Origin of the sequence: Floccifex porci, assembly GCF_009696175.1 — a bacterium.
GTDB classification, from domain to species: Bacteria; Bacillota_I; Bacilli_A; order Erysipelotrichales; family Erysipelotrichaceae; genus Floccifex; species Floccifex porci.
Window position 1 is genome coordinate 57,672 of record NZ_VUMM01000003.1, and the last position, 57,671, is coordinate 115,342.

The 57,671-nt window shown below is 37.9% G+C and carries 54 protein-coding genes and 2 pseudogenes (2 of these 56 cut by a window edge); 34 read left to right on the forward strand and 22 right to left on the reverse strand.

Annotated elements, in window-relative coordinates; translation table 11 throughout:
* The 3 genes in view from FYJ50_RS02690 to FYJ50_RS02700 are tightly spaced (at most 21 nt apart) and all read right to left on the reverse strand, a layout consistent with a single transcriptional unit that may run on beyond the window.
* Window positions 1-258: the 5' portion of a hypothetical protein gene (locus FYJ50_RS02690; protein ID WP_154459506.1), read on the reverse strand. 165 nt of this gene lie to the left of the window's left edge; 258 of the gene's 423 nt are visible here — the first part of the coding sequence; the start codon lies at window positions 256-258; the stop codon falls past the left edge of the window.
* A gap of 7 nt (window positions 259-265) precedes the next feature.
* Window positions 266-910: a 2-C-methyl-D-erythritol 4-phosphate cytidylyltransferase gene (ispD, locus tag FYJ50_RS02695; protein ID WP_154459507.1), complete on the reverse strand. Its 645-nt coding sequence runs from the start codon at window positions 908-910 to the stop codon at window positions 266-268.
* 21 nt (window positions 911-931) lie between these two features.
* Window positions 932-1,201, reverse strand: coding sequence for a hypothetical protein (locus FYJ50_RS02700; protein ID WP_154459508.1), 270 nt, complete (start codon window positions 1,199-1,201; stop codon window positions 932-934).
* 75 nt (window positions 1,202-1,276) lie between these two features.
* Here FYJ50_RS02700 and FYJ50_RS02705 point away from each other — a divergent pair, with 75 nt between their 5' ends.
* The 9 genes and pseudogenes from FYJ50_RS02705 (at window position 1,277) to FYJ50_RS02745 (ending at window position 9,864) form a co-directional block, all read left to right on the forward strand.
* Window positions 1,277-1,873 carry a LexA family protein gene (locus FYJ50_RS02705; RefSeq protein ID WP_154459509.1) on the forward strand — a complete coding sequence of 199 codons (597 nt, stop codon included), beginning with the start codon at window positions 1,277-1,279 and terminating at the stop codon, window positions 1,871-1,873.
* 130 nt (window positions 1,874-2,003) lie between these two features.
* The gene (gene nrdD, locus FYJ50_RS02710; RefSeq protein WP_154459510.1) at window positions 2,004-4,178 is read left to right on the forward strand and encodes an anaerobic ribonucleoside-triphosphate reductase; all 2,175 of its coding nucleotides are present in this window, start codon (window positions 2,004-2,006) and stop codon (window positions 4,176-4,178) included.
* Between the two features lie 282 nt (window positions 4,179-4,460).
* Window positions 4,461-4,579: pseudogene (locus FYJ50_RS02715) on the forward strand (TfoX/Sxy family protein); the annotation flags it as partial.
* A 19-nt stretch (window positions 4,580-4,598) separates the two neighbouring features.
* The gene (locus tag FYJ50_RS02720) at window positions 4,599-5,462 is read left to right on the forward strand and encodes a serine hydrolase domain-containing protein (protein WP_154459511.1); all 864 of its coding nucleotides are present in this window, start codon (window positions 4,599-4,601) and stop codon (window positions 5,460-5,462) included.
* A gap of 353 nt (window positions 5,463-5,815) precedes the next feature.
* Window positions 5,816-6,151, forward strand: a complete 336-nt coding sequence (locus FYJ50_RS02725; RefSeq protein WP_154459512.1) for a DUF6442 family protein — start codon at window positions 5,816-5,818, stop codon at window positions 6,149-6,151.
* An 8-nt stretch (window positions 6,152-6,159) separates the two neighbouring features.
* Complete coding sequence (locus FYJ50_RS02730; protein WP_154459513.1) at window positions 6,160-6,369, forward strand: helix-turn-helix transcriptional regulator; 210 nt, start codon at window positions 6,160-6,162, stop codon at window positions 6,367-6,369.
* Window positions 6,370-6,464: 95 nt separating this feature from the next.
* Window positions 6,465-6,842: a ParA family protein gene (locus tag FYJ50_RS02735; RefSeq protein ID WP_205946392.1), complete on the forward strand. Its 378-nt coding sequence runs from the start codon at window positions 6,465-6,467 to the stop codon at window positions 6,840-6,842.
* A 439-nt stretch (window positions 6,843-7,281) separates the two neighbouring features.
* Window positions 7,282-8,229 carry an ATP-binding protein gene (locus FYJ50_RS02740; protein WP_205946393.1) on the forward strand — a complete coding sequence of 316 codons (948 nt, stop codon included), beginning with the start codon at window positions 7,282-7,284 and terminating at the stop codon, window positions 8,227-8,229.
* A gap of 447 nt (window positions 8,230-8,676) precedes the next feature.
* The gene (locus tag FYJ50_RS02745; protein ID WP_338082985.1) at window positions 8,677-9,864 is read left to right on the forward strand and encodes an ATP-binding protein; all 1,188 of its coding nucleotides are present in this window, start codon (window positions 8,677-8,679) and stop codon (window positions 9,862-9,864) included.
* A 463-nt stretch (window positions 9,865-10,327) separates the two neighbouring features.
* On the opposite strand, the gene FYJ50_RS02750 is transcribed toward FYJ50_RS02745, so the two are convergent.
* Window positions 10,328-11,557 (reverse strand): ATP-binding protein, encoded by a 1,230-nt coding sequence (locus tag FYJ50_RS02750; RefSeq protein WP_154459515.1) that lies wholly within the window; start codon window positions 11,555-11,557, stop codon window positions 10,328-10,330.
* A 576-nt stretch (window positions 11,558-12,133) separates the two neighbouring features.
* On the opposite strand from FYJ50_RS02750, the gene FYJ50_RS02755 reads away from it, so the two are divergent.
* From FYJ50_RS02755 to FYJ50_RS10505, 22 genes are all read left to right on the forward strand, one after another.
* On the forward strand, window positions 12,134-13,066 hold the full coding sequence (locus FYJ50_RS02755) for a virulence RhuM family protein/type II toxin-antitoxin system death-on-curing family toxin (RefSeq protein WP_154459516.1): 933 nt from the start codon (window positions 12,134-12,136) through the stop codon (window positions 13,064-13,066).
* Window positions 13,067-13,110: 44 nt separating this feature from the next.
* Window positions 13,111-13,515: an ATP-binding protein gene (locus FYJ50_RS02760; RefSeq protein WP_154459517.1), complete on the forward strand. Its 405-nt coding sequence runs from the start codon at window positions 13,111-13,113 to the stop codon at window positions 13,513-13,515.
* 407 nt (window positions 13,516-13,922) lie between these two features.
* Window positions 13,923-14,948, forward strand: a complete 1,026-nt coding sequence (locus tag FYJ50_RS02765) for a PDDEXK nuclease domain-containing protein (RefSeq protein WP_154459518.1) — start codon at window positions 13,923-13,925, stop codon at window positions 14,946-14,948.
* A 542-nt stretch (window positions 14,949-15,490) separates the two neighbouring features.
* The gene (locus FYJ50_RS02770) at window positions 15,491-16,342 is read left to right on the forward strand and encodes a metallophosphoesterase (RefSeq protein WP_338082986.1); all 852 of its coding nucleotides are present in this window, start codon (window positions 15,491-15,493) and stop codon (window positions 16,340-16,342) included.
* Between the two features lie 163 nt (window positions 16,343-16,505).
* The gene (locus FYJ50_RS02775; protein ID WP_154459519.1) at window positions 16,506-17,324 is read left to right on the forward strand and encodes a ParA family protein; all 819 of its coding nucleotides are present in this window, start codon (window positions 16,506-16,508) and stop codon (window positions 17,322-17,324) included.
* Window positions 17,325-17,338: 14 nt separating this feature from the next.
* Entirely contained in the window at window positions 17,339-17,650 is a 312-nt protein-coding gene (locus FYJ50_RS02780; RefSeq protein ID WP_154459520.1) for a single-stranded DNA-binding protein, read from the forward strand.
* A 217-nt stretch (window positions 17,651-17,867) separates the two neighbouring features.
* Window positions 17,868-18,842 (forward strand): ParB/RepB/Spo0J family partition protein, encoded by a 975-nt coding sequence (locus FYJ50_RS02790; RefSeq protein ID WP_154459521.1) that lies wholly within the window; start codon window positions 17,868-17,870, stop codon window positions 18,840-18,842.
* A gap of 203 nt (window positions 18,843-19,045) precedes the next feature.
* On the forward strand, window positions 19,046-19,726 hold the full coding sequence (locus FYJ50_RS02795) for a hypothetical protein (RefSeq protein ID WP_154459522.1): 681 nt from the start codon (window positions 19,046-19,048) through the stop codon (window positions 19,724-19,726).
* A gap of 92 nt (window positions 19,727-19,818) precedes the next feature.
* Window positions 19,819-22,899, forward strand: a complete 3,081-nt coding sequence (locus FYJ50_RS02800; protein ID WP_154459523.1) for a SpaA isopeptide-forming pilin-related protein — start codon at window positions 19,819-19,821, stop codon at window positions 22,897-22,899.
* Window positions 22,900-22,901: 2 nt separating this feature from the next.
* Window positions 22,902-23,639 (forward strand): class B sortase, encoded by a 738-nt coding sequence (locus FYJ50_RS02805; protein ID WP_154459524.1) that lies wholly within the window; start codon window positions 22,902-22,904, stop codon window positions 23,637-23,639.
* A 63-nt stretch (window positions 23,640-23,702) separates the two neighbouring features.
* A complete protein-coding gene (locus FYJ50_RS02810; RefSeq protein ID WP_205946394.1) occupies window positions 23,703-24,005 on the forward strand; it encodes a type II toxin-antitoxin system RelB/DinJ family antitoxin in 303 nt (100 codons plus the stop codon).
* Window positions 24,002-24,325 (forward strand): type II toxin-antitoxin system RelE/ParE family toxin, encoded by a 324-nt coding sequence (locus FYJ50_RS02815; RefSeq protein WP_154459525.1) that lies wholly within the window; start codon window positions 24,002-24,004, stop codon window positions 24,323-24,325. Before FYJ50_RS02810 ends, FYJ50_RS02815 begins: the two co-directional genes overlap by 4 nt.
* A gap of 55 nt (window positions 24,326-24,380) precedes the next feature.
* Entirely contained in the window at window positions 24,381-24,797 is a 417-nt protein-coding gene (locus FYJ50_RS02820) for a hypothetical protein (RefSeq protein ID WP_154459526.1), read from the forward strand.
* A 17-nt stretch (window positions 24,798-24,814) separates the two neighbouring features.
* Window positions 24,815-26,467: a DUF6908 domain-containing protein gene (locus FYJ50_RS02825; protein WP_154459527.1), complete on the forward strand. Its 1,653-nt coding sequence runs from the start codon at window positions 24,815-24,817 to the stop codon at window positions 26,465-26,467.
* Window positions 26,464-27,408, forward strand: a complete 945-nt coding sequence (locus tag FYJ50_RS02830; protein WP_154459528.1) for a DUF3991 and TOPRIM domain-containing protein — start codon at window positions 26,464-26,466, stop codon at window positions 27,406-27,408. Before FYJ50_RS02825 ends, FYJ50_RS02830 begins: the two co-directional genes overlap by 4 nt.
* The gene (locus FYJ50_RS02835) at window positions 27,409-27,651 is read left to right on the forward strand and encodes a DUF4314 domain-containing protein (RefSeq protein WP_154459529.1); all 243 of its coding nucleotides are present in this window, start codon (window positions 27,409-27,411) and stop codon (window positions 27,649-27,651) included.
* Between the two features lie 3 nt (window positions 27,652-27,654).
* Complete coding sequence (locus FYJ50_RS02840) at window positions 27,655-28,191, forward strand: hypothetical protein (protein WP_154459530.1); 537 nt, start codon at window positions 27,655-27,657, stop codon at window positions 28,189-28,191.
* Between the two features lie 12 nt (window positions 28,192-28,203).
* The gene (locus FYJ50_RS02845) at window positions 28,204-28,521 is read left to right on the forward strand and encodes a hypothetical protein (protein WP_117445859.1); all 318 of its coding nucleotides are present in this window, start codon (window positions 28,204-28,206) and stop codon (window positions 28,519-28,521) included.
* A 319-nt stretch (window positions 28,522-28,840) separates the two neighbouring features.
* Window positions 28,841-29,527, forward strand: coding sequence for a DUF5688 family protein (locus FYJ50_RS02850; RefSeq protein WP_154459531.1), 687 nt, complete (start codon window positions 28,841-28,843; stop codon window positions 29,525-29,527).
* A 352-nt stretch (window positions 29,528-29,879) separates the two neighbouring features.
* Window positions 29,880-30,239, forward strand: coding sequence for a plasmid mobilization protein (locus FYJ50_RS02855; RefSeq protein WP_154459532.1), 360 nt, complete (start codon window positions 29,880-29,882; stop codon window positions 30,237-30,239).
* Entirely contained in the window at window positions 30,212-30,760 is a 549-nt protein-coding gene (locus FYJ50_RS02860; protein ID WP_154459533.1) for a relaxase/mobilization nuclease domain-containing protein, read from the forward strand. The genes FYJ50_RS02855 and FYJ50_RS02860 overlap by 28 nt, the downstream gene beginning before the upstream one ends.
* A gap of 6 nt (window positions 30,761-30,766) precedes the next feature.
* Window positions 30,767-31,558, forward strand: coding sequence for an AzlD domain-containing protein (locus FYJ50_RS10505; protein ID WP_205946396.1), 792 nt, complete (start codon window positions 30,767-30,769; stop codon window positions 31,556-31,558).
* A 22-nt stretch (window positions 31,559-31,580) separates the two neighbouring features.
* Here the strand turns inward: FYJ50_RS10505 and FYJ50_RS02870 are convergent, their stop codons facing one another.
* Entirely contained in the window at window positions 31,581-32,345 is a 765-nt protein-coding gene (locus tag FYJ50_RS02870) for a class I SAM-dependent methyltransferase (RefSeq protein ID WP_154459534.1), read from the reverse strand.
* A gap of 137 nt (window positions 32,346-32,482) precedes the next feature.
* Here FYJ50_RS02870 and FYJ50_RS02875 point away from each other — a divergent pair, with 137 nt between their 5' ends.
* From FYJ50_RS02875 to FYJ50_RS02890, 3 genes and pseudogenes are all read left to right on the forward strand, one after another.
* A complete protein-coding gene (locus FYJ50_RS02875; protein WP_154459535.1) occupies window positions 32,483-33,622 on the forward strand; it encodes a GDSL-type esterase/lipase family protein in 1,140 nt (379 codons plus the stop codon).
* A 216-nt stretch (window positions 33,623-33,838) separates the two neighbouring features.
* Window positions 33,839-34,264, forward strand: a pseudogene (locus FYJ50_RS02885) (site-specific integrase); the annotation flags it as partial.
* On the forward strand, window positions 34,257-34,586 hold the full coding sequence (locus tag FYJ50_RS02890; RefSeq protein WP_154459537.1) for a plasmid mobilization protein: 330 nt from the start codon (window positions 34,257-34,259) through the stop codon (window positions 34,584-34,586). The pseudogene FYJ50_RS02885 and the gene FYJ50_RS02890, both read left to right, overlap by 8 nt.
* A gap of 470 nt (window positions 34,587-35,056) precedes the next feature.
* Here the strand turns inward: FYJ50_RS02890 and FYJ50_RS02895 are convergent, their stop codons facing one another.
* The 17 genes from FYJ50_RS02895 to FYJ50_RS02975 form a co-directional block, all read right to left on the reverse strand.
* A complete protein-coding gene (locus tag FYJ50_RS02895) occupies window positions 35,057-35,335 on the reverse strand; it encodes a helix-turn-helix domain-containing protein (RefSeq protein WP_154459538.1) in 279 nt (92 codons plus the stop codon).
* Between the two features lie 345 nt (window positions 35,336-35,680).
* Window positions 35,681-37,123, reverse strand: a complete 1,443-nt coding sequence (locus tag FYJ50_RS02900) for an ATP-binding protein (protein ID WP_154459539.1) — start codon at window positions 37,121-37,123, stop codon at window positions 35,681-35,683.
* Between the two features lie 146 nt (window positions 37,124-37,269).
* The gene (locus FYJ50_RS02905; protein WP_338082987.1) at window positions 37,270-37,497 is read right to left on the reverse strand and encodes an SDR family oxidoreductase; all 228 of its coding nucleotides are present in this window, start codon (window positions 37,495-37,497) and stop codon (window positions 37,270-37,272) included.
* A gap of 2 nt (window positions 37,498-37,499) precedes the next feature.
* Complete coding sequence (locus FYJ50_RS02910) at window positions 37,500-38,054, reverse strand: YbaK/EbsC family protein (protein ID WP_154459540.1); 555 nt, start codon at window positions 38,052-38,054, stop codon at window positions 37,500-37,502.
* A gap of 16 nt (window positions 38,055-38,070) precedes the next feature.
* A complete protein-coding gene (locus FYJ50_RS02915) occupies window positions 38,071-39,453 on the reverse strand; it encodes an NAD(P)/FAD-dependent oxidoreductase (RefSeq protein ID WP_154459541.1) in 1,383 nt (460 codons plus the stop codon).
* Between the two features lie 140 nt (window positions 39,454-39,593).
* Complete coding sequence (locus FYJ50_RS02920; protein WP_154459542.1) at window positions 39,594-42,089, reverse strand: transglutaminase domain-containing protein; 2,496 nt, start codon at window positions 42,087-42,089, stop codon at window positions 39,594-39,596.
* A 200-nt stretch (window positions 42,090-42,289) separates the two neighbouring features.
* Entirely contained in the window at window positions 42,290-47,764 is a 5,475-nt protein-coding gene (locus tag FYJ50_RS02925) for an Ig-like domain-containing protein (RefSeq protein WP_154459543.1), read from the reverse strand.
* A 240-nt stretch (window positions 47,765-48,004) separates the two neighbouring features.
* Window positions 48,005-48,226 (reverse strand): SGNH/GDSL hydrolase family protein, encoded by a 222-nt coding sequence (locus FYJ50_RS02930; RefSeq protein WP_154459544.1) that lies wholly within the window; start codon window positions 48,224-48,226, stop codon window positions 48,005-48,007.
* A 133-nt stretch (window positions 48,227-48,359) separates the two neighbouring features.
* Window positions 48,360-48,602 carry an acyl carrier protein gene (locus tag FYJ50_RS02935; RefSeq protein ID WP_154459545.1) on the reverse strand — a complete coding sequence of 81 codons (243 nt, stop codon included), beginning with the start codon at window positions 48,600-48,602 and terminating at the stop codon, window positions 48,360-48,362.
* Window positions 48,602-50,113, reverse strand: coding sequence for a class I adenylate-forming enzyme family protein (locus FYJ50_RS02940; RefSeq protein WP_154459546.1), 1,512 nt, complete (start codon window positions 50,111-50,113; stop codon window positions 48,602-48,604). Before FYJ50_RS02940 ends, FYJ50_RS02935 begins: the two co-directional genes overlap by 1 nt.
* Window positions 50,113-51,195 carry an acyltransferase family protein gene (locus FYJ50_RS02945; RefSeq protein ID WP_154459547.1) on the reverse strand — a complete coding sequence of 361 codons (1,083 nt, stop codon included), beginning with the start codon at window positions 51,193-51,195 and terminating at the stop codon, window positions 50,113-50,115. The genes FYJ50_RS02940 and FYJ50_RS02945 overlap by 1 nt, the downstream gene beginning before the upstream one ends.
* Complete coding sequence (locus FYJ50_RS02950) at window positions 51,185-52,651, reverse strand: oligosaccharide flippase family protein (protein ID WP_154459548.1); 1,467 nt, start codon at window positions 52,649-52,651, stop codon at window positions 51,185-51,187. The genes FYJ50_RS02945 and FYJ50_RS02950 overlap by 11 nt, the downstream gene beginning before the upstream one ends.
* Window positions 52,614-53,906: a hypothetical protein gene (locus tag FYJ50_RS02955; protein ID WP_154459549.1), complete on the reverse strand. Its 1,293-nt coding sequence runs from the start codon at window positions 53,904-53,906 to the stop codon at window positions 52,614-52,616. The genes FYJ50_RS02950 and FYJ50_RS02955 overlap by 38 nt, the downstream gene beginning before the upstream one ends.
* Before the next feature lie 26 nt (window positions 53,907-53,932).
* On the reverse strand, window positions 53,933-54,940 hold the full coding sequence (locus FYJ50_RS02960) for a stealth family protein (RefSeq protein WP_154459550.1): 1,008 nt from the start codon (window positions 54,938-54,940) through the stop codon (window positions 53,933-53,935).
* 27 nt (window positions 54,941-54,967) lie between these two features.
* Window positions 54,968-56,155 carry a glycosyltransferase family 4 protein gene (locus FYJ50_RS02965; protein WP_205946398.1) on the reverse strand — a complete coding sequence of 396 codons (1,188 nt, stop codon included), beginning with the start codon at window positions 56,153-56,155 and terminating at the stop codon, window positions 54,968-54,970.
* Between the two features lie 27 nt (window positions 56,156-56,182).
* Complete coding sequence (locus tag FYJ50_RS02970; protein ID WP_235900909.1) at window positions 56,183-57,304, reverse strand: glycosyltransferase family 4 protein; 1,122 nt, start codon at window positions 57,302-57,304, stop codon at window positions 56,183-56,185.
* A gap of 203 nt (window positions 57,305-57,507) precedes the next feature.
* Window positions 57,508-57,671: the 3' portion of an AMP-binding protein gene (locus FYJ50_RS02975; RefSeq protein ID WP_338082991.1), read on the reverse strand. Its footprint extends 1,351 nt past the window's final position; only the last 164 of its 1,515 coding nucleotides appear in the window; its start codon lies beyond the right edge, outside the window — the gene reads right to left on this strand; the stop codon is at window positions 57,508-57,510.

The window sequence follows — 57,671 nt, forward strand, 5'->3', positions numbered from 1 at the left end:
TTTTTTTATTTTCTGTAATAAAGTAACTTCCATTTTTTCCTTTATCACAAGTACATTTTCCTGTGAAACAGCTTTTAATCCCATCAGTAAAGCCACATATAACTTATCAGACATCCGTACAAACATCACCTTTTTTTCAGGCTTTAAATCTTTCATCTCATCTGCATTTAAACATTGTACAATCTGAAGACAATCCTTATCTTCTAAAAACAGATCAATGGACTCATTTTTGCCAAACAATAAAGCTGAATATTCCATAAATTCCTCACAATAAATCTTTAGGATGTGTGATTTTAATATTGGATTCGTCCCCTAAAACCATTTTTACTTTTACATTTGAATACCATTCAATCAGCTGGGCATCATCGGTTCCAATGCGATGATCTTTCAATGCCTTTTTATGGCAGCTTCTTAAAAGATCCGTTTTAAAACATTGTGGCGTCTGTGCATTATAAACCATAGAACGAACCAAAGTTTCTTTTACATATCCATCTACAACGATTTTCGATGTATCCACACTAGGGACCATCAGCAAACAGGCATCCTCTGTCTTTAAGGTTTCCTTTAAAGCCTGAAGATTTTCTTTTTTCAAATAAGGACGAGCTCCATCCTGGATCATAACATATGGACTTGTCACTTTTAAAAGACCATTGTACACACTTTGCTGACGTGTATCTCCTCCTGTAGTCACTTCTATTTTTTCATATTCTTTATAAAGATCTGAAACATATTCTTTTTCATACAAAGCACTGACAATAATTATCTGATGACAATCTTCATCTTCTAAAAATAAAGACAGACATCGATCCAGCACCGTCTGTTCTTCATTCAATTTATAGAAAACTTTATTATAATTTAATTGCGTGCGGCTTCCCATCCCCGCCGCCATAACACATACACTGTATTTCATAGTAAGAGTATTATATCAGATTTAAGAAATTTCGGGACAAAAAACATTTGTTTCTAAAAACCACCGGTCTTTTTCCCAATATAAATTTCGTATCTGTTCTCCAAACAGGCACTGATAACATTTTCCGCACCCTCCTGCCATTGAAAATTTATCACAGACCTGCAATACTTTATCCACTTTATACAGCTTTTCCTTCCATTTCACAAACATTGGAATCAAAGTCCCATCCTGTTCAATCATTGTAACTACATCAATATAATATTTAAACAGCATACTATCACCCGGTTTCATTATAAATTATGTGCAACTTTTACGCAACTTATAAATTGTAATTGCATACATGTCGCAATATGATACAATAAAAATATGAATATACAGCAGATTTTAAATGAATATAAAAGACAAACCAATGTGACAAACGATTATATTGCTCAAAAAATAGGTGTGACCAAATCTACGGTTTCGCGATGGTGTAATGGACAAATCAAAAAAATTTCTCCAGATACCTTACAAAAATTATCTTCTTTAATTGGAATTGATTTTGATCAGATGACAAGAATTACACAATTTTCGTTTGAAAAGCCTATTTTAGGAACTGTAAAAGCCGGATATGGTCTATTTGCCCAGGAAAATATAGAAGGTTATCTGTCTGTAAGTGAAAAAGAATATGAACAGGGAGATTATTTTTTAAGAGTAGAAGGAAATTCTATGATTCAGGCAAAAATTCACGATCAGGATCTTCTATATGTCAAATCAGTAAACGATGTAATAAGTAACACCATTGGCATTGTCTTAATTGAAAACGAAGAAGTAACAGTAAAGCGAATCATTAAAAAAGAAAAGTATTTAATATTAGAGGCCGCCAATCCGGATGTAGAACCAAAAATATTTACATGGGAAGAAGTAAAAACGCTTCCTGTACAGATTATCGGAAAAGTGATTTATGCTCGAAGAGATTTCTAATTTTTTTCTACAGCACAAATTTTAATGATTGTCTATATTGTGTTTCAAATTTTTTTTAGCTATACTATTAATACGTCAATAAATATAGTTGAAATGTCAACTATATTGTCAGAATAAAGAGGTGCAAGACATGAAAGTTATAAAAAGAAGTGGAGAAGAAGTCATTTTCGATGTCAAAAAGATTGAAAATGCCATTCGTAAAGCAAACAGAGCAACAACGCATTCACAAATGAGTGAAGCACAAATCAAAAATATTGCCAGAACTGTATTAATGAAATGTGAAGCTCTGAAAAGAAGTCCAAGCGTAGAAGAAATTCAAGATATGGTTGAAACTGAAATTATGCGCGAAAAATATTTTGCGGTTGCCCATAATTATATTACTTATCGATATGAAAGAGCTTTGGTTCGTAAAGCCAACTCTACAGACAAACAGATTTTAAGCTTGCTGGAAAGAAACAATGAAGAAGTAAAACAGGAAAACTCCAATAAAAACCCTTTGGTCAACAGCGTACAAAGAGATTATATGGCTGGAGAAGTATCTAAAGATATCACTCGTCGTTTTCTTTTGCCACAGGAAATCATTGAAGCTCACGAAAATGGATTGATTCATTTCCATGATTCCGATTATTTTGCACAGCATATGCACAATTGCTGTCTGGTAAATTTAGAAGATATGCTTCAGAATGGAACTGTAATTTCAGAAACGATGATTGAAAAACCTCATAGTTTTTCAACAGCCTGTAACGTAGCTACTCAGATCATTGCACAGGTTGCCAGTTCACAATACGGCGGACAGAGTGTTACTTTATCTCATCTGGCTCCTTTTGTACAGGTCAGTCGTGAAAAGGCAAGACGTGAAGTAAAAGAGGAATTTGAATCTTTGAACATGCCTTATGATGAAGAAAAAATCAATGCGATGGCCGAAATGAGAGTGCACCGTGAAATTGAAAAAGGGGTACAGATGATTCAATATCAGGTCATCACATTAATGACAACTAATGGACAGGCTCCATTTGTGACAGTCTTCATGTACCTGAATGAAGTGGAAGAAGGTCAGACACGAGACGATCTGGCTCTGATCATCGAAGAAATGTTAAAACAAAGAATTCGCGGTGTTAAAAACGAAGCCGGACAGTGGATCACTCCTGCTTTTCCTAAATTAATTTATGTACTGGAAGAAAATAATATCCATAAAGACAGCAAATACTGGTATTTAACAGAATTGGCCGCAAAATGTACTTCTAAACGTATGGTTCCAGATTATATTTCAGAAAAGAAAATGCTGGAATTAAAAGTAGATAAAAATAACGAAGGACATTGTTACCCATGTATGGGATGCCGTTCTTTCTTGACTCCATATGTTGATGAAAATGGTAAACCAAAATATTATGGACGTTTCAATCAGGGAGTTGTCACTATTAATTTAGTAGATGTAGCCTGTTCTTCAAAAGGAGTTATGGAAGATTTCTGGAAGATCATGGATGAACGACTGGAATTGTGTTATCAGGCATTAATGTGCCGTCATAAACGTCTTTTAGGTACACCAAGTGATGTAGCTCCTATTTTATGGCAAAATGGAGCTTTGGCTCGTCTTAAAAAAGGAGAACCAATCGATAAACTGCTGTTCAACGGATATTCTACCATTTCATTAGGATATGCAGGTTTATGTGAATGTGTTCGTTATATGACAGGCGTTCCTCATACAGAACCAGAAGGAACTGAATTTGGGTTGAAAGTTATGCAATATCTTAATGATGCCTGTGCAAAATGGAAAGCACAGGAACACATTGATTTCAGTTTATATGGAACACCAATGGAATCCACTACTTATAAATTTGCGAAATGTTTACAAGATCGTTTTGGTATCATTCCAAATGTTACAGACAAAAATTACATCACAAACAGCTATCATGTACATGTAACTGAAGAAATCAATGCATTTGACAAATTAACATTTGAAGCGCAATTCCAGAAATTATCACCTGGTGGAGCCATCAGTTATGTAGAAGTTCCAAATATGGAAAATAACATCGATGCCGTTCTTGCGATTATCCAACATATCTATGACAATATCATGTATGCAGAATTAAATACAAAGAGTGATTATTGCCAGGTATGTGGATATACAGGTGAAATTCAGATTGTAGAAGACGAAAATCATAAATTGGTATGGGAATGTCCTTGTTGTCATAACCGCGACCAGGAGCGTATGAATGTTGCTCGTCGTACTTGTGGTTATATCGGAACTCAGTTCTGGAACCAGGGACGTACACAAGAAATCAAAGAACGCGTTCTTCATTTATAAAAAAATATAAAACATCAAAACAAATGCTCGAAATAGCCATTCAACCCGAAAAGCTAAATCGAGCATTTTTGTTATTCCCGTCAGTCCCTGAAAACAGAAAGACGGAACAGAATTCTATTGTTTAAAGTCCTAATTTTTAAAAAAGATTGGTATTTATCTACAGGCATATGCATCTACCCTTAAATTATGGCAATTCTCGCTTTGTGTCGTGGTATTTATCATGAAGTTCTGTTATGATTTTCACAAAAGGAGTCTTGTGGAAGGACCAGCAAAAAAACAGATGAATTTCCTTATAAAGGTGCAAAAGAAATACTTCTGGTAAACGAAGTGGATAACAAAGAATTTTTACAGGTTTGTTTAAAGCGATGTATAAAGAATTACCCGCTCTAAAGAAAAAATAGAATTTATGGAGGTGACAAGATGAATTTTGATGCTTTTGTGAATGATATTATCAACAATCAATGGAAAGTACATGGAGTTCAAGTGTATTGTGACAAAGTATTGACACATTCTTACGGAGATACCTTTAAAACCAAATATCCAATTTACTCTGCCACAAAAAGCATTCTGTCTATAGCTGTTGGAATTGCCTGTGATCAGGGAAAACTTGATCTTCAAAGAAGTATTCTCGATTATCTGCCCGAACGATTTATTGTATCGATGGAACCTGATCAAAAAGATGTCTATCAAACAATAACACTGCACCATCTTTTGACAATGTCTGTAAAAGGTTTTCCCTTTCGTCCAGAAGGTGACAGCTATCTTCAATTCTCTTTGGCTTGTCCAATTAAAAAACAGGAACAAAATCAATTTTATTATGGCAATATTCCAGCCTACCTGGTTGGTGTTGCCTTAAGCGAAGCGGTACAGGAGGATGCATGGACATTTATTCAACGAAACATTCTTAAACCGCTGCACATCACAGGTGCACAATACACTCGTTGTCCGGATGGATATTTCTATGGCGCATCTGGAATGAAACTTTCTGTAAATGATTTAAGCCAGATTGGTTTATTGCTCTTGAATGGTGGTATGTTTGAAGGAAACAGAATCGTTTCTGAAAATTATATTAAAACAGCTACTTCTCTTATACAGGCTAACCAGGAAGGTGGATATGGATACTTTTTCTGGAAATACGCAGATGGTTTCTGCATCAGTGGCAAATGGAAACAAAAGTGTTACGTTCTTCCCAGGCAAAATCAAATCATTACCTTTCTCAGTGATATCACTGATAGCTCTAACGATCTGATTCTAAGTATGGAAAAGAACCTTCTTAATTTATAAATTACTCTTAGATCGACAAATCGGGATTCTAAAGAAAGTGAGTGATAAGATATGGAGAAAAGGAGATATAGTAATTTAGCAGACTATCTGAATTCTCTGCAGGGAACCGAGAAGGAATTTATGATGTATTTTGTAGATTACATGAGGTTGAATCATTCCTAATTAGAAGAAGTTTTCTCTTTTCAAATGCCGACGTATAAGTTAGGGAAAGGTAAAGTGAAGAATTACATTACGTTTTCAGCAAAGGCAAAACAGAAGATTGAATATTTAGCGTGTTTTGACAAATTCGGGTTGTGTGTATGTTAAAATTCGTTTTGCAAATAAAACCTGGCGTTTTATCAGGAGGTTTTAACATGAACAAGGAAGAAATACTCGAAAGAAGTAGAAAAGAAAACAAGAATCAGGATATCTATGAGAAAGAGGTCATCATTCAAGGCAATCGTTATGCATGCATTGCAGTAGGTGTGCTTGCAACGATATTTTTTGTGATTCAAATCTTCACTGGTGGAGATATGAATTACAGATTATATGCTGTTGTTTTTTCAATGCCAATGGCCGAATTCTGGATAAAATATATAAGAATGTATAAAAAGCATGAATTATTAGTCGCTATTTGCTATACAGTCATGGTACTTATATTTTCTGCTGTACACATTTATGGTCTGGTTTCTGCATCGCAGATTTTATAAGGTGATTTATGGAAAAAGAACTAATACTTAAAAATCGATTAAAAGAAATTAGAACTGAACACGGGTTATCCCAAGCAAAGCTTGCAGAAATTGTTGGTGTATCGAGAAATACGATTAGTTCGATTGAGACAGGTCAATTCAGCCCGACAGCCAAACTTGCGCTAGTCATATGCATAGCATTAGACAAAAAATTTGAAGATATTTTTTATTTTGATTAAAAATGTAAAATTCTAGTTTATCTATCTAATAAAATATTAGAACTCCTTTACATATCCATTACTACCTGGTGGTTATGGTAAAGGAGTTTTTTATTATGTTCAAATGCACTAGTTATGCAGTAGCCAACCAGAAAGGTGGCGTTGGCAAGACTACTACAACAGAGAATGTTGCGATTGGCTTAGCTCGAAATGGAAAGGAAGTATTGATTGCTGACTTTGACCCTCAGGGTGATCTGACTGCCTGCCTTGGACGGAAGGAGTGTGCACTGAAGAATACCGTTTCAATGATGCTCGATGATTACATCAATGATAAGGATATCAGATATACCTCTTTGATTCTGAAACATGAAGAGGATGTCGATGCAATTCCAGCAAACATTGAACTGCTAATTTTTAGAAATGCGTTTTGTATCGGTCACAAACCGGGAACAGGGTTTAAGCAGCTATCAGGAACCATTAAGGAATTGATATGACTATATTTTAATCGATGCCTTGATGTCATTAATAAGAATACTTCCAGCGCTATAAAAGCATCTACTATTATACCGAGTTTTCTGAAATGTGTGGTGTATATATGTTGATATGCATTTATAGGCAAGCTATTAAAGAAAAATCACATATATTCATAATATACGGTTTAAAGTATACTTCTAAGCAATTTATAGTATACTTTAAAATATACTTTATTGCGAAGTGAGACCATGGATAAATATGTCGATATTCTTGAAAACTTGCTAACATTCCATGAAGAATATGAATGGTTAGATTTTAAGGAGAATTGGTTCTAGCAAGGAACGTTTATCTAAGTATCCAGAATGGGAAATAAAGCTGAATAATATTTTAGTTAATGGCATTCCTACCATTGTAAATACCCCTGCTCCTGATTATACTCAAGATCTTTCTTTTAATAAATTGTTTGTATATTATGCTTCTAAAGGAATAAATTTAAGAAGTGATACATTTGAGAAAACTCTTAGGCTGAAAACTAAAAATAACGAATACAATATCATGGCATATGTCTTATCTGATCAAAATGAAATACCACTTAGAGTGTCTGTTTTTACAGGAACCGATAAAGCTTCACCTTTGTTCTCGGTTAAGGAATTTGGAAATACATGTATTTTATATTCAATGGAAAAAATTCTTGAATATGGAGATGCTATCAATATTATCCAAGCTGACGAAAGAAACAGGCAATCTGACAGAAAAGAAGTTCCATTATTTGATTTAGATGCTTTTAGGGAAGCAATAGTAAATGCTTTTGTCCATAATAAATGGCTTCTTCTTAACTCCCCATCTGTTACTATTTTTACTGATAGAATGGAAATATTATCTCACGGTGGACTGGCTATAGATCAGGATGAAACGGGCTTCTTTAATGGTTCAAGTCTTCCAGTCAATGAATCACTTGCATCAATTTTTCTACAGCTTAGAATAAGTGAAAGATCCGGTCGAGGTGTACCAAAAATTGTCTCAAAGTATGGCAAACAGGCAATAAAAATTGAGAAGAATAGGATAACAGTTACAATACCATTCAATAAAATTAATGTTAACAAATTTAATGTAGTACACAATAAAGTAGACTTTAAATTAAACAAAAGTCAAGATGCTATCCTCAAACTAATAAGGGATAATCCAAACATTACCGCAGATCAAATGGCTATCCAAATTGGAATATCTGTTCCTGCAATAAAAAAGAATCTTAAACAGTTAACTGATAATAACATCATAAAAAGAGTTGGTGCAAAAAAAGAATGGATATTGGGAAATAATTCAACAAGAAATTTCATAAAAAACGAGGATGATTTCCTCGTTTTCATTTTACTCAAACTCGATTGTATTATTTTCCAAATAGTCTAAAAAGCGCCCTTTTTTGGTCATATTTATAGGTACAATTCCATAAAAGCAGCCCTTTTTCTCATGCGTCTGCAAAAAATGTTTTCACAGAAGGCAAAAGTCGTGCAATTATGTCTTTATATAAATAAAATATACTTGCTTAAATGAAAATGAATATTGCTAATGTGCTGTATATCATTTTTCACAATATAAAATATAACTGTAACATCAACGCTTATTAAAACTGATTTTAACTGGTCAAAATTGTTGATCATAGGCACATTAGAAAATCATAAATAATGGTCCTTTCTCAAATATATACTTTTAAATCGTTATTAATCCAATTCTAATAACTGGTGTTTATGTGAAAACATAAATTGATAATCAATCAATTTTCGGCTGTTATAAGATTGTATCTTATATTAGCCGAAAGATAGTGATATTTATGTATTTAGAAGACATATTGAGTCCGTGATTAGTGAATGCCTACAACAATTTCCTGTATTATTGGTTACAGGTCCTAGACAAGTTGGTAAAACAACATTATTGCAGTACGTGTGCAAAAACTTTGGATATATAACATTTGATGATCCTCTAGTATTAAAAGAAGCCATAGAAGAAACCAATTTGTTCTTAATAAATAATAAACCTCCACTTTTGATTGATGAAGTTCAATATGCACCAGAAATATTTAGGTATTTGAAGATATATGTAGATAAGCATAAGATCAAAGGTTCTTTTGCACTGACAGGTTCTCAGGCTTTTGAACTTATGAAAAATGTCAGCGAAACACTGGCTGGCAGAATGGCAATTATCGAATTAAAAGGATTGTCATTAAGGGAAATGCATGGAATAGAATTTTATAGACCTTTTGTTCCAAATGAAGAATACATAGAAGAAAGAAAAAAATTTTTATCTGATTATACGAATCTTTGGGAAACAATCCATAGAGGATCCATGCCTGAACTTCAAGATAAGACTATCAATTGGGATAGATATTATTCATCTTATGTAAAAACATACATTGAAAAAGATGTACGACAGATTGTCAATATTTCAGATGAATTAAAATTTATCAAGTTTTTAACAGCATTAGCAGTTCGTTGTGGAGAATTATTAAATATTAATGCAATCGCCAATGAAGTTGAAACAAGCGCTGATACGATTAAAAGATGGCTATCTATTTTACAGACATCAGGAATCATTTTTCTACTAGAACCATATTCTAACAATATCCTTAAAAGAGTTGTCAAAACGCCAAAAATCTATTTCTATGATTCAGGTTTGGTTTGCTATCTGGCAAGATGGACTTCACCTGATACCGCTAGAACTGGTGCTCAAGCGGGAAGCATTTTTGAAAATTTCGTTGTATCCGAAATCTTAAAAAGTCATTTGAACGCCGGGAAAACAATTTCATCTATTTACTACTATCGAGATCGTGATCAAAGAGAAATAGATGTTGTAATAGAGGAAGATGGAAAACTATATCCAATTGAAGTAAAGATGACAGGTAACCCAACAAAAGCAATGGGAAAACATTTCTCAGTATTAGATAACATACCAGGCAAAGCAAGGCAGCCAGGTATTATACTTTGCCAGTATGATAAAAAACTATATCTTAAAGAGGACATGATTGCACTTCCAATAAACTATATTTGAATGAATATGCTATCTTTAATCAGGTTTGTATATTGATTATTTTAGAATTACTATATCTATGTATCGCTTACTGATATATCAAAAGTGTGACATTGTAAATAGTTTAAAATGGCAAAGAGTAATCATAATAGTCGAGAGTGTAATATAAACCGTGTAAGTTGAGAGCGTACGGATCAACTTCACGGTTTTTATTACACTCTCATCCAGACAAAGAATTTATATTGGACTAATTAAAATTTTTTTAAAAAAGGCTAGCCAACTAGTTTTTTGTCATGCTTAAATGTCAATTCTAAAATTCTTCATTTTTTCTTGACATCTTCATAGTTGGTCTTGTATCAGTCATCAACCGCAATCAGGTTATACTATACTGATTGAAAAGGCTTCGCCACCAAATTAACTGTTCGATAAAAACCGACGGATAATTTGACCACAACGACCAATTTAGTAGGCAATCTGCTCTGATTTAAAAATCTTGATTATTTAGCATAAACTCAAGGATATTAACATGTTTAATACCATTTCTTCTTTGTAATATATAGTCTGTTGTAGCAACATATTTTGGATAATTATCCTTAATCTGTTCTAAGGGCCTATATTCCCTATCTTCTGTTTCCTTGCTTAGAGCTATAGTATATGAAACTTGTACATAGCTATAGTTTAGTTCTGAATCACGTAAAATAAAATCACATTTCAACTTTCCTATTCTTCCAATAGAAACAGAATATCCCTTACTCTTTGAATAAATATAAACAATGTTTTCTAAACTAGGTCCATAATTTAATTGATTATCTGTATTCATACTAAAATAAAATGATAAATCACTTAAATAATACTTTCTATCTCCTCTAATAGAACGCTTGGATTTCATATCAAATCTATTACATTCATAAAGTATTTTTGCATCTACCAACGTATTTACATATTTGTCCACTGTAGCTTCAGAAATAACAAATCCGCTTTTTACTAGAATAGTATGCAGAGATCTAATATTTGTTGTTGCAGCAAAATTATTTATCATGTATCTTGTTACATCATTAAATAGTTCTCTGTTCTTTATTTTTACTCTACGTCGTATATCTTTTTCAAATATTTCATCAACAATATTTGCTACATAATTCCTTTTATCTGCTATTTCATCAAAAAAAATTGTTCTAGGAAATCCACCTTCTATTATATAGTTATTTAATTCAATTATAGTGTTTGGTTGAATAGGCTTACCATAAAACTTCTTCATCTCTACATATTCACTAAAATTTAATGGAAACATTTCAAAAGAAATATATCTTCCTGTTAATTTGGTAGAGATTTCACTACTAAGTAAATAGGAAGTAGAACCTGTGATAAATATAGAATACCCACCATCTGTACGATATCCATTAATAAGACTTTCAAATCCTTTTACATTTTGAATTTCATCTATGAATAAATAATTTAATTCTTTTGATTTTATCTCTTGATCGATTACTTTTTCTAATTGATCGGGTGTTTTAATTGATTTAAATCCTCTTTTATCTAAATCAATATAAATGATATTATCCCTCGATACACCGCGCTCTATTAATTCATCTACAATAGTTTTCATTAATGAAGATTTACCGCATCTTCTTACTCCAGTAATGACTTTTATTAAATCATCAGCATCATAAAATCCTCTAATTTTTCTTAGATATTGTTCACGTTTAAAAAGCTTCAACAGAATCACCTTCTTACTATAACAATTATAGCATGGGTCATCGTTAATACAATGTTATCGTTGGTATTTTTTCTTTTTTATTAAATTTACATACGATAACTCCCATATATTTTAACAGACACATTTCTGTTGCGCATTTGAAAATATACTTCATTCTGATAAATCAACCACAAATTTAATGTCTTTTCCAGTTTTTTATGATTATTAAACACTTTACTCGAACTCGATTGTATTATTTTCCTAATGATCGAAAATATGCCCTTTTTGGCCCTTATTTACATGTACAATTCCATAAAAACAGGCCGTTTTCCCATGCGTCCACAAAAAATGTTTTCAAAAATGTTTTCACGGAAATGGTTTTAAAGCGTTGCTACATATTCTGAAAAGGAACTGCCCTCTTTAGGGATATGTATGATGCTGCGTTCACTGATAACAGTATTTCATATGCTATTCATGAAGTCCGATCTAAAAAACAGTTAAAGCAACATCTTATAATAGCTTGCTGGAAATGTTATACTATGGATAAATTTATTCTATCATCTTATTTTTTATGACATTATGAGAGGAGTTGATTACATGAACAATGATATTGTAATCTTTAAAAATGGAGAATTGGAATTGGAAGTATCTGTTAGTGAAGATAAAGAAACTGTGTGGCTATCGCTAGATCAAATGGCTGAACTTTTCAAGCGTGACCGGAGTGTAATTGGAAAGCATGTGCGAAATATTTTCAAAGAGGGCGAGTTACAAAAAGAATCAGTGTGGGCAAAATTTGCCTACACTGCTGCAGATGGAAAAGTATATGATGTCGATTATTATAATCTGGATGTAATCATTTCCGTTGGTTATCGAGTAAAATCCAAGCAAGGTACACAGTTTCGGATTTGGGCTACATCAATCCTGAAAGACTATATGATCAAAGGCTATGCTGTTAATCAGAAAAGACTGGAAGCTTTGGATCGAACAGTTAAGATACAATCAAGGATTATCGCATCAACTCTGGAGTTGGATGAAAAAGAGGTGTTGAATGTTGTTGAAACATATGCTGATGCGCTTACAATGCTGGATGACTATGATCATGGCTGTCTTGAAAAGCCAAATGGAAAAGATACAATATATCGCCTATCCTATGAGGAATGTCGAAACCTGATTGACAGCATGCGATTTGAATCGGATGTATTTGGTGTTGAAAAAGAGGCTGGTAAACTCAATGGTATACTGGCGGCTGTATACCAGAATGTATTTGGTACAGAAGTATATCCAAGCATCGAAGAAAAGGCAGCCAACCTGCTTTATTTCCTGATCAAGGACCATCCATTTGCGGATGGATGCAAAAGAATCGGTGCTTCTATTTTTCTTGAATTTCTGAACAAAAACAACCATCTGATTATTGATCATCGGCAGATCATTTCCAACAGTGCCCTGGTTGCAATTACTTTGATGATTGCCGAATCAAGACCTGAAGAAAAGGAAACCATGGTAAAACTGGTAATGAACTTTTTAAAATAATAGTGTATAACGTAACGTGAGATGTACAAAAAGAGCCAACTATCATGAGTGGCATTCAAACATACCGCAACCCAAGATTGGTTCATATCTTTGATAAACTCGGTTTAATCGAAAATTTTTGGACAGGCATTCCTAGGACATTCTATAGTTATAAAGATTATGAAATGCAACCAGAATTTAATGTTAGCGACAACTTTTTCGTCGTAACTTTACCAAATGTTAATTATCAAAATGACTCTATAATTGACTCTATAAACGATTTAGGTCTGGATATATTAAAATATATTAAAGAAAAACCAGGTATTAATGCACCCACATTAACAACACTACTAACAGGAAAATACCCTTCAATCACCCTATATCAGGTAAAAAATGAAATTAGAAGAAATTTGAATAATCATATTGAACACAAAGGATCTAAAAAGACTGGTGGATATCATTTAAAATAACTACTTAAAAACGTCGAGAAATTATCTCGACGTTTCTTGCATTTTGTCACTCGAACTCGATTGTATTATTTTCTAAATGGTCCAAAATTTGCCCTTTTTGGCCATATTCATAGGTACAATTCCATCAAAACAGGCCTTTTTCCCATGCGTTTTAGAAAAATGTTTTCAAAAATGTTTTCACGGAAATGGTTTTTAAGCGTTGTTACATATCCTGAAGAGCAAATAGCATCTTTAAGGATATGTATGATGTTGCATTCATTGATAACAGTATTTCATAAGTCGTTTATGATGTCTAGCCTGAAAACAGTGAACGCAATATCTTATAATGGTTTGCCAGAAATGTTATAATACTGTTGATATTTCAAAATTATTAATAATTTATAACTTAGTATTTAGGAGGTCAAGAAATGAATGAATTAGATCATAACAAATTGATAACCCAAATAGAAAGTCTATTAGATAAAGCAAGAAACCAGGTTGCTGTACAGGTTAATAATACACTTCTTGTAACATATATGGAAATTGGAAGGTTGATTGTTGAAGATATGATGGAACATCAGGATGACGAAAACTATCAAAAAGCTACTATCACCACTATTTCCAAAGATCTTACAAACAAGTTTGGAAAAGGATTTTCTCGTGCAAATATTTGGAATATGATGGCTTTTTATAAAGAGTATGGATCCGTTCAGACACTGTCTGAACGACTAAGCTGGTCACATTATTGTGAACTGTTATCCATTTCCGATAAGGATAAAAGACATTTTTATGAAGTAGAATGCATCAACTCTAAATGGAGCGTACGGGAACTGAGAAGACAGATATCTTCGTCTTTGTTTGAAAGACTGCTTCTATCAAACGGCGAAGCAAACAAACAGAAAGTACTTGATTTAGCTTTAAAGGGAAATGAAATCGCAAAACCTGAAGATATTGTAAAAGATCCATATGTGTTTGAATTCCTTGGTATACCAGAAGACAAGCCAATGATGGAATCAGATCTTGAAGAAGCACTGGTAAGGCAAATTGAGAAGTTCCTGCTGGAACTTGGCAAAGGATTCATGTTTGTTGGAACACAACAAAGAGTAACATTCGGCAACGTTCACTATTATGTTGATATGGTATTTTACAATAAGATTCTAAGATCATACGTTCTTATTGAATTAAAGACAATCAAGCTAATGCCGGAAGCTGTTGGCCAGCTTAATATGTATCTCAATTATTATGCAGCTGAAGTAAATGATGAAAATGACAATCCGCCAATAGGACTGATTCTTTGTACAGATAAAGGAAATGTTGATATGCAGTATGCTTTAGGTGGATTAAGTAACAATATATTTGCTTCTAAATACGTTACTTATATGCCTGACAAAGAACAACTTCTAGCCCAAGTAGAAGCAGTCATTCTCAAAAATGAAGAAAAGAATAAAAAGTAGATTAGACTGCATTAAATATGTTGGTAGAGGATATATCGGCCACTGGGAAATAGAGGAATAACTGATCATAAACGTTAGCAGAAGTTGCTAGCGTTTTTTGTTTGCATTGCTATAGCTTGAATACCATTTGTTTTCACAGGTACAATCCCCAAGAAAGCGAGCGAACTCGATTGTATTATTTTCCAAATGGTCTAAAAAGAACTTTTTTTGGTCATATTTATAGGTACAATTCCATAAAAGCAGGACTTTTTCCCATGCGTCTACAAAAAATGTTTTCAAAAATGTTTTCACGAAGATGGTTTTGATGCGGTTATTGCATGTTATGAAGATCAAGCTGCTTCTCAGTTAGATCTTCATTATATTCTATTGCTTGATTATAGTATTGCAGTTGAATCAGACGGAATCCATCATGGGATTTAGCGTATTTATACCGTCTATTCAGAGTTATATATAAATGTTATAATCTAGGTGATTTTAGATAAAGAGATTTATACAAATCGGAATTTGTGGGGATAGGATTTATAATGGTGAGGTACAATATCGTGAAAAATATAAGAAAGCGAAAAATAATTATACTTGTGGTGCTTCTGATTTTAATTATGGTCAGTTGGGTAATTTGGGGAAATCTGTCGATAGAAACAAACCATTTAACAGTAACATCTAAAGACCTGCCTGAAGCGTTTGACAATTTTTCTATTGCCCATATTTCGGATTTGCATAATGCGGAATACGGGAAGAATAATGAAAAGTTAATTGATATATTAAAGGCAGAAAGCCCAAATATAATCGTTATTACTGGGGATTTGATAGATTCCAACCATACAAATATTGAAGTTGCAATATCTTTTGCTCAACAAGCCGTAAAAATCGCTCCTTGCTATTTTGTTACAGGCAATCATGAAGCATGGGTCGGCTCACAATATGAAGAATTAAGGACATCATTAGAAAATGCAGGAGTTACCGTTCTTCAAGATGAAGCCATCGAATTGAACTATGGTGATGAGTGTATTCAGCTAATAGGCTTAAATGACCCTGATTTTTCGGAACGGGACAGTTTTTTATCGGAAAGTATTTTGGAAACAAAACTTTCGCAGGTAAATATTAGCAATGGATTTACTATACTTTTGTCGCATAGACCAGAGTATTTCAATGTCTATCAAAATAAAAATATTGATTTAGTATTGTCGGGGCACGCCCACGGCGGACAATTTCGACTGCCATTTTTGGGAGGAGTTATTGCTCCGAACCAAGGATTTTTCCCGAAATATGACGCAGGCATCTATACAGAGAATGGAACAACTATGATTGTGAGCAGAGGTATTGGAAACAGTATTATTCCGGTGCGAATCAACAATCGACCGGAAATAGTTATCATAGAGTTGAACTGCGGATGAATAAGTCTATATCCTGATTTTACATGTTAGTATCAGGAGCACAAAAGGAATTTGTGAGAATATATAAATTCCAATTTGTCTATCCAATAAAAACACCAAAAAACCAAAACTCCTTTTACATATCCACTGCTAGCTGGTGGTTATGGGAAAGGAGTTTTTTATTATGTCCAAATGCAAAGTAATTGCAGTAGCCAACCAGAAAGGTGGAGTTGGCAAGACTACTACAACAGAAAATGTTGCGATTGGCTTAGCCCGAAATGGAAAGGAAGTATTGATTATTGACTTTGACCCTCAGGGCGATTTGACTGCTTGCCTTGGATGGAAGAACAACGATGCGCTGGAAAACACCGTTTCAACGATGCTGGATGATTACATCAATGACAAGGATATCAGGTATGCTTCCTTGATTCTGAAACACGAAGAGGATGTCGATGTGATACCGGCAAACATTGAACTGGCGGACTTCGAGATGCGTCTTGTATCCGTGATTAACCGTGAACAGGTACTAAGCAGCTGTCTTGAACCATTAAGGAATCGATATGACTATATTCTGATTGACTGTCCCCCTTCTCTTGGCATGCTTACAGTAAACGCACTTTCGGCTGCTGACCAAGTATTGATACCGGTACAGGCTCAGTACTTGCCTGCTAAGGGAATGACTAAGTTACTTCAAACAATTAACAAAGTACAGCGCAAGATCAACAGCAATCTCACCATTGCTGGAGTTGCTATTACCTTGGCAGATATGAAGACAAATCTGGCTAAAAGTACAATAGAGACGATCAGGGATAGTTTCGGTAGAAACATCAGGGTATTTGACTCGGTTATTCCAGTTGCTACAAAAGCCGGTGAAGCTTCCATTTCAGGGAAGAGCATCTATTCCTACGCCAAGGATTCCAAGGTTGCCAGTGCATATTCATTGCTTACTGATGAATTGATCTCATCTGGCAAGCCAAAACAGCGAAATGATTTTGAAAGATAGAAAGAAGGTAGAAAATGAACAAATCGAATTATGTGTCATTAAGCGGAACCCTTGTTAAGGATGCAATCATCAGGAAAAACGACAAAGGTTCCGATTATGTACTGTTTACACTGTCTGTTCCCCAGACTGGAACAAAATGGTACGACTATATCAACTGCATCGCATTTAATGAAAATGCTGCCATTATTGCAAAGAGCCCACTAAAAGGCACTCCCTATCATATTGAAGGAAGGATCCATACCAGTTCCTTTGACAGGAATGGCAAGAAGCATTATTCAACGGATGTTGTTGCTGAAAAGATCGAGATGGTAAATCAAAATGATTAAGATAAGACTTAAGAAATGCCCTGTTTGCCACTCCGATGTCAAGGTGATCATCGACTGGGATGGTGGCAGGATCAATGGCAAGTTCAGACAGTTCGGATACTGTTCAATCTGTGGCTACCATTCAGATCCCAAGGACTCTTATGAAGAAGCTGCCAACACATGGAATGCTCAGGTATCCAGTGGTCATCAGCTTCCATTGTTCTAGGAGGTGATCTGATTGTCAAAACTAGATTTAGGCTTGCCAAATTATGATTCCCTTTTCTCTACTGAAGAGGAACGCCAGGAATCAAGACTTGAAAAGATTGTTTCAATCCCAATAGACAAGATATCGGATTTCAAGAACCACCCTTTCCATGTAACCATGGATGAGGATATGCTGAAACTCATTGATTCCATCAAGGAAAACGGGATTCTGATACCAGCACTAGTTCGTCCCAAGGATGATGGAACCTATGAGATGATATCCGGTCACAGGCGTAAATATGCCATGTCACACATCGGACTCACGGAAATGAATGTTATTGTCAGAGAACTTGATGATGACCAGGCAACGATACTGATGGTTGACTCCAACATTCAGCGTGAAAACATCTATCCATCCGAAAGAGGATATGCCTATAAATTGCGACTTGAAGCCATGAAACATCAGGGCAAGAAAATTGACTTGATTCCCGATGAAGAATTAGGCGTTGAATACAACAAGCAAACTTGTGGCCAACTTGACCACAAGTTAAAGTCGATTGATGTTTTAGCAAACGACATGGGCGAAAGCAGAAAACAAATACAGCGTTTCATTCGTCTCACTTACCTGATAGAACCATTGCAGGAGATGGTGGATGGAAGACACGATAGCGAAATTAAGATTGCTTTCAATCCAGCTGTTGAGCTTTCATTCCTGACTGTAGATGAACAATATGATCTTGCGGATGCCATTGTTGCCAATGACCGTACACCATCGCTTGCCCAATGCCAGGAATTCAAGCGATTAAGCCATGATGGCGAACTGACAACCGAATTCATCCAGGAAACACTGGAAGCAGAAAAACCGAATCAGAAGGAAAAGCTGTCCTTCAAGATGTCGGAAATCGATAAATACTTTCCAAAGGACTTCACACCAAACAGGAAAAAGGATCTTATCATCCACCTGCTTGAAAACTGGGCCAGAAAGAAATCACGGGAACAGGAACGATAATCGCATGTCGGATATCGAAATTTGCACCTGTGATTTTAACAGACTGAATGAAGGGGCAGTCTGCTTTGTGACCTGGCAGTTGTGACTCCATGTTTCCCCTAAAACCCCTTCAACCTACCGAAAAGCTATTACCTACCGAAGAAAATGAACTGGTAATAGTAACTATCCAGATTATTAGTAGATTCTTATAGGAGGAATAGTAAATGAGAAAGAAGTTATTATTATCATGCTTATCAGTAATTGCTCTGGTAGCACTTGGTATTGGTGCTAATGCAGATATGTTTAAACCATATGAACGATATGAGATGCCAGTAGAAACAGCAGAAATCATCGTAGAGGAAATGCAAGAGGATGAAGGAATCATTGAGGAAGCTATTGAAACCAATGGCACCAAAAAGGAAGAAACAATAGTTGTTACAGTTGCGGACAAGAAGAGCACTTTTTCTTCGGAAGGTAAAAAGGAAGAAAAACAGGTTGTTAATACATCGCCTGTCAATGAAGGCAAGACACAATCCAATAACAAACCACCAAAGAAAGCATCAAACGACCAGTCTTCTGCTGCAGAACCAGTAACACCTAAACCTGAACCAACACCCGTGCCTGATCCAAAGCCTGTTGAAAAGCCATCGATGCCGGAATATGCATGTCCTGCTGGAATGGATCCAAACAAGCCATGTGATGTAATCATGGACACAAACTTCTACTATTCAACATATTCCAGCCAGTCTGAAGCAGATAATGCTGGGCAATATTTCCTGGATGATGTTGTGAACATTGGCGATAAGGAAATCACCAACTATTCAGTACAGCCTGTTTATCGGAATGATGGTTCTGTTGCCTATTATGGTTTGAACCTATGGAGCTATGGATCTTTGATCCAGTAAAGGCGGTGATTCATTACTGAACTATATAGATATTCTGACGAGTCAATCTCGTCTTTTTTTATTGAAAGAGTTAGAAAGAAAGGACAAAGAAAATGAAGAATTTATTTAAGAAAACGGGCAAGCTGTTCCTCACATTGCTTGTGCTTTTGAACAGTGCATTTCAAATTACTCCCGTCTTTGCTGAAGAAAACGATCCAATCGATTATTCTGAAGCCGTTGAGACCATAACGGAACTTGGTCCAGCTGAAGAGGTTTTTCCTGAAATCTATGCAGAGGAAACGGAAAATCCCAAGCTTCGATTAACTCCAGGATTTGGCAGTGACCGCATTGTCAGAATCAATGGCGTTGGCGTTTATGGATATGACTACATCCGAATCCTTACGGTTGGAGGAAATGTTGTATTCTGCATTGAACCATGGGCATTGTTTGCTACCGACCATGATTATCCAGTTAACACTACCAAATGGAATGATCTATCTGAATACCAAAGACAAGCCATCTGGGAACTCAACTACTATGGCTATTCCTATCCAGGACATCAGACAGAAAGATACTATGCTGCTACTCAGTTATTGATCTGGGAGGTTGTCGATAGATGGTATGATCCTTACTATCCAGATGGTGTTACGCCAATTGATTTATCTCCTGAAATCAATGAAATCAATTATCTTAGAAGTCAGCCACAAGGTAGACCTTCCTTCAACAACCAGACAGTCAAGATGGGAATCAATACTCCTGTTACCTTGACCGATACCAAAGGAACCCTGGGCAATTACAACGTCAATAGCGGCAACGGCATCAATGCATCTGTTAGCGGCAACAATCTGACAGTATCCATTACCTCAGAAAACTATGATCGTACTCTTACCTTCTCAAGAAAGAATTCAGCAAGGGATGTTCATGTCATCTATGGAGCAGGAGGCGATCAGAAGGTCATCTTCATGGCTTCAAGAAGTGATCCAACGCCAAGCTTTAAGCTGAATTTTGAACTTCTTTATTCTGATATTGAAGTGGAAAAGCAGGATATTGAAACAGGCGATAAAACACAAGGAGATGCGACCTTCAACGGTGCTGTATTTGAAGTAAAGGATGCTTCCGGCAATGTCTTGGAAACAATTACTACAAATGGTAATAAAGTCAAGTCAAGGAAGTATCCTGTTGGTACGACGCTCAATGTCTGTGAAGTAACGCCACCTGAAGGATATCTACTTAATAGCAACTGCAGCAGCATTGAACTGAAGTTTTCTGGTGATAGTACCCCTTCTACTTTCTATACAACCTGCAAGGACCAGGTCATCAAAGGAAGAATCGAAATTACCAAGACAATCGAACAGGAACGAAAGGATCCATATGAATCGGTCATATCAAACCCTGGTGTTGGCTTTGTGTTTGATATCATCCTCAAGTCAAGTGGCGAAACCGTTGCTACACTGGTTACAGATGAAGATGGTCGTGCCATTACTAATTGGCTTCCATATGGAACCTATGTCGTCAAGGAACATGCTGTTACCGGTTATGATACCTTGAAGCCATTTGAAGTGAAGATCGAACAGGATCAGAAGACCTACTTCTACAACATCTACAACGATACCTTAAAAGCTGAACTCAATATCTACAAAACCGATGCTGAAACCGGAAAAAGAATTCCAGCAGCTGGCGTTGAATTCAAGATCAAGGATGAAAACGGCAACTTCATCAAGCAGAAGGTAACCTATCCAAACAAATATGAAACCGATGTATTCGTAACAAACGAAGAAGGATCGGTTCATCTTCCAGAAACACTGAAGTTTGGCAAATACTGGATTGTTGAAATCAAAGCACCTTATGGCTATGTATTAAGCAACAAGGAAATTCCAGTCAATGTTGATGGTACAGCAACTGAGATCTTCATGAATTTTGACAATACTACGCAGAAAGGCCAGGTTTATGTTGAGAAGTATGGAGAAATGCTATCTGATGTAGAAACAAGTGAAACGGAATATGGAACGCTTTATACTCCAGTCTACGAAGAGAAGTTTCTTGAAGGGGTAACCTATCAGATTACAGCAAGAGAAGATATCATCACACCTGAAGGAACGCTCTGGTATAGCGCTGGAGATGTTGTAGATATCTTTACAACAGTTGATGGTGTAACCACTTCTTCTCTTCTCCAGCTTGGCAAGTATTCCATTACTGAAATTAATACACCTGAAGGCTTTGTACTGGATCCAACTGTCTACGACTTCGATATTGAGTATGGTGGACAGCTGATCGATGTAGTTGAAATCAAGCAATCCTACAAGAATGATCGACAGAAACTGGATCTTGAAATCACCAAGACATTTGAGGACGAAGATCCTGATGCCTACAAGGATGTTGTATTTGGTGTCTATGCAAAAGATGAAATCATTGTAAGGGAACCAGTTGAAGAAGTGATACCTGTTATGTTATCTGACGATGAAGATGATGATAGCGGCAGAGCATGGATTCCAGCTGATGGACTTGTTGGAATTCTGACTTTGGATGAAAATGGTCACAATGTTGAACAGCTTGATCTCCCTGTTGGCGATTACTATATCAGAGAACTTGAAACCAATGTTGGTTTTGTTCTTGATGAAGAAAACCATGAATTCACATTTGAATATGGTGAAACAAGCCTGGAATCAATTCAAGTTGGAATGGTACTTCACAACGAAAAACGCCGTCTTGATCTGGAAGTAAACAAAGTAGACAGTGAACACAAGGACCATTTCCTGAATGGCGCCATCTTTGAAGTCTATGACAAGACAACTGGCAAATATGTTGCTTCCCTATGTTCTGGAAATCTGATGATCAAAGGATCTGAAAAGGATGAAGAATATGAAATCGCCAAGGATGAAGCCTTTGAAGAAATCATCAAAACAGCCAAAACGGATGAAAACAAGGAAATCATCATTGATCTTGATGATGGTATCTACTATTCAAGAAAAGCGGATTCAGAAGAAGTTACAAAGCATATCGTAAAAGATGGAAAAGCAGTATTGGCTGATGCCATCTATGGCCATGAATATGAATTCAAGGAAATCAAGGCTCCTGTTTCCTACAAATTGGCTGACAAATCCAAAGCCTATAAAGTGGAAGCGGATCGAGATAGTGACATTGTAATCGTCTATTTTGAAAATGACCGTATCATTGTTCCAAATACCGGAGTCTAGATATGAAGAAGAAAACAAAGATCAGATTGATTGTAGCAGTCGCTGCAGCAATTGGCATTACCGGAATCTGTACCTACAGTATTCTCAATACCAAGAAGGCTTATGACTATACTGATTACTATGTTGATACTCCAGCAACCAATGAAACGAATAAGGATGAGGAAGCTTCTGAAAAGGAGCTTTCTTTGCCTTTATTGAAAAAGACAAATCCGGATGTTGTGGGAATCATCGAAACTGATGATCGCGTCATTTATGAACCTGTTGTCCAGGCACCTGACAATGACTACTACGTCAGAAGAAACATCGAACGAAAATATGCAGCTGCTGGCATTCCCTACATCTCAGGTGATGGAAACATAAATGCCAAGAATGTTGTCATCTATGGGCATTCAAGCACCAGAAGCAATATCATCTTTACCCCACTGATGGATTACATCAACAGTGATTACTATATGAAGCATCCAACTTTCCGATTCATCACAGAAGAAGAAACCAGAACCTATCAAATCTTTGCGGTAATGAACATAGACCTTAACAATCTTGACCATTCACTCGAGTTCACTCAAAGCAGCTGGCGTTCCAATAATGACTTCCAGGCATTCATTTCCAATACAATAAACAACAGCCTGTATCGGACTGGAGCATCTGTTTCAAATGATGATGAGTTGATGACTTTGGTAACATGCGACACAAGAGATGGAAACAAGAGGATCGTTGTCATTGGAAAGAAGGTTGCATAAATGTATATGCTTGCAATTGCTTGCAAATATCTCTATAATGATAGTACAAAAGGAGTTGATTCTATGAGTACTTCACCTGTTTATGCTCGTATTGATACAGAATTAAAGGAAAATGCCGAAAGCATCCTGTCTAAATTAGGAATTACGCCATCAAGTGCCATCCAGATGCTATACAGCCAGATTGTTCTGACAAACAGTCTGCCACTGGATCTAAGGCTCCCTGTTTCAAAGCCAACTTCCATCGGTGATATGACTCGTGATCAGATCGATGCTGAGCTTACAAAAGGTCTTAATTCCCTTCAGAAGGAAAGGACATATACTCCAGAGGAAGTGGATGCGATTCTGGCAAAAGAGTTCAACATATGAGCGAAACATATGCAATCAAATATTCAACTAAAGCAATAAATGATCTTAGAGACATCTATTCATATATTGCTTTTAATTTACAAGCTCCTGAAACAGCGGCGAAAATGGTAAGGCGAATACGAAATTCCATCAAGGAACTAGACTTCATGCCTGAAAGAAACCCAATATTAGATTGGGAGCCATGGAATTCATTGAATACACATAAGATGCGTGTTGGAAAATATCTGGTTTTCTATATCGTGGATCCTTTGCAATCAAGTGTTTCAATTGTTCGTATCGTCTATGGAAAAAGAGATATTGCCAAAGCATTAAGTGAATAATTTACAAGCATCAGCAATCGCTGGTGCTTTTCTTTTGGATGAAAGGAGGTCTGAAATGGGATACAGAAGCGATGTAAGAATCATTTTATCAATCGATGGCTTCAACGAACTTTCAAAGCATGTAAAAGAATATCTTAGACTGAATAAGCTGAATGATCACTATAATTACCTAAATTACATGGATGTGGTACATCGGACAAAGGATGCCATCTATTTCGGTTGGAATGATATCAAATGGTATGAAACCTATGACGGTGTCTTCCCTATCATGAGCGGTCTTAAGAATCTACAGGAAAACCAGTATTCCTACCGTTACATGCGCATTGGTGAATACTATGGCGACGTCGATGAATACTTCTTTGACGGAAAGAATGATGAAAATATCGATCTTGAATATCCATCAATGATCAGAAGGTTTGATGACAAATATGTATTTCGATGCATGAACAGATCAAAAGAACAGGAACGATGAAGAAAGGATGTGAATAAGTGACAAAAGAAGAAAAGACCAAACAGGCTTTTGAAATGATCGAACAGGGTGTCAAGGATGTTTACAGTTCAGACAACTTCAGGAAATACCTTTCCTGCTGTTCCAAGTTTCATAGCTATTCATTGAACAATACCCTATTGATACTGGCCCAGAAACCGGATGCAACACTGGTAGCTGGATACAACGCATGGCAGCACAACTTCAACCGTCATGTTGATAAAGGAGAAAAAGGGCTGATGATACTGGCACCGGTAACAAGCAAAATAACAAAGCTAATGGATAAGTCCGATGAAGATGGCAATCCAGTCCTTGATGAAAATGGTGATCCAATCAAGGAAGAAAGAGTCATCAACCTGCTTCGCTTTACGACCACGACCGTCTTTGATATATCCCAGACTTCAGGCGAACCCCTTCCCTCTTTGATTCATAATCTGACCGGAAGTTCTGATGAGATACTGGCCTTCATTGATTCCGTCAAAGACATCTGCACCATTCCAATCGATTACCATTCACCTTCAAAAGATGCGGTTCTGGCTGGTGGTGCCAAAGGCTATTATTCAATCGCCGAAGACAGGATCGTGCTTAATATGGAACTGGAAGATATGCAGATTGCCAAAACGCTGATCCATGAATACTCGCATAGCATACTTCACAAGACAACCGATAAGGATTCCGACCAGCGGGAGATCGAAGCCGAATCTCTCGCTTTTATTTTGTGCGATCACTTTGGCATTGATACTTCCGATTATTCCTTCGGTTATATCGCCAGCTATGCTGCCCAGGATGAAGCAAAGATGAAGACCATACTATCCAATATCCAGAGTACAGCTCATGAGATGATTGACAAACTGGAGCCAATGTTTGTGGAAAACCTGAAGAAAAGGACGATGGTTCATGAATATATCACACCGGTTGAAATGGATAAGATGGCAAATGACATCGTCATAAATGTGGTCAATGAATTGAAAGCAATTGATAATCCAGGACTGGATGATTCACTCATCTATCAGAACATCGAAAGAAGCATCTACAGCTATTTTGATACAAACAAGAAAGCAATGAAAATCCAAGAACATCTTTACAACAATCACACAGATTTCAAAAGAGATCTGAAACAGGCCATCTATAAAGCATTGAATAATCCATCATACAATCCGGAAACAGGCCATCCATTCATCGATGATTCGATTGAAAGAAGGAACTATGAGCAGTTTGAAGCAATAGCTGCACCTCTATTAAGTGGTGATGCCTGCTACATCAAATACGGAACACCGCACTTCATGGATCTGAATGTTGAAATCATTGATGATAACCGCTATGCCATGTCCCATAACTATGAACTTAATGGTGATCTAATGGCTGATCCGGATGTTGAATTCACTGTTGATAAGGATAACCGCTTGCTATATCCAGAGTCCTACCAACAGGACAATCTGCAATTCTATCAAAGAGTTGATAAGGATCCGGTTGCTGCTCATCAGCTAAACGAATTCATGGATGAATGGCTAAACAATATTCAAGAAAACCAGTATAAGGTTAAAGCTGTATATACAGAGGAGCAAGTTATTGAAAATGAAAATGACATTCGCAGATTTTGCAAGGAAAACAATCTGGCAAATATGGCGCCTAAGGTTAAGGAGAAAGAAAGATGACAAGATATATACCTAAAGACAAGCTGAAGGAAATCAGAAGCCTGAGCGCAATTGATTATCTGAAGAACTACCATCCAGATCTATTGATCAAAAACGGTAGAACGGATTATATCCATGTTGATCATGATTCATTGCACTTTTCCAACGGAAAATGGTACTGGTGGTCAAAAAGGAAAGGTGGCACTTCCGCCATTGACTATCTGGTAACCGTTGAAGGATATACCTTCATGGATGCCTGTGAAACCATCATAGATGCGATGAAGATCAGCATACCAGTCATTACACATGAAAGGCCAAAAACAACTAAGCCGTTTGTGCTGCCGCCAAAGAATGAAACAAACGATGATGTGATCCATTATCTTTGTGATGAAAGGATGATTGACAAGGAAATTGTCAATTACTTTGTTGCAAGAGGCCAGATATACCAGAGCAGATATTACAAGAATGCAGTCTTTGTTGGATTCGATGGCAACAAGCCAGCCTATGCCTTCAAAAGAAGCATCAATACCCCCATGAAACAGGATCATGCTGGAAGCAACAAGGCTTTCAGCTTTTCTTTTACTACCATCCAATCAGATGAGCTTCACGTCTTTGAAGGAGCCATTGATATGCTTTCCTATATGACATTGCTAAAGATAAATGACATCCCCTTCTATTCCCATAACTACCTGTCACTATCAGGAGCAACAGCTGGCATTGCTGCAAAAAAGGAAGCGGATGTTCCAATTGCCTTATGGAGCTATCTCAAACGAAATGATCATATCAAGAAGATCATCCTGCATCTGGATAATGATGATACTGGTAAACGTGCAACCCAAAGTATCATTTCAATTCTTGATGAAACCTACAAATGCGTTGATGAACATCCAACCTACTTCAAGGACATAAATGAAAAGCTGGTCTTTGCAAAAATGGACCAGCAGCGAAAGGAGAAATGCTAAATGGAATTTATGAAACAGGATGAAGTCGAAAGACTGCGAAGACAATACCCTCTAGGAACCAGAATCAAATGCATCCACATGAATGATGACTGCCATCCGGTTCCTGATGAAACACTGGGCACTGTCCAGTTTGTTGATGATGCTGGTACGATCCATATGGGTTGGGATAATGGTTCTTCCCTTGGTCTAGTACCTAATGAAGATCAATTCACTAAAGTTAAGAGAAAAGAAATGGAGAGATGACATATGAACAAACAGTTTGATCTATTTGTGAAAATGAAGATCAAGGAACTGAGCGAAAACATTTCGCGAATGACCTATGCCTATATCAATCCGGATACCAAGCAGCCAACAGTAGTTCCAGCCAAGCACTACAAGGATATACTGGATCAGCCTGTGGAAGTCATGGTAAATGATCAGGTAAAACGGCAGTTTCTGAACATTATGTTCAAGCAGATGAAATCATTAAAAGAAGAGGAACCGGTACTGTTCTATGAAACATTATTGCTGATGGACATGAACAAGACACCGGATTCTTTGGAGCTCAACGAAGAAGCCGCCATCAAGATAACAGCCCAGGAACTTGTTGAAGATGAGAAAACCCTGAAGAAGAAATTCCATCTAGTTGATTCTGAGCATCTTGATAAGTATGAGGATACGAAAAATGATTCCGAACTTATGGCTTCCCTGTTTGGTCAGGAACCAGCCGATAATGTCTACAAGTTTGAAATTACTGAAGACGACAAGATCAGAATCAAAAAGAAGAATGGCTTTGAAAGATAGGAGGAAAACACAATGAGCTATTACAATCCAAAAATCTACAACTATTCCAACCTTCATCGTGATGATCAGATGACGGTTGATGTTATGAACTGGGCAATCGATGCAGTTGAGAATATGGAAATCGACTATAGGCCAACTGAAGATTCATCAATCATGGAAAAGATGTGTGATGAAATTGCACTGGAAGTTGTGGCTGAAGTCGAAGAACAGCTGATGCACGAAATCATTGAATTCATCGTTATGACCATCGACAGCTATGACCATGATGTGGATGAAATCGATACAACCGATTTTCTTTTCGGTATGGAAGGTCATCGTAATGATGAGTAGGTGCCAACATGATCCGCTATGAAGACATTATCCGCAAAATACATTTGCTGGAAAACCAGAAAATCAAAAACGAGGAAAGGATCAAAAAGTATTCTGAAGAAAACATTCTGATTGCCAACAAGCTTAAGCTTCTCAATCAGAAGAAAGAAATGATGGAGAAAATGGAATCAGACCTTTCCGATATCCTTTCTTCACAAAAAAATAACAAGGAGACAAAAGAAAATGAAAATTGAAATTACCATCAGCGATATCAACACTTCTTCCAGTCATGACAGGCTGGATTTTTATTTGGAGCAATTAGAAAATGAGGATTCCAAGAATGATCATCAATAAGAACCTCATTGCCAATATTTCCAATATCACCGATTACGATCTGATAAAGGACTATCTGTTCATACGCGTATGCAATCTTGAACAAAATGAACTCAAAGATATGCCACATACCGCAATTGGCGATCTTGCGATAACCTATCACATTGTTATCAAATCATCCGATACGCAGATTTGTTCAGCAAAGATCACAAACAACCTGCTTAATGCCTATGGCATAACACTTGATCAGCTTCACGAGGATGCCATGATTTCATCGCCAAAAATGATTCCACCGCATGTGCAGACCCTGGAATCCATGATACTTGGAATACCAGATGAAGTTGTTGAAAGTAACAGCAATGTCAAAATGTATATCGTCACAAATGAACACAACAGTGATGGAGCTGCATCCATCTTTTATCCAGAACTTCTGAATTCACTGTCTGCAAAGCTAGACAGCAGCCTTTATGTCATCCCTTCTTCAGTTGATGAATGCATTGTCATTGCGGAAAACAAGAATGTCAAGCCAAAGGATCTCAAGGAGATGCTTTATATCGTCAATAGAAGCGATGCACTCAGTGAAGATAAGTTCCTTTCGGATACGGTATACCACTATGACAAGGATACCCGCCTTTTTGAAAGATATGATGATTATCAGAAAATGGTTAACAAGAACAGGTTCCAGTGTCATTAGTCTGTAGACTATCTATGTCTACAGATGTAGCAAGCAACGTATTTGATCGACCACAAATACAGATATTTAGGGAATATCCCTAAGACCCTATCAAGGCAGTTTTGAAAGCTGCCTTTATTAATGCAAAGGAAGTGAATTTTATGAATTCAATAATTATTGGTGTTACCTGTTTTGGTGCAGGTGTGATTATTACGACCTTGATGTTCATGTTCTTTCTTGGTGCCAGCAGCAACCGTGAAAGCTGATGCAAACGATATGAACCAGGTCATTTTCTATAGCTGCCTGATGTGCCTCTAGTTGATTGGAATTGTCTTCAGCCTATCCATTCTCCATCATCTTCAAAAGGAAGAACATGAGGAAAAGAAACTACCGGATCGAAGTAAAGCTCGATCAAGATGAATTCAATCATCTGATGAAACTGGTAAAACAGTCAAGGCTTTCTCGGGAATCCTATATCCGCATGCTGATAAGTGGTGTCATTCCCAAGGCTGCACCAAGTAAGGAAATGCTGGAGACAACAAGACTGCTTTGCAATATTGCGAGCAACATCAACCAGGTTGCAAAAGCAGCCAATTCAAATGATTCCATAGATGTGGAAACCTACAAAACCAATTACATTGAACTGCAGAAACGGATTGATGAGATCATGCTACTGATCAGGGCACCAACAAAGATGGAGGACATATGGCAATTACCAAAATCTGGCCAGTAAAGGATAATCTGAGCCGTGTCTATCGCTACATTTCCAATGAAGAAAAGACAACCGAAGAAATATCTGATGGCCTTAATGAAGTATTAACCTATACAACTCAGGGTTACAAAACAAATGAGAAGGAATATATTACAGGAATCAACTGCTCCCCTGCCAGCGCAGTAAAGCAGATGATTCACACAAAGAAAAGCTATGGCAAGGATGATGGCGTCCTTGCCTTTCATGCTGTGCAGTCATTCAAGCCAGATGAACTGACTCCTGAACTTTGCCATGAAATCGGAGTCAAGCTTGCAGGGCTTATGTGGGGTGATCGGTTTGAAGTTGTCGTTTCAACGCATCTTGACAAGCATCACCTACACAACCATTTCGTGGTCAACTCAGTTTCCTTCATGGATGGCAAGAAGTTTGACAACAACCGTAATGACTACATCCGATTCAGGAACCTTTCCGATGATCTATGCAATGGCTATAACCTGTCCGTTGTAAAGTCAAACGGCAAAGGAATGCATCATAGCGAATAGGAAGCCATGCAAAATGGCAAGCCATACTTCAGGGAACTGATCAAGCATGATGTTGATGTCGTACTGTCCTATGCCCGAAGCATGGAACAGTTTGTTGAAGGACTTGTGGAAATGGGATATGAAGTATCGACTGATCGAAAATACATTGCCATCAAGCACCCACAGGGACAAAGGATGCGAAGGCTGAAAAGTCTATTAAGGGATGGACGATATGATGAGGAGCATATCGAGGAACGTTTATACAACAACCTGATTCTGCCAATGGTCAAGGTGCAGGATGCCATTCCCTCACACTTCTACAAAGGCGACTCAAAGAAGCTGAAAGGATTCAAAGCCTTGTATTTCAAATACATGTACATGATGGGAATCATCCATGCAAACGATGCACCAAAAAGATATCCAAGCGCTGCATTAAGGAGGGATCTGATTTATATGGATAAGATAACGGAAGAAAATACATTCCTAGGTAAAAACAACCTAGAAAGAAGGAAGAAAATGTCTAATCCAATGATGTATGTAGTTACAATGGCGGTTTTCACATATTTGATTCGTGCCTTGCCGTTAACGCTTTTTAATAAACCTATTACCAATATATATGTTCAGTCATTTCTATATTATGTTCCTTATGTGACTTTGGCTGTGATGACCTTTCCTAATATATTATATGAAACTAATTCTCAGTTAGCAGGACTTGCAGCGCTAATAGTTGGAATTATTTTGGCATGGAAAGACAAGAGCTTATTTCAAGTATCCATTGCATGTTGTTTAGTCGTTTTAACAATGGAATATATAATATGAAAATAATGCCACAAAAGTGACATTATTTTTTTAGTATATCTATTGTATGTGAACTTGCACCAATGAGTTCTTGTCTTTCACAAGTGGCAAGATGATATTTGATGAACAATTCAAATGTTTCATCATCCATCTTATTTAAAATTGGGCGCATATAATCACTTGGACCATCGGCTGCAATAATTTGGATTCGTTCTAAACCTACCTCTTCATTTAATTGATTGATTGTATCTAGACGAATGTAACTGTATAAATCATCTATATTCGTTTGCGTTTGAAATGTTTCATCGAGTTTTTTGGCTGCTAATGATTCTTTGATGTGTCCATCTCGAAAGCCGTGGACTAAGACGCTATATTCATTCATAACGTAAGCTACAAAAATAATTCCATCTTTTTTTGTAACGCGTTTAGCTTCGGATAATGCTTTTAATTTATCTTCATAACTAAATAAATGGTACATGGGACCAAATAGTAGGGTGATGTCAAAAGTGTTATCTTGATATCTTGATAAATCTAAAGCGGTTCCTTGATAGGCTTTCACATTGCTTTTTTTAGCTTTTAAAACACCAAGATTATATTTAACAAGTTCAATCGCATCGACTTGATATCCTTCATTACTTAAGGCAACGCTATATCTGCCGGTTCCGGCTCCAATATCCAATATGCGATCTTCAGGCTTTAAATATTTATGGATGTATTTCATGCTTGTAGTATATTCTACTTGACCGTGTCTTGATAGTAATCTTTTATCTTCACAAAATTTACCGTAATAATTTTCTAATTTACTCATGCATTATTTCCTCAACTTCTTTAATATAATAAGGTATATGTTTGGATTTTTGCAACGTTTCATGTATGATTATTTGTGGACAAAAACATATGTTTTATGAATGTAGAAATAGATAATAAATAATTTGGAGGTCAACTATGGAAAAAGAATTTAAGGCGATATATGGACAGGCAATGTCGATTGTGACGCATAAGCCTAGTCAATACGCAAAGAATATCACATTGCGTTATCCTATGAAATCGACATTCAAAGGGGATAAGATACGTATTTGTTTAGACAACTTTACAGGAAAAGAAGGCGTGGTCTTTGATTCAATCACAATTGGACGAGTTATTAGTGGACGTGATTTAGATCCAACATCCATTGTGGATATTACTTTTAATGGTTCAAAAGGACTTCATCTTGATGTGGGAGAACAATGTTATAGTGATCCATTGGATTTTAAAGTGCATGAACAAGAAACAATCGCAATTAGTTTCTATTTAAAAGAATTCACCCACTTACGTTGTGGCGTATATACACAAGGACCATTAAGTACGGGTTATTTTGGAGAAGGTGATTTCTCTCATGCAGGTATTATGGATCATGCTTCAAGCATGAAGACGCCATGGGTGTTTTTCTTAAGCGAAGTGGCTGTTTTGACAGAACCAGAATATAAAGTTATTACTTGTTATGGTGATTCTATTACTTCGCAGGATTGGCCCGATTATTTACAGAAGTTAATGTGGGAAAATAATAAAAAAGTGTCTGTAGTTCGAAAAGCCGTTAGTGGTACACGTATTTTAAGACAATATTCTTGTGTACAGTATGAAGCATATGGATTAAAAGGAGATTATCGATTTGGTCACGAGATGCATGTGGCTGGGAGTGATACTTTAATTATTCTGCAAGGAATAAATGATATTATTCATCCAGTCGGTGTTGAAAAGAATGAATTTAGACCATGGCAAGATCTTCCGTCAAGTAAGGAATTGATTGAGGGCTTAAGAAAATATGTAAAGCACGCGAAATCATTAGGAATGAAAGTCTATATTGGGACGTTGATTCCGATTGAAGGCTGGCGTACTTATGCATATTTTAGAGAGAACTTGCGTAATGAAGTCAATGAATGGATTCGTACAACGGATGAAATTGATGGCGTAATTGATTTTGATAAAGATATTTGCGATGGACATAAAATGCAAGATGCATTTGATAGTGGAGATCACTTACATCCAAGTGATGAGGGATATGCGCAAATGGCAAAAACTGCATACAATAAAATGTCCATGGAGTAATTCCATGGACATTTGTCATATGTGAAAGAAATAGGCAGAAAGAGAGAAGTATAGTGAGTAAATGAGGTAACTGCTTATTTCTATATACATATAGAATAAGGAGAAGAGCTTAAAGTAATCTTAAAAAGTTCTGTGAAGAAGCAAAGCATTATGGTGTTCTCTACTCTGTTTTAAAGGAGAAGAACAATACTGATGGAATCGTTGATATCATGGTGCGTTCGGATCAACAAAAGCTATCAGCGCATCAAAGGCGAGGATGTAATTACAGATTCAAAAACCATCAAAAGTAACCGTGTTGTCCAGATGCCAGATTTCCTGGCAGATGAAATGGAAGACTATTTATCCAGGCAATACGAGCTTAAACCAAATAACCGAATCTTTACAGTTACTAAATCCGGCATGCACCATGAAATGGACAGAGGATGCAAGGAAACCGGAGTCAAAAGGATACGCATCCATGATCTTAGACACTCACATGTATCATTGCTAATCGAAATGGGATTCTCTGCCGTTGATATTGCCAACCGTGTTGGCCATGAAAGCGTAAAGATCACTTATCGCTATGCTCATATGTTCCCTTCCAAGGACAAGGCAATTGCTGATAAGCTTACTGATTTCAGAGGAGGTGCTTTCAATGAGTAAGAAGAATGTAGATCAGAAAGGAAGATTCAGAAACAAAATTATTTCCTTCCGTGTGTCCGAAGAGGAAGCCAAACTTCTGGAACGTCGTGTTTTGTTATCCGGATTAACAAAACAGGATTACATAATCAACTCGATTCTTGGCAAGGAGATAGTTGTTTATGGAAATCCTTATGTTTTTAGAAGTCTTCATGATGAACTCATGAAACTGATTGACATATACGGAATGAAAATAGAAGATGAGGATGATGAGGAAATCATTGCCCTGACACTTAAAACTATCCTGGCAATGCGTAAAAAAGGGAAAACTGAGATTTTTCCGTAGTAAAATGTTTTCAAAAAGTTTTCACAGATACATAGAAGAGTATTCAAAAGCCCATGAAACAGGGCTTTTTTGTGTTGTGGGAACAACTATTCATAGATATACATTTTCTATGTTTTTAATGGGTGTTTTTGCATGTTCCAATGGGAAAAAGATGATAAATTCAGTGACAAACGGACAATTTGTACCTGAAAATGACCATTATCCTTGAAATAACGTCAAAAACGCTTGATATCAGGCTTACACCCTCAATCCACCTCCAAACCATGGCTTGGAGGTATTTACTCAAAATCATGATTTTTTGGCAAAAACATATCAAAGTGAGCCAAAAACAACCCAAAAATGACTGATTTTTACTGATTTTCGATGTTTTCACAATCAAAAATTCATCCAAATGTTTTCAAAATGTTTTCACGGAAACTATAGACATCAAAAAAAACCGCTAATATTAGCGGTTTTAAGCACTTTCGGTACTATTCGAACTCATTGATAACCTCCTCTATATTTCTATAAGGTACCTGCGTAAAAATATTTCTTAACTCATCCGCAATATCCAGAGCTATTGCGATCTTCGTAAGTGCTAAAAGCGAAATCTGGCCTGTAGTCTCAAAACGCTTGACAGAGCCATAGCTCACCCCACTTATGTCTGATAGTTTCTGCTGTGAAATTGAACGGCGCTTTCTTATATTACGTACCCTCATTGCCAGTTTCCTATCAAGCTCTTCCGGAGTCTCCCATATAAACTGTTCCATTTCGCTCTCCTTTACAGATAATATAATATCCAAAATACCGTTTTTTAAATCAAAATATCTAATATTTTATCTATTATTATATTATCATACTTCTAAAAAAATACAATAAATTTTTCCTTTTGATTCCACGAGCAAGTTCAATCAGATTTTCAATATGTTCCTTTTTCAATTTTAACAGCGTGATCTGCTGATCAAGTGCTTTTCCCCTGTCAAAAGAAGGACTTTCTATAATCTTCTTGATATCTTTTAAAGGAAATTTCATTTACTGTCATCATTCGGCATTCCTCCTTCGTGGTAATTATAGCATAGACTATTACGCTGCGTAGGAACCATTTTTCTCAGTTTTTATTCACTATAATATAATTGCTTTGAACTCTTCGGTTTTTCTGGAATACTTAATTTAATTTTTCCTTCTTCTACTAATGGCATTACATGGGTCTGAATCGCATATGTTACAGAAGATAACCCAAGATAATCACAGATCTCTTTTCTGGTTCTCGGTGTTCTACAAAACATAATTAAATTTTCCACTTCTTCCTCATTCACTACTATCTTTTCATCATCCGCAACTTCTTTATAAAATTTAACAACAAATTTACCTCTCTCATCGGCAAACTTAGGTTCCGGCAGGCAATATTTTTTCATTTCTTTTTTAATTGTTGGGATTCCAGAATACCGATTTTCAGTAATTCCCAACACTTCCAGGGCGGATGCCAAAACCGGATTTCTGGTATCTGGCTGAACTTTCCCTAATTGATCTATCCGAATCCGACCATAAAGTCCGCCGGGGTTAGATATTTCCATTCGATCTTCAAACATCACAATCTGAATTGGCATTCCTTCTGTATAAATACTGTAATCACGATGAACCAAAGCATTAACTACCGCTTCTCTTATCGCCGTAATTGGATAATCCGTCCGATCTTCTCTTTGCCCTGTATCAGGATTGATAATGGTCTTTGTTCTCATATTCCTTCGAACAAATTTTATTGCCATGTCCAACATATCTGGAATGTTGCCTTCTATCCGCTGATTATCCAAAAACCGTTCTCCTGATTCTCCCAGTTCTCCAATCTCTTTCCCTGGTATTACAACTGCTGTTATGCAAAGTTGCGGAAAATAGGCTTGCGGATACAGACTAAATAGCAATGTTGCACTCAAAGTAATTTCATCATTTCTTTTAATACTCATTAATTCATAAATATCTTGATCCGCAATTGCTGCCAGATTCGGTTTCCCGCTTTTTAGCAATTGTATATATTTTTCCAGTGCACTTCGATTTAAAGATGTCATAGTTACCCTGTCTACCGTCCGAATATCATCCTGATATTTTTTTCGAAATGCTTCATAACTATAAATTTCATATTCGGTCATTGGTTCATCACTATCGCCAACTCGAGTATAAGAACCTTTCAGTCGCCCCTGACCCTTATAGTGACACGGTCTGTCTACCAGATCAATGCCTGGAATTTCTGCTGACACAAAAAAACGATGATCTTTTTCCACAACGGTTAGAAGCGGACGCACAATCGGTTCCATCTGCAGACATTGTTCATTTATTTTTTTCTGAATATCCTGTGGATTGTAAACTCCTACTTCCTTATAATCGTGTTCTTCATCAATTCCAAAAACGATGATTCCGCCTTCATCCTGATTGGAGAAGCTGGACAAGGAATCATATAAACGCTTTGGACATCCATGCTCTGCACTCTTTAACTCAAGTGTTTGAGTTTCACATTTCATTTTTTGTATTTCATTTAATTTTTCAATTAACTCTTCCGTTGTCATTTTTAGTTTCTCCTTCCTTTATTTTAGATAATAACTCTATATTTTAGATTATGCAACCATTTACATCAATATTCCCACAGAAACTAAAACAGGAACTCAAATTTAAGTCAAAATTTGAGTTCCTGTTTTAGTTTTCATCTATTTTCCTATAGTTTCCACCCATAATCATCGTGATAGATCATCTGCCTCGTCATGCCTCCGTCTATGCACACATTTTCTCCGGTAATGAATCCTGCCTTTTCGGAACACAGATACAGCACCATGTTCGCGATATCCATCGGGTTGCCGACTCTATGTACCGGCTGCTGGGTGGCATCGGGACCCTCATATTCCGTATAGGCCGTATCGATCCACCCCGGTGAGATTGAGTTCACTCTTACTTTTCCTCCCCGCCATCACTCAATGACACTGTAATATAATCATGATCCACTGCCTTCAGAACTTTCTGAAGCATATCTTCCGTTCGAAACCGGATGCTGGAAGTATTTACACATGGATGACAACCAAAATATTCTTCCTTCAGCACCTCTTCATCAATCAGAAGCTGTACCTTATGATCCGGATCAAAGAGCAGTCCCATGACTGTCGCTGACCCAGGTGATACATTCAGATACCGTTCCATATCCTCTCCTGAAGCAAAGGATAACCGTGAGGTCGGAATCCGCTTCGACAATTCCTTCGTCTTAAGCGTCTTATCCCCCGGAATCAACAGAAGATAATACGCCGTTTTCTGCCTGTTACAGAGGAACAGGTTCTTACAGATACGGACTTCCAGTATCCGGTCCACTTCCAGGCAATCTTCAATCGTCGCTACCGCTTTGTGATCCGTCCGCTGATAAGTGATTCCCAATGAATCCAGAAGATCGTATACCTTCATTTCTTTCTCCTGCCGTCCACTGGATACTTCCGGACGGCCTTCGTACAATATCATAACCCATTTACCCGCCTTATCTCAATTCTCTGTCTACAATGTGCCTTGCGACATATACCCCGCTGGCTGATGCATGGGAAAGGGAATGTGTTACCCCACTTCCGTCACCGATAATGTAAAGCCCCGGATACATGGTTTCCAGATTCTCATCTACAGACACTTCCATATTGTAAAACTTCACTTCGACTCCATATAACAGAGTATCGTCATTCGCAGTCCCGGGCGCAATCTTATCCAGTGCATAAATCATCTCTATGATACCATCCAGTATTCTCTTCGGAAGGACCAGACTCAGATCTCCAGGCGTCGCATCCAGTGTCGGTGTAACCAATCCTTCTTCAATCCTGGAAGTCGTGCTTCGTCTGCCGCGGACCAGATCTCCAAATCTCTGCACAATGATACCTCCGCCCAGCATATTAGACAATCGTGCAATACTCTCCCCATAACCATTACTGTCTTTAAATGGTTCGGAAAAATGCTTGGCAACCAGCAATGCGAAATTGGTATTTTCCGTCTTCTTGTCTTCTCCTTCATAGCTGTGTCCATTTACCGTTACGATCCCATTTGTATTCTCATTTACTACAACGCCTCGCGGATTCATACAAAACGTACGTACATTGTCTTCAAACTGCCTGGTCCGATAGACAATCTTGCTCTCATAGAGTTCATCCGTCAGATCCGAGAAGATGACCGCCGGAAGTTCCACCCGGACTCCGATATCCACCCGGTTCGACAACGTCGGAATCTTCAAACTCCGGCACACAGATTCCATCCATTTACTTTCACTTCTTCCTGCGGAAACAATGCAGTACGTTCCTTCATACTGCTCATGCTCCGTGCTGATCCGGAACCGCCCGTCTTCAAGACTTTCCAGAGTCTCTACCGGTGTATCAAAGTAAAAATCAACCTGTTTTTCCAGCACAGCATAGAGATTTTCAAGTACTACATAATTAATATCCGTTCCCAGATGACGCACAGATGCCTCCAGAAGATGAAGACCATTCTGCATACAAATCTTCTTAAACCCAGAACCAGCCGTTGAATACAGCTTCGTTCCTTCCCCGCCATACTGCAGATTAATTTTATCTACATATTCCATCAGTTCAATTGCATTTTTCTTACCAATATGTTGATACAAAGTTCCGCCAAAATCATTGGTGATATTGTACTTTCCATCAGAAAACGCTCCTGCGCCTCCAAAACCACTCATAATCGAACACGTCTTACAGTGAACACAGCTTTTTATCTTTTCCCCGTCGATGGGACATTTTCTCCCTGCCAGACAATGACCGGCCTCAAATACGGCAACAGAAATCCCTTCTTTTTTCTGCAGCAGTTCATAAGCTGCAAAGATTCCTCCCGGACCGGCTCCGATAATTATGACATCATATTTCTTCATACTAATTCCTTTCCTTTCGTTTTCTATCATGCATCTTCTTTGCTGAAAATATCCGCAAGACTTCTTATTTTTAGTCTTTCTTTCAGATCAGCCGCATTCCGGAAACCAGCTCGACTTTTTCTCATACCAATTTTCCAATTCTATTTCTCTTTAAATGCGTTTGCAGTATCTCCGGGAGCCTTTCCGTTCTTTTCCACCAGTACGATCTCGATTCCTTCCAATCGCTTTCCATATCCGGCAGTTCCGGCTTCTGCACCATTTTTTGCCCAGCCAAGCCAGCCAAAAGTCTGCGCATGGACACGGTAATAGACGTCAAAATGCGCTTCCATCTCGCCCGTCAAACGTATACATATTGCTTCGAGCCGCCTGGATTGGCTTTCCGTTCCGCTTAAGGCACCATTCTTGGCCCATGTTCCTTTCCAATCCTCTTCCCAGCCATAGCCCTGGATATGCGTCTGATATTCAATATCACCTTCATATTTCTCATCCGTATTCAGATTATCCGCCAGTTGGATCTCAATGCCTTCCAGACGTTTTGACTGTCCTTCCGTTCCACTCATTACGCCGTCATATTTCCAGTCCTGCCATCCTATCGTCTGTACATGCGTCCTGTATGTCACATAATTGGTGCTCTTCTCTCCAGAAGCGGAATTCGCTGTAACGTATGCTGCATCCGTATTTCCTTCTTGTTGTGGCTCCTTTCCGCCTTTTTCTACTAATACAATTTTTATACCTTCCAAACGCTTGCTTAATCCAGCTGTTCCGGCATATTCTCCATTTTTAGCCCAGCCAAGCCAGCCATACGTCTGTGCATGGACGCAATAATAAACGTCGTATTTTTCTGCCATCTCACCCGTCAGATAGATCTTGATCGCCTCTAATCTCTTTGCTTTTCCTTCCGTTCCGCTGGTTGTTCCATTTTTCACTTCGCTTTGCCAGCCATACGTCTGTACATGCGTTTTATACACAATATCTCCGGTATATTTCTGATCTTTTAATTGAATCTGAATGGCCTCCAGACGTTTCGCCTGCCCTTCCGTTCCGCTTAAATCTCCATCTGATCTCCATTCCTCTTCCCAGCTGTACGTCTGCACATGCGTTCTATACTGGACACTGACTGTGGCAAGCTTTGGAATCGTTTCCGTTTCTTTCTTACTGCAGCCTTGATTCTGGCATGCTCTTTCCTGAAGCCCTTCCTCTTGTTCCGTTGGCTCTTTCGTTATCACCCATTCTCCAAAATTGTGACCGGTTGCCGGAATCTTTTGCACGCTTTCTTCCTGGATCGCACCACACACGCTACAGTGGATGCTCTCGCTTCCTGCTTCCTCACATGTTGCTTCCTTGTCCACCGTATACTCTTCTTCCCAGGTATGATCTGCAACAGGGATCTCTACTTCCTTTTCACCTGTATAAGTCTTCTCCTCATAAGTCACTGTTGCAATGTAACTATCTTGTCCTGCTTGTTCGCAGGTTGCGGGAATGCTATTTTCTTCATCGTAAGCAACTTCTGCTTCCAAATTTCCAACCTCGTCTCCACAGACAGTACAGGTTAGAGTTGCTGTCGCACTGTATTGACCTGTTCCATTCCCTTTTTCATCCGTAATTTCTGTCCATTCAAAGCTTGCTTCATATTGATGCTGTCCCGGTTCACAGATTTCTGGAATTACATAATCTTCTTCGGCCATCGGATAAGATGCATAGAATTCTTCTGTCGCATATTCTTCATCACGTTCATGACCTTTAAAGTTTGCATCACATTTTAAGAAATAGCTGTATTCTGATTCTCCTGCATCCCAGGTGGTATCAAGATTATAATAAACATCATTTAGTTCCGTAATATTCCATCCGTGTGCTCCACCGTTCCCCGTTCCGGAAATCAAACGGCTATCTACACCTAATTCTAATGCCAATCTATAAAATAATAATGCATATCCCTGACAAACTGCCTTCCCGTCAATCAACGCCGCATAGGCAGTGTATTTTAACTTATATTCATCATCCTCCAGATTATCATAATCATAAACTGTATGTTCACAAATATAATCATAAGTTGCTCGAATCTTTTGATAATCATTTTTATTCGTTACATCTAAATCCGTCAGAACTTCATCCACTTTTTCATCCACAGCAGCTTCCTGCTCACTGGTTGTATAGTAAGTGTATGTATAAGTAATAGTCATATAATCTGTACTGTCTTTCGTATAATAACTAGTACTGCTTGTCCAACTACCGTACTGCCATCTTAGATAATCTCCTTCTGTAGGATTCCCTGTATGTACAAGCGCCTGATTCGCAATTTCTACTAATAGCTCTTTGCTATATTCCGGGGCTTGGAAATATATAACGATCGATTCTTCTCTCTGCTTCATTCCTTCACGAATCTTTGCCCCGGCTTCTTCCACGGAATCTGTATATTCCTCATTTGCATATGTCGCAATCGCCGATGCTTCATCCGGACTGGCTAAGTCAGATTCCCGAATCTCATCTGCATATAGTGGATTGATATAAGTTTCGGTTATCACACTACTTGTATTCTGATTACTTTTGTTTGCTTCTGCCCGGACACTGATTCCCTGTACCTGAGCCATCACCAACACCAGAATCAGTGCGATCACCCGTTTCCATGTCGCTTTCATCTTACTTTACTCCTCCGCCTTTTCACAACAAACTACATTAATAATATTCCTTTTATTTCATACCACACATTTCTTCTTGAACCTATTTAATATCTACAAATTATATTATTTTGTCACAAAAAGAACTGCTGTGCATAACACAGCAGTTCTCGGCAAACTAAATTATAACTTTTAATTAATATTTCATCGATTAAAAATATTTACTTTTCTTTGTATGCACCTGAAGTGCTTCCAGGAGCTTTTCCTCCCTTTTCTACCAACACAATTTCAATACCTTCTAATCGTTTTGAATATCCTGCAGTTCCGGCTTTCGCACCATTCTTTGCCCATCCAAGCCAGCCGAAGGTCTGTGCATGCACACGATAATATATATCGTATTTATCAGCCATCTCGCCTGTCAGCTTAATTTGGATTGCTTCCAATCTTTTTGCTTCACCAGTTGTTCCGCTTGCATCTCCTTCTTCTACCCAGTCTTGCCAGCCATAGGTCTGTACATGTGTCTTATACTGAATACTTCCTTCATATTTTGGATCAACAAGTTGAATCTTAATAGACTCCAGACGCTTAGACTGTCCGGTTATTCCACTCATAACACCATCATACTTCCAGTCTTGCCAGCCATAAGTCTGAACATGAGTTTGATATCTTATAAGATTCTCATTGCTTTCTCCTGAAGCTGTAATGTACTCATCTTCTGTAGATCCAGGAGCATCTTCTCCCTTCTTAACCAATACAATTTCGATACCTTCCAATCTCTTGCTTAATCCGGCAGTTCCAGCACATTCTCCATTCTTAGCCCAACCAAGCCAGCCGTAAGTCTGTGCATGTACCCTATAATATACATCATACATTTCAGCTATTTCGCCAGTCAGTTTAATCTGGATTGCTTCCAGTCTCTTAGCTTGACCAGATGTTCCACTCATTTCTCCATCTGCTGTCCATTCTTTTTCCCAACCATAGGTTTGGACATGTGTTCTGTACTGAATACTTCCTTCATATTTTGAATCTGACAGTCGGATTTCAATTCCCTCTAAACGTTTGGACTCACCAGTAGTTCCGCTCATCTCTCCATTGGATACCCAATTCTGCCAGCCATAAGTCTGAACATGTGTTCTGTACTCAACACCTGCTTTAGTAACACTTACTTTACAGGTTGCTTTCTTTCCACCAACAGATGCAGTAATAGTTGCAGTTCCTTCTTTCTTTCCTGTTACTTTTCCAGCTTTAACAGTTGCAACTTTTTCATCACTACTCTTCCACTCGATCTCCGTTGAATCAACAGCTTCAGGATCGCATGTTGCTGTTAATGTAGCACTTTCACCAATTTCAAGTGCAAGCTGCTCTTCACTTAAAATAATGCTTTTAGCCTCTAATACTGGAATCGCTTCTTCGTCTACATCACCACATACTGAACAAGTTCTTTCTTTTTTTCCTTCATTCTTATATGTAGGTTCTTTTGTAGTCGTCCATTCACCATAATCATGTCCGGTTGCAGCAATTGTAACTTCTTTTGTGTCTGTAGCCGATCCGATAACCTTACCATTCTCGTCCTTGGCAGTTGCTACTGCAACATAAACATCTTTACCTTCTTCTTCACACTTAGGCGCATAACTATTCTCGTCGTCATATGTTACTTCAGCTTCAACGTCTTTTTGTTCATCACCACAAACAGGGCAAGTCAATGTTGCTTTGGCTGTATAGGTCACTTCTCCAGTATCTTCATCAACAACTTTACTCCACTTGAATTCACCTTCATATGGATGTTTATCAGCAGCTAAAATAATTTCTTTCGTATCTGTAACTGTCGTAATTTCATTGCCTTCATCATCTTTCACTACTGCAGTTGCAACATAAACATCCTTACCCTCTTCTTTACAGGTAGCTGCTTTACTATTTTCTTCATCTAATACTACTGTAGCTTCAACATTTTCATATTTTTCTCCACAGTTAGCACATGTTACAGTTGCCGTTGCTGTCTTATCATAACCTGTTATGTTGCCTTCATCATCTTTGATTTCAGTCCAGGTAAATTCGCTTTCCCACTTGTGCCCTATTGCATCGATTTTAATTTCTTTTTTATCAGTAGCAGTTCCAATTACATTTCCATTATCATCTTTTACGGTTGCTGTTGCTGTATAAACATCTGCACCATCTTCTTCACACTTAGGCTCATTCTTTGTTTTTTCTACTACAGCTTCAACGCCTTCTCTTTTATCACCACAAACAGCACATTCCAGATCTGCAGTTACGGTATCTTCATACCCCGTTACATTACCTTCATCATCTTTGATTTCAGTCCAATGGAAAGTACCTTCATAGCTATGCTCTCCGGCAGGTTGATCCACTTTATGGCTTACGGTATATCCATAACCATCTTCTGTTTCACCAGTTGCAGTATAAACAACTTTTGTACCTGTAGTACATTCGCCTTCGTAACCTGTAACCTTAGCTTCTGCAGTTGTTTCTTTACATTCAACAGAGATTGTCTCATCACTTAACAGGCAATCCAGATATGCTTTTCTATCCGGGCAGACAGATGAGCATTCCAGTTTAGAGAATGTTACAGAAGTAGAATCCTCACTCCAGGTTGCATCTGTTGGCTCATAAGAATGTCCAGCTGTTTCTACAGCGTTATCCCAGATTGCTTTTTCTTTTTCGTATTCCTCTATCTCTTCTTCTTCTGCATCATCTCTTGGCTCATCAGGTTCTTCAATTGCAAATCCACATACTGTGCAGACATAACATTCACCTGTGTTCCGTTCGCCATTATCAGCTTTTGTATAATATGTTTCATCGAAGTGAACATAATGATGTGCATCGAGTGCAGAGCCTTCATCCACTACACGTGAATCAGCTTCTGCCGCACCACATTTCGTACATCTATTTTCTGTAAATCCATCACGTCCACAAGTCGGTTCAACTGTTACAGACTCATAAGTATGAGAGCATGTAGAAGTCATATCCATCGTATCTACAAAAACAGCACTCCACATGAACTCATCATTGTCGTTTGTCTCTTCGCTATATCCCGCTTGCTCCATCTGCGTACTGTCACCCGTCATATATGTACTATAATCAGGATTATAATTACTCTCCTCAAACTCATATCCATAGCTTGAAGAGTCATCTACACTACTCTTACCAGAGATAAACGCATAGTTTGTTGCGATAGATACATACATCTGACCGTCATCTTTGATCGTCAATGCTGCAATCGGATGGTTAGTAACAGAAAGAGCTTCTTCCTCTGCACTGTCAACAACGCTGAATCCCATACCTCCAAAAGCAACCGTATCATCACGTTTTCCATATACGGTATTATACTCTCTTACCTTTTCAACTGCACCAGATTCAAGATCATAACTCAGAATACAATTGCTTAAGTTGAAGTATAGCTTGCCATCATATAATGCAGTTGTCATTTTGATAGATGGATAAATGTCACACTCATCTTTATACTGAGCAAATAATTCAGTCAGGAGCTCATTCTCTTCCATCTCATTAGTTCCCGGATTGTAAACTAATGCAACAGATCCTTCTTCCTCTGTATCCGTAGTTCCCTCTCCTTCTTCTGTATCAGCAGTTTCCTCTGCATCAGAAGACTCTTCTTCCTCTTCATGATTGAATTCGATCAATGTGGTGTAATCAGAGTCAGCCCCACCATCTTTAATATCATTCTCCGTAATCGGATGATAAACTAGTTTATAAGTCGGATCAGCACCTTCCATCAAAGCTGCAAAATCCTCTTCACTAAAATCAGAACCTTCTGTACTATTCTGCAACTCTCTAAACTCTCTCATCATAGAAAGCTGATCGCTGGAATCATACATATAGTAGAAATTGCTTCCGTCTGAATATGCGTTACTGGAAATACGTGCATACCAAGAATCTTCATAAGAAGTATCTGTTGCCACATCACTATACAGACTTGTGATCTCCTTCATATTTCCATTATACATCTCCTCAGCAGTTGAATGGCTGAACATGAAATACATATGATTCATTGTCCCGTCAATTTCTACACGGTCACGAGACATACACTCTACATAGATATCTGTATAACATGGATCAACATAATACCACTGTCCCTTTACCTGAACAGCGTTCCAGAAATGAACCTCACCAAAAGGACTTTCCTCACCAAACATCGTTACATTCGCATCAAAAGTAATACGAACCATATCAACAAGATAGCCCTTTGTAATGTCAAGATTTCCATCTTCATCATAGTACAGTTCTTCAGCTGTCTTCCAGTTCGACGAAACGCTCATGTCTGTTCCTGCACCGTTAACACCATAAATTTCCGGACTCATATACTGTAACAGATATGAAAATGCTTTAGAATAACCAGCACACACGCCAATTCCTTCCGCAAGAACACCAACGTGGTTTCCTTCCCATGCACCAATAATACCATTCGTCAATCCTTCTGCACCCTGTTGCGCGCCTGACTCAACAACCTGATTTGGTGTAGCTCCTCCTAAATCATCCGAAGCAGTATCCATAAATACTTCTTCCTGTGCCTTAAACTGCTCCGCCGCTTTAGAGCCAAATGTAGATTCAACAAACGCTTCAGGATCTTTGGAAATCTCCTCTTTTTGCTCCGTCATATAATCTTCTGCATATTGACTCGCAGCCTGCTTTTCCTCATCTGTTGCATCATCTTCAGATTTTCCTAATGCCTGTGAGTACACAGTCTGTTTAATCGCCCCTTCATAAAATGCCTGATGGAACTGCTTTTTAATCTGCTCCTTATACATGGCATACATATCATTATAAATATCCTGATAATGCTCATGTTCCTTAGGTTCTTCAGCAACCATAATAGGATTACCATCATCATCTTTCATGATATAGGCCATATCAAAGTTTGTATTATGTGCTATCCAATCATTAATTACTAACATCTTTTGAACTAATGTTTTAGCCCCGGATTTCTCCACTTCTTTTACTACCGCAGCACGACTATTTTCAATATCAGAAGTGTAAAACTTAAGGGCATATTTGTCAGCATACAAGAAATTCTGTACCATTCCCATCAATTCGTCATACTTATATTTCCCGGCTCTTACATCTTCTACAGAATATCCAGCAAGAACTAACATCTCACCCATAACACCCAGGCCATCTTCACTATCTTCGTTGTAATTAAGGAAAAATGGCAGTTGCACTCCAAGTATATTCTTATTATCCGCCCACTGATCCTGATACTGTTGATAGATATACAAAAGTGACTGAATCTGCTCTTCCGTTAAGGGAACTGGTTCGCCATCATCGTTTAAAACTTTGATATTTCCCAATTCTTCCTCAACAGTTGTCATTATCGGATCATTTTCATCAACTACAACTTCTTCATCCACAACTACACCATGTGTAGTTACATCAGATACATCAATATCATCTGCATTGACTGTATATGTTGTAAAGCTTTCCTCAACCGTAGTAGTCTGCGGTTGTGTTTCTTCCGGCTGCGTGGTTTCCGGTTGTGTTTCTTCCGGCTGTGTCTCTTCTGCCGCACCCGTTGTATTATCTTCTGTCTCAGTTGTCTCTGATTCTACAGTCTGTTCCGATTCTGTACCGTCAGCAGGGGTTGCATATACAGGCATTGTGAACACACTGAAGACCATCGAAACCGAAATCAGAAGACTCATAAGTTTCTTCATTCTTCTTTTCATTCTTTACCTTCCTTTATCAATTATTTTTTAACAATAGTTACTAATTAAACTGTTACTTCACTGCAACATTGCTGACTATAAATTCCCTATAGAAATCCCCCCTAATCACAGTAAAGAACATAAAAATGTCACTTTAAGATTACCATGATTTCCCGTTTATATCAAGGCAAAAACTGTCAAATATCAAGCTGTTTATTCCAGCAAACTGACAGTTATGAATAAATACCCTCCAGACCTTTATTACAAGGCGTGGAGGGTATTTGCTTCTGCAATCGTATGTCCCAGATGAATTCCATATTCCGATGTCGGATGCAACCCGTCAATGGTATACTTATATATATTATTCATATCTATTTTTCCAAGTGTATAAAAATCCAGCACTGGAAGTGAATATTTAACAGTTACTTCTTTAATTACATTTATATAATCTTCAAGGTACAGTCCACATACATTTGCTCCCACCCCGGTAGTTTCACCAGGATTATTCCGTACATTATGTTCCCTGAATAACCGTATCAATATAATAGCCCATATCTGTAATAGAATCTCCAAACGCAAACCAATTTTCCCCATTTTTATAACCGCTTTACTCCATTTACTCTATTAATTTTTTAATCACCGTATTGCACAAATCCCCTGCCGTTCGTACATCTCGTAGGCAGGATGCCGAAATATCAATCCCAAACGTTTCTTCCAGTTCTCCAACCATTACAACTACCTCTACAGAAGCCAAACCCATATCAGCGAATAGGCTGGTCTCCTCCGTCACTTTCAGCTCTGTTTCTGTTGACTCTTTGATGATTCTAAGTACTTCTTTTTTTACTTCTTCTATCGTCATTATCCTTCTCCTCCTGTCACACTATGACGGATCATCTTTCCTACTGCGGTTTTTGCAAAGGGCTCCTCAAAGAAAATTACCTTCCGTATCTGCTTAGAGACAGGCGAATTCCCATTATATTCTGCAATTTTCTTTTCAATTCGCTCTCTGACTTTCCATTTAGATTCCTCACTGATTCCTTCCTGATAATCTGGATATATTGCTGCAGTAATCAGATTTTGTTCTACCCCTACCATGATTTCTTTGATTTCTTCGTAGTTACATAATTTGGTTTCTATCTCTTCTGGACTTACATTTTCTCCGTTCGAAAGAATAATTAGGTTTTTTCTTCTCCCTACTAGATAGAAATATCCTTTCTCATCCGTTCTACATAAGTCTCCTGTCGCATACCATCCATCGCAAAGAACTTTTTCCGTTTCTTTAGCATCTTTGTAATATCCCACCATTACAGATTCACTTCGCAAATACAGCTCTCCATTTACAATCTTTGCTTCCAAACCTGCAGTAGGTTTTCCTATCGTATTCGGGCGATCTGGCGTCATCTCCCACAAGAATCCAATTGCACCAGCTTCAGATGCACCATATGCCTGAAGTACAGTAATATTCTGATCTCTCAACATCTGCAAAAATTCCGGATAGAATGCTGCTCCGCCACAACTGATGATATGAAGATTCCACCCTAGAAATTTTCCATTTGGCCCTGCTTTTTTCAATTTTCGTGCGAGCATTTTGAGCATCGACGGCACCACAAATATATAATCTGGTTTCATTTCTTTCAGGTACCGGTAAAAGTATTTCAAATCCCCCGCTATACATACTTCTGCCCCCAGATACAAAGTATTTAGTATAGTAATAAATCCTGCCATATGATGAAAAGGCATGACCGCCAGTAGCGCTTCAAATTTCTGACTATTAAGCCTCGTACATACACTTGCAATCATTCCACGTCCAGACATCATAACTGCCTTGCTTTTACTCGTTGTTCCGGAAGTGAAGAAAATGCAGGAAAGATCGTCCGGTCCCAGTTCTGTACCGAATGTAATCTCTTTCGTTATAGATCTCTTTTCTTTCGCTTTGCAATGAGTCTGAGTTTTCCCTACATCACTCATGGATATGATCTGAACAGATTCCAGAAGCCTTGCCTTTTGAACATGTTCTTCCGATGCTTCATCATATAGAATCGCATCCAGATCCACCCGTTTTGTAAGCTCAGATATTGTGTCCGCATCAGATTCCCAGTCTAGTAAGACAGCTACTGCCTCCGTCCAGAATACAGCACAGAAACATATCAACCACTCATAGCTGTTTCTTCCTATAATCCCTATATGCTTTCTCCTTAATCCCCGTCTCTCTAATTGACGGGACATAGTCCGCACCTGTCTGAAAAACTGCTCTGAAGAGATCTCGACAATCTCTGTTCCTACCATATATCGAATGATCCTGCGTTCCGCAAGTTTCTGTTCCATCTGTTCCAAAAGTTCCCTCATGTTTTTCAGATACTTTTCTTCCATTAATGTATCCCCTCCAGGATGACCTTCTTTTTCTTTCTCTTTTTTTTCTTATTTACAAATTCCACTCCCCTGCATAGCAGATACACAATGATACACCGACCGATCATGGAACATATAGCTCCCATAACAGGATGGTCAGCGAATAGTATGGGAATGCGATACCACGGAAAAATAATCTTTTCATAAGCATGAATGCAAAAAATTCTTATAGAATGGAATCCAATCTCCTCTAACATCCCCACGATTTTTCCATTCCATTCCCACTTCATAATATAAGCATACAGACGCAGAAGGAAAAAACCTACACAAAAGGTAGCCGCTACATCGATTAATCCCATTCTCCAGACACATGCCACCATATTTACGTTTCCAAATGTCAAAGACACAATAACGATCAATAACATAACTCCCCAACACCAGATTGGTAATTTATCTGTCAGTAGATGATGCTTTCGAATAAAATTTCCTGCCGCAAGACAACCTACTGCAATCAATGCCAGGGGAAGACAAAAGATCCATACTTTTGAGATTAATGTCAGCAGATACCCCAGGATCACGCATCCCACGCATAGACAATTCTGAAGTTTCTCTGACTTTAAAAGCATAATTGCATTGTAAATGTTCCAGGCTCCGAATAATGCCAGAATAAACCAGCATACTCCGACAGACTCTATCGCAATTCCACGGATTTCTCCTCCGCCTTCTGCATTAAGCCCCAACAAATATGTAAGTACGAGTTCCCCACCATGGTCTTTAAATGATCTACGCTCCACAACAGCCAGAATAGTTTTCGTGATCAATATTGCTGCTGCCACTGTCCAATACGGATATAACAATAATTTTTTTTGTATGCAAAAACACTTCTTTGCACTACGTTTATAGAATCCAAATCCGCTGATCATAAAAAACATAACAAGGATTCCACCGCCCCAAATACTCCCCCACCCACTAAACAAATCTGTATTCGTTGTCCCGGGCAGAAAAAGAAGCAAAGAATGTCCTAGAAGGATCACCAGCATCCCTACTCCTCGGATTAAATTAAAATATCCCAGACTTTCTTCTTTTCCCGGACTATTCTCCATTCTCCTTTGCTCCTTTTCGCATCTGTTTTAATACACCAAATAATTTTTTTCTAAGTCCCAAAAGTACCAGAATCTCCAGTACCAGAAGTACATACCGGAAGTAGGATAACTTATACATTCCTAACACCATAAACGTTGCCAAAAGCACACATACAACCATTAAAAGCAGCATTTTTTCCGGAAAGATATTTCCCTGCAGGTTCTGCAACCTACAGGCTCTTTTCATCAATACATAATGTAAAAATGTCAATAACATATAACAGACAAGCGTCGTCCACCCCGCTGCCATATATCCATAAATAGGAATAAAAATTGCATTTAGAATCAAATTAGCAGCAGAGCAGATAATGGAAATAACAGAAATCCCTTTATTTTCACCATAATACATCTCTACATTAGCAAATAACATATATATAAAGATAAAAAACACACTGGTGGACACTGGTGGAATAATCCAAAGCGCCTGATTATATTCTTTGGTTGCCAAAATATGAATCAAATCGGGAGCGAATGCACTTAACGCCAGCGTAGCTCCTGCAACTAATATGCACAATACAGTTACTGTATATTTAAGATCCTGATATTTTTTTGCTTTCAACTTTCTGTACATCCAAGGATTAAACGACCCATTTATAGCTGATACCAGAAGCAACATTATCGTAGCAGCTGAATAAGCCACACTATAGATCGCAGCCTTTTCACTACCAGTAAAATAATTGATCATAATGCGGTCAGACTGATTCAGTATCATCTGAGAGACATAGAAGAAAAACAATGGCAGATTAAACCGCAATGCAAAACTCCAATACTCTTTTTTAAAAAATGTTTTTCCCTTGTGGAACAACACTCCGACCAGTATCACTCCGAAGAAAGTCTGAACTACAACCGGTGCAATGATACGTGCCTCCGCTTTGTAATTCGTATTTAATACTGCAAGAACAGCAATCACAGGATTCAGGATCGTACTGACTAATGTGACAATCACCGGCAGCTGATACTTAAAATCAAACCTTTCCCGGTTCGTCCACAGCATAAGCGGCGGATTAAAAAAAAGCTGTATAAACATTAACATCATAATAAAACTGCTAAGTCCGGTAATCTGGTCGATCCAATTGTGAAACAGCACATAAACTGCCGCCATAATCAACGTCATCACCATTATTAACCCCAGCATGGAAGATGTGTAGCCATCTTTATCTTTTTCATAACGGATCAAGCCATTGTTTAAGCCCTCATATGGAATTTTTAATGATGTAACCAAAAGAAAAATATCGATCCATGCAAAATATACATTACAAATACCATATTCTTTTGTAGTCAGTAACCTGGTAAAAATAGGTACCGTAATTAATGCAGTCCCTCTCTGCAGAAAATTACAGATTGTAAACCAGACAGAAGTCCGCACAGCGGATGACATTTTACTGTAAGCTTTTGTCAATTTTAGATTTAATTTCACAATCAAGTCCCCTATCTTTGCTTTCCTTTACATACTGTTCCGCAAACAAAAATCCCATCCAGAATGCAAACGGCACAGCAATCGGATTCGCGAACGCAGATTCGCTGCTGCTGGATATTAACAGATATAATAATGGAATCAGAGAAGATGCAAATGCGCTTTTACTAGATTTTAAAATAAATACTTTCTTAACGATCAACGCACATACTCCGATAAATGCCAGAAGTCCAAAGATCCCGCACTCTCCAAGTATCATTGGCCAAAAGGTATCTGATACAAACTCATGGTACTCCGGTGAGATCCCCCACACTCCATCCATCTGATACATTCCATAGACAGGAGAATAAGGATCCGCCGAAAACGCAGAACCATATGTCCCCCACCCTGATCCAAATGGAAAATGATCCTTGGCAATAAACGGTGCCCCAATCGTCAATACGGCACGTGCAGATTCTGTTCCCATCATGATATAATAACTAATCACCTGATACACTCCTGCAAACAACGCAATCAACAACACACAGCCAGTAAATATCTTCACCTTTTTACTGAGCTTCTTTTCTTTATAAAAGACCAGCAAATAGACCATCAATATACAGGCCACTGCTCCTACACTCTTAATTCTTCTGGTACTTAACATGATAAATGCAAGCATCACTAGCGGCGGAATGATCTTTTTTCGCTTCTGTTCAAAAAACCATAGATAAATTGCGCTCAAAAATACGCATTCTCCAACCAGTATCGTATATGCAGAATAAAATAATTTAATCGCCCTCATTCCATAACGGGTCTCTTTTGAAAAAATTCCAAAACACAGATCTGCCAGACAAAAGACAAATAAAATCACCACAATTCCATTCAATACAGGCCATAGTTTTTTCTTCAACTGTTCAAAATTAAGCTCTTTATCGGCAAATATCAAAAAAGAAGCACCTGCTGCCAAAAAAAACTTGAGATTCACATAAGCATCCTTCGCTGCATTCGACAATGGCTGATAATGATAAATAACATATCCGCCCCATCCACTTAACCAAAATATCGCCAGGAGCGCAAAGAAACATATTTGTTGCTTTGTCCATGTAACTTTTTCTTTCTTCTTTATGATCCAGTATAGAAGAGCTGGGATAATCAGCAAAGCAAATAGTTCATCCAGATATTGAAACACTCCTGCCCATTGCTGCAGCCGGTTTTGTGCCAGAAAAAGTATGACAAAGAATATAAATATATATGTTTTTCGAGAAATAACTGATTTCATCTTCTATACACCTTTTTCCTTCCTTTTCAGCTCTTTTTTTCATATTCTGATGGTTCCGGTAAGATCAATTCAAAGCTCCCTGATAATCTTCTTTGAATTTTTTCAAATTCAATTTCCACTTTACTGTCATTCAAGCAAATTGTACGATATTTCTGCTTTTCAATACTTCGGCAAATTCCTTCTGTCGAATCTTCCCATAACTCAAAATGATGTCCCCACTTCGTACTTCTTGCAATAAAATTACCTTCACAGATCTGCCAACTCTTCATCAACCATTGAGTCAGATCAGACTTTGACCGAAAGCGATTCTGCCCGCAGCCCTCTAATAGTTCTCCTTCCAGCTCCCATACATGTTCAAATGTACTTTTCAAAAGCGAAGCCGGAAGATGCGGATCCCGAAAACAGGAAAAATTTTGGAATGGAAGCAGAAAAATATTCCTCATCACATCTTTTCCATATTTGAAGGTAAAAAACTTTCCTGCATTTTTTCTCAGGACTTCTTTCTTATTAAAATATTTATTAATTACGGCAAAATTGTTAATTAGTATATGAGGAAAACAGTCCTCCGGATCAAGAGCCGTTACAATATCCATCAACGCAGATTCACAGGGAATCCCATTTTCAAAAAAATCTTCCACACAAACAGGTGCCGTAATAAATGTATCATCATTGAATAATACAAAGTGTTCACTCAGCTCCGGGATTCGATGGATCCGCAGCTCAATGACATTCGCATTAAATGTCGGAAGATACTGCCTGGGAATGTAATCGTCGTGTCGTACCATCCGAAGTTTTGGATGCTCTGTATTCAGCCATTCCGGCACCTGCCCATTTGTTATAAAAAAAATCCGATGGACCCATGGCGCATACTTTTCCACACCTCGAAACCAATATTTCATTAATCCCCAGTCACGATACCGATTTAAGCTCGATCCATTATCTAAATTGGGGGGACAGAAAAGTGCTCTTTCCTTCTGCCATACCGGATCAGCTCCATCTACCCAGGTAACTACAAAATCAATCTGATCTATCATTTTCCCACTCCCCTTTTACCTGCATTTCTAAAGGTAAAGCTTACACATTTTTTCTCCATACTTCTCTAAAGTATCAAATTCTTTCTCCCTGCATGCCACCCTAAACAGTTCAGGTTCATTACTGTTCCAGATACTTTTAATTTTCTTTTTTAATGTCTCGACATCCCCTGCTGTAAACAGCCAGCCAGTATACCCATTTTCAATCAATTCAGGGACACCTCCCTGGTCACATCCAAGTACCGGAGTCCCATTCATCATACTCTCTATAACCGAAAATGGACAATTTTCATTGCATTCTGACGGACACACAGAAAATCTTGCTCCCTGAATCATTTCTTCCAAATCTTTGCCCTTTAGAAATCCTACATTTTCAACATTATCAAGTCCTGCCATCAAATATTCCAACGGCCCACTTCCTGCAAAAACAAAAGGAATCTGCGGCAATTCGCGGCAGACTTCCAATAGCGTACGTATTCCCTTTTCTTCTGAATATCTTCCAAAATACAAGACATATTTTCCATTTTGCTCCTGTTTCGGAACAACAGGTTCAACGAAATTACGCATCGTGACCGTTTTTTTCGCAAGTACCGGATTTGTATCTAATTTTTCTTTCATAAAAGACGACGGACACACAATTACGTCAATATTTTCATAAACATTTCTTTTATTCCAATATATAGCCTCCAATGTACCAAGACAGCTTTTTAAAAAGGAATTGTGTATACATTTTTCCCGAATGCAATTTCCAAAACCACCGCCATTTAAACATTTTTCACATGTCCTGCGAAATTTCGGTCGATACAGATAGTGATTCGGACAGACCAGCTGTGAATCGTGTGCCGTGTAAATAACTTTTACCTTTTTTCTGTATTTTCTCCGGTATTCTTTTACAGCCAAAAGAATCGACGGCGTCAGTTGATAATTAAAATTATTAATATGTACGACATCCGGCCGAAATACGTCCAGTATTTTTCCAATCTTCTTTTTTGCTTCCATAGAATACACGATTTTCAAAGGGTTTGTAAAATATGACAGAAAGCCTTTCTTATGAAAATCCACAGAACCAGTATAGAGATCCCAACGATTTCCAACAATATTATCCGGATGGTACATTCCGAAATATTCCACCTCATACCCCTGCGATTTCAAGTATTCTCCTAACTTGAAAACATACGTTTCTGCTCCTCCGGCGGGATGCAGAAATTTATTGACCATTAAAACCTTCAATCTATATCCCTCATTCTATCCTTTTTTGTATAAAGCAAGCGTTTTCTCCGTAATCTCGTCCCAGTTATATTTCTGACATACATAATCACTTACCCGCTCTCTACATTCTTCGATCAATTTAGGGGTTCTGCAAAGTTTTTGAAGAACATTTCTCAAATCTTTTACATTTCCCTTTTCGAACAGATAGCCATACTCTCCCATCACTTCCACACATTCCGCAATATCAGAACATACGCAGCAATTTCCGTAACTCATAGCTTCCAACAAACTGATCGGCATTCCTTCTACTTCAGATGGCAGACAGTAAAGATAACTGTTACTATATAGTTCTTCCAACGCTACACCCTTCACAAAACCGGTAAATACAATACGATCATCATCTTCTGCTAATTTCTGCAGTTTTTTATAAAATGCCTCCGTATCCGAGGGAGCCCCTGAAATCACCAGCTTTTTGTCCGTTTTTACATGCAAAAATGCCCGAATCAGATTTTCCAGGCCTTTTTCCGGAACAATTCTTCCAAGATAAAGAATATAATTATCCTTTTGAAGTCCCCATTGTCTGGTAATCACTCTGGCTTCCTTTTTCTCCGGTTTTTCAATTCCATTCGGTATTAATGATGTATCACGGTGATAAGTCTCCCAAAAATATTGCTGCATCGCACGGCTCAACACAATAATCTCATCCGCACAGGCAACTGCGGTTTTTTCTCCATGCTTCAGATACCACGACGCAAATTTCCCCCATTTACTTCTTTGCCAGTCCAGACCGTGTATTGTAACAATCGTCCTGATTCCAAACCGATGTGGCAAAAATGCCATTGCGGACGGTCCTTCCGCATGAAAATGTATGCAATCATATTTTCCGCACACTGCACACACAGTTGCAAAAAACGACCTCGTAGCTGCTGACACACCTTTTATATTAATTACCGGCACCTCACAGATGCGAATCCCCCGATAGTTTCTTTGATGTCCTTTTTCTTTATTTAGTTTTCTCTCTTTCCGGCTTCTGCGCTGGTTATACAGTGTCACCTGATGTCCTTCTGACACCATCCGGGTGCTTAGAGCTTCCACTGCAACTTCAATTCCTCCTGCTCTGGATGGAATCTGCTTCTGCCCAATCATCGCAATTTTCAATTAAAACGCCCTTTCTCCTATTATTCCCCATAATGCCTCTACTGCATATATTTCCCTTATTATATACAAGTGTACGTGATTCTGCCTTTTTTGTCAACGTAATACAGACGACCTGCCGTTGGCGGCTCGTCTCGTATACTCGGTACTTAAAAGAAAAGACGGAGATATGATTTTCATCATACTTTCCGTCTCTTCCGCATATCTTATGCATATTTTTCCATTTTTTCTTTTTTCTTATTGAACTTTCTGTCTGCAAGCAGTTCGTTCTTCAAGCCGATACGGTTCGTCTTAAAGTGGAAGAACGGACGTTCCGGAAGTGCAATGATCTGTACCGGCTGCATATGTGGATCCAGACAGCTGCGTACCT

Bases quoted from the DNA above. Each gene is read 5' to 3' on its own strand.
- FYJ50_RS02855 (WP_154459532.1), top strand. From the start codon at position 29,880: ATGAGGAAAAGAAACTACCGGATCGAAGTAAAGCTCGATCAAGATGAA.
- FYJ50_RS02935 (WP_154459545.1), bottom strand. From the start codon at position 48,602: ATGACGATAGAAGAAGTAAAAAAAGAAGTACTTAGAATCATCAAAGAG.
- FYJ50_RS02945 (WP_154459547.1), bottom strand. From the start codon at position 51,195: ATGGAGAATAGTCCGGGAAAAGAAGAAAGTCTGGGATATTTTAATTTA.
- FYJ50_RS02845 (WP_117445859.1), top strand. From the start codon at position 28,204: ATGAGCTATTACAATCCAAAAATCTACAACTATTCCAACCTTCATCGT.
- FYJ50_RS02920 (WP_154459542.1), bottom strand. From the start codon at position 42,089: ATGAAAGCGACATGGAAACGGGTGATCGCACTGATTCTGGTGTTGGTG.
- FYJ50_RS02840 (WP_154459530.1), top strand. From the start codon at position 27,655: ATGAACAAACAGTTTGATCTATTTGTGAAAATGAAGATCAAGGAACTG.
- FYJ50_RS02820 (WP_154459526.1), top strand. From the start codon at position 24,381: ATGGGATACAGAAGCGATGTAAGAATCATTTTATCAATCGATGGCTTC.
- FYJ50_RS02870 (WP_154459534.1), bottom strand. From the start codon at position 32,345: ATGAGTAAATTAGAAAATTATTACGGTAAATTTTGTGAAGATAAAAGA.
- FYJ50_RS02815 (WP_154459525.1), top strand. From the start codon at position 24,002: ATGAGCGAAACATATGCAATCAAATATTCAACTAAAGCAATAAATGAT.
- FYJ50_RS02955 (WP_154459549.1), bottom strand. From the start codon at position 53,906: ATGAAATCAGTTATTTCTCGAAAAACATATATATTTATATTCTTTGTC.
- FYJ50_RS02965 (WP_205946398.1), bottom strand. From the start codon at position 56,155: ATGGTCAATAAATTTCTGCATCCCGCCGGAGGAGCAGAAACGTATGTT.
- FYJ50_RS02900 (WP_154459539.1), bottom strand. From the start codon at position 37,123: ATGACAACGGAAGAGTTAATTGAAAAATTAAATGAAATACAAAAAATG.
- FYJ50_RS02810 (WP_205946394.1), top strand. From the start codon at position 23,703: ATGAGTACTTCACCTGTTTATGCTCGTATTGATACAGAATTAAAGGAA.
- FYJ50_RS02960 (WP_154459550.1), bottom strand. From the start codon at position 54,940: ATGATAGATCAGATTGATTTTGTAGTTACCTGGGTAGATGGAGCTGAT.
- FYJ50_RS02890 (WP_154459537.1), top strand. From the start codon at position 34,257: ATGAGTAAGAAGAATGTAGATCAGAAAGGAAGATTCAGAAACAAAATT.
- FYJ50_RS02805 (WP_154459524.1), top strand. From the start codon at position 22,902: ATGAAGAAGAAAACAAAGATCAGATTGATTGTAGCAGTCGCTGCAGCA.
- FYJ50_RS02720 (WP_154459511.1), top strand. From the start codon at position 4,599: ATGAATTTTGATGCTTTTGTGAATGATATTATCAACAATCAATGGAAA.
- FYJ50_RS02700 (WP_154459508.1), bottom strand. From the start codon at position 1,201: ATGAAACCGGGTGATAGTATGCTGTTTAAATATTATATTGATGTAGTT.
- ispD (WP_154459507.1), bottom strand. From the start codon at position 910: ATGAAATACAGTGTATGTGTTATGGCGGCGGGGATGGGAAGCCGCACG.
- FYJ50_RS02760 (WP_154459517.1), top strand. From the start codon at position 13,111: ATGAGTGGCATTCAAACATACCGCAACCCAAGATTGGTTCATATCTTT.
- FYJ50_RS02730 (WP_154459513.1), top strand. From the start codon at position 6,160: ATGGAAAAAGAACTAATACTTAAAAATCGATTAAAAGAAATTAGAACT.
- FYJ50_RS02910 (WP_154459540.1), bottom strand. From the start codon at position 38,054: ATGATATTGTACGAAGGCCGTCCGGAAGTATCCAGTGGACGGCAGGAG.
- FYJ50_RS02800 (WP_154459523.1), top strand. From the start codon at position 19,819: ATGAAGAATTTATTTAAGAAAACGGGCAAGCTGTTCCTCACATTGCTT.
- FYJ50_RS02915 (WP_154459541.1), bottom strand. From the start codon at position 39,453: ATGAAGAAATATGATGTCATAATTATCGGAGCCGGTCCGGGAGGAATC.
- FYJ50_RS10505 (WP_205946396.1), top strand. From the start codon at position 30,767: ATGCAAAATGGCAAGCCATACTTCAGGGAACTGATCAAGCATGATGTT.
- FYJ50_RS02860 (WP_154459533.1), top strand. From the start codon at position 30,212: ATGGCAATTACCAAAATCTGGCCAGTAAAGGATAATCTGAGCCGTGTC.
- FYJ50_RS02835 (WP_154459529.1), top strand. From the start codon at position 27,409: ATGGAATTTATGAAACAGGATGAAGTCGAAAGACTGCGAAGACAATAC.
- FYJ50_RS02795 (WP_154459522.1), top strand. From the start codon at position 19,046: ATGAGAAAGAAGTTATTATTATCATGCTTATCAGTAATTGCTCTGGTA.
- FYJ50_RS02895 (WP_154459538.1), bottom strand. From the start codon at position 35,335: ATGGAACAGTTTATATGGGAGACTCCGGAAGAGCTTGATAGGAAACTG.
- FYJ50_RS02850 (WP_154459531.1), top strand. From the start codon at position 28,841: ATGATCATCAATAAGAACCTCATTGCCAATATTTCCAATATCACCGAT.
- FYJ50_RS02925 (WP_154459543.1), bottom strand. From the start codon at position 47,764: ATGAAAAGAAGAATGAAGAAACTTATGAGTCTTCTGATTTCGGTTTCG.
- FYJ50_RS02725 (WP_154459512.1), top strand. From the start codon at position 5,816: ATGAACAAGGAAGAAATACTCGAAAGAAGTAGAAAAGAAAACAAGAAT.
- FYJ50_RS02735 (WP_205946392.1), top strand. From the start codon at position 6,465: ATGTTCAAATGCACTAGTTATGCAGTAGCCAACCAGAAAGGTGGCGTT.
- FYJ50_RS02775 (WP_154459519.1), top strand. From the start codon at position 16,506: ATGTCCAAATGCAAAGTAATTGCAGTAGCCAACCAGAAAGGTGGAGTT.
- FYJ50_RS02755 (WP_154459516.1), top strand. From the start codon at position 12,134: ATGAACAATGATATTGTAATCTTTAAAAATGGAGAATTGGAATTGGAA.
- FYJ50_RS02940 (WP_154459546.1), bottom strand. From the start codon at position 50,113: ATGGAAGAAAAGTATCTGAAAAACATGAGGGAACTTTTGGAACAGATG.
- FYJ50_RS02780 (WP_154459520.1), top strand. From the start codon at position 17,339: ATGAACAAATCGAATTATGTGTCATTAAGCGGAACCCTTGTTAAGGAT.
- FYJ50_RS02875 (WP_154459535.1), top strand. From the start codon at position 32,483: ATGGAAAAAGAATTTAAGGCGATATATGGACAGGCAATGTCGATTGTG.
- FYJ50_RS02765 (WP_154459518.1), top strand. From the start codon at position 13,923: ATGAATGAATTAGATCATAACAAATTGATAACCCAAATAGAAAGTCTA.
- FYJ50_RS02830 (WP_154459528.1), top strand. From the start codon at position 26,464: ATGACAAGATATATACCTAAAGACAAGCTGAAGGAAATCAGAAGCCTG.
- nrdD (WP_154459510.1), top strand. From the start codon at position 2,004: ATGAAAGTTATAAAAAGAAGTGGAGAAGAAGTCATTTTCGATGTCAAA.
- FYJ50_RS02705 (WP_154459509.1), top strand. From the start codon at position 1,277: ATGAATATACAGCAGATTTTAAATGAATATAAAAGACAAACCAATGTG.